Annotated in this window: 37 protein-coding genes and 1 pseudogene; 15 read left to right on the top strand and 23 right to left on the bottom strand. The window is 47.2% G+C overall.

Annotated elements, in window-relative coordinates; translation table 11 throughout:
- Positions 1 to 124: 124 nt before the first annotated feature.
- Positions 125 to 874, bottom strand: a complete 750-nt coding sequence (locus AK963_RS02625; protein ID WP_066013913.1) for a nicotianamine synthase family protein — start codon at positions 872 to 874, stop codon at positions 125 to 127.
- A gap of 321 nt (positions 875 to 1,195) precedes the next feature.
- Between AK963_RS02625 and AK963_RS02620 the strand changes: the two genes are divergently transcribed.
- Positions 1,196 to 2,137 carry a LysR substrate-binding domain-containing protein gene (locus tag AK963_RS02620; protein ID WP_066013911.1) on the top strand — a complete coding sequence of 314 codons (942 nt, stop codon included), beginning with the start codon at positions 1,196 to 1,198 and terminating at the stop codon, positions 2,135 to 2,137.
- A gap of 358 nt (positions 2,138 to 2,495) precedes the next feature.
- Positions 2,496 to 3,722: a metal-dependent hydrolase family protein gene (locus AK963_RS02610; RefSeq protein WP_066013907.1), complete on the top strand. Its 1,227-nt coding sequence runs from the start codon at positions 2,496 to 2,498 to the stop codon at positions 3,720 to 3,722.
- 145 nt (positions 3,723 to 3,867) lie between these two features.
- Here AK963_RS02610 and AK963_RS02605 read toward each other — a convergent pair whose 3' ends face one another.
- Positions 3,868 to 4,290 carry a hypothetical protein gene (locus AK963_RS02605; RefSeq protein WP_066013905.1) on the bottom strand — a complete coding sequence of 141 codons (423 nt, stop codon included), beginning with the start codon at positions 4,288 to 4,290 and terminating at the stop codon, positions 3,868 to 3,870.
- 216 nt (positions 4,291 to 4,506) lie between these two features.
- Between AK963_RS02605 and AK963_RS02595 the strand changes: the two genes are divergently transcribed.
- The 3 genes from AK963_RS02595 (at position 4,507) to AK963_RS02585 (ending at position 10,708) form a co-directional block, all read left to right on the top strand.
- A complete protein-coding gene (locus AK963_RS02595) occupies positions 4,507 to 5,223 on the top strand; it encodes a response regulator (protein WP_066013898.1) in 717 nt (238 codons plus the stop codon).
- Positions 5,220 to 6,794 carry an ATP-binding protein gene (locus AK963_RS02590; RefSeq protein ID WP_066013896.1) on the top strand — a complete coding sequence of 525 codons (1,575 nt, stop codon included), beginning with the start codon at positions 5,220 to 5,222 and terminating at the stop codon, positions 6,792 to 6,794. The genes AK963_RS02595 and AK963_RS02590 overlap by 4 nt, the downstream gene beginning before the upstream one ends.
- 227 nt (positions 6,795 to 7,021) lie before the next feature.
- Complete coding sequence (locus tag AK963_RS02585) at positions 7,022 to 10,708, top strand: hypothetical protein (protein WP_139117209.1); 3,687 nt, start codon at positions 7,022 to 7,024, stop codon at positions 10,706 to 10,708.
- Positions 10,709 to 10,894: 186 nt separating this feature from the next.
- Here the strand turns inward: AK963_RS02585 and AK963_RS02580 are convergent, their stop codons facing one another.
- Together AK963_RS02580 and dbpA are read right to left on the bottom strand one after the other, a co-directional pair.
- Positions 10,895 to 12,016 carry a hypothetical protein gene (locus tag AK963_RS02580; RefSeq protein ID WP_066013892.1) on the bottom strand — a complete coding sequence of 374 codons (1,122 nt, stop codon included), beginning with the start codon at positions 12,014 to 12,016 and terminating at the stop codon, positions 10,895 to 10,897.
- 123 nt (positions 12,017 to 12,139) lie between these two features.
- Complete coding sequence (gene dbpA, locus AK963_RS02575) at positions 12,140 to 13,540, bottom strand: ATP-dependent RNA helicase DbpA (RefSeq protein ID WP_066013891.1); 1,401 nt, start codon at positions 13,538 to 13,540, stop codon at positions 12,140 to 12,142.
- 198 nt (positions 13,541 to 13,738) lie between these two features.
- On the opposite strand from dbpA, the gene AK963_RS02570 reads away from it, so the two are divergent.
- Positions 13,739 to 15,238, top strand: coding sequence for an SLC13 family permease (locus AK963_RS02570; protein ID WP_202969708.1), 1,500 nt, complete (start codon positions 13,739 to 13,741; stop codon positions 15,236 to 15,238).
- Here AK963_RS02570 and AK963_RS02565 read toward each other — a convergent pair.
- A complete protein-coding gene (locus AK963_RS02565) occupies positions 15,235 to 15,654 on the bottom strand; it encodes a YybH family protein (RefSeq protein WP_066013885.1) in 420 nt (139 codons plus the stop codon). The two genes, AK963_RS02570 and AK963_RS02565, sit on opposite strands and share 4 nt — an antisense overlap.
- Before the next feature lie 331 nt (positions 15,655 to 15,985).
- Positions 15,986 to 16,489: a GNAT family N-acetyltransferase gene (locus AK963_RS02560; RefSeq protein ID WP_066013883.1), complete on the bottom strand. Its 504-nt coding sequence runs from the start codon at positions 16,487 to 16,489 to the stop codon at positions 15,986 to 15,988.
- A 630-nt stretch (positions 16,490 to 17,119) separates the two neighbouring features.
- Here AK963_RS02560 and AK963_RS02555 point away from each other — a divergent pair.
- The gene (locus tag AK963_RS02555) at positions 17,120 to 18,061 is read left to right on the top strand and encodes a hypothetical protein (protein WP_139117208.1); all 942 of its coding nucleotides are present in this window, start codon (positions 17,120 to 17,122) and stop codon (positions 18,059 to 18,061) included.
- Between the two features lie 202 nt (positions 18,062 to 18,263).
- On the opposite strand, the gene AK963_RS02550 is transcribed toward AK963_RS02555, so the two are convergent.
- From AK963_RS02550 to AK963_RS31765, 4 genes are all read right to left on the bottom strand, one after another.
- Positions 18,264 to 18,659: a hypothetical protein gene (locus AK963_RS02550; protein ID WP_066013878.1), complete on the bottom strand. Its 396-nt coding sequence runs from the start codon at positions 18,657 to 18,659 to the stop codon at positions 18,264 to 18,266.
- Positions 18,660 to 18,755: 96 nt separating this feature from the next.
- Entirely contained in the window at positions 18,756 to 19,595 is an 840-nt protein-coding gene (locus tag AK963_RS02545) for a putative RNA methyltransferase (RefSeq protein ID WP_066013876.1), read from the bottom strand.
- A gap of 107 nt (positions 19,596 to 19,702) precedes the next feature.
- Complete coding sequence (locus tag AK963_RS02540) at positions 19,703 to 22,486, bottom strand: ImpA family metalloprotease (RefSeq protein ID WP_066013874.1); 2,784 nt, start codon at positions 22,484 to 22,486, stop codon at positions 19,703 to 19,705.
- Positions 22,487 to 22,764: 278 nt separating this feature from the next.
- Positions 22,765 to 23,121, bottom strand: a complete 357-nt coding sequence (locus tag AK963_RS31765) for a hypothetical protein (RefSeq protein WP_139117207.1) — start codon at positions 23,119 to 23,121, stop codon at positions 22,765 to 22,767.
- A gap of 337 nt (positions 23,122 to 23,458) precedes the next feature.
- Between AK963_RS31765 and AK963_RS02530 the strand changes: the two genes are divergently transcribed.
- Complete coding sequence (locus AK963_RS02530) at positions 23,459 to 25,048, top strand: ABC-F family ATPase (protein ID WP_066013867.1); 1,590 nt, start codon at positions 23,459 to 23,461, stop codon at positions 25,046 to 25,048.
- Between the two features lie 52 nt (positions 25,049 to 25,100).
- On the opposite strand, the gene AK963_RS02525 is transcribed toward AK963_RS02530, so the two are convergent.
- On the bottom strand, positions 25,101 to 25,760 hold the full coding sequence (locus AK963_RS02525) for a pseudouridine synthase (RefSeq protein WP_066013865.1): 660 nt from the start codon (positions 25,758 to 25,760) through the stop codon (positions 25,101 to 25,103).
- Between the two features lie 105 nt (positions 25,761 to 25,865).
- Here AK963_RS02525 and AK963_RS02520 point away from each other — a divergent pair, with 105 nt between their 5' ends.
- The 3 genes from AK963_RS02520 to AK963_RS02510 all read left to right on the top strand — a co-directional run bounded on the left by AK963_RS02520 (position 25,866) and on the right by AK963_RS02510 (position 28,217).
- Positions 25,866 to 26,150: a hypothetical protein gene (locus tag AK963_RS02520; protein ID WP_066013863.1), complete on the top strand. Its 285-nt coding sequence runs from the start codon at positions 25,866 to 25,868 to the stop codon at positions 26,148 to 26,150.
- Positions 26,151 to 26,205: 55 nt separating this feature from the next.
- Entirely contained in the window at positions 26,206 to 27,159 is a 954-nt protein-coding gene (locus AK963_RS31760; protein WP_066013862.1) for a DUF1186 domain-containing protein, read from the top strand.
- A 164-nt stretch (positions 27,160 to 27,323) separates the two neighbouring features.
- Complete coding sequence (locus tag AK963_RS02510) at positions 27,324 to 28,217, top strand: LysR family transcriptional regulator (RefSeq protein ID WP_066013861.1); 894 nt, start codon at positions 27,324 to 27,326, stop codon at positions 28,215 to 28,217.
- 58 nt (positions 28,218 to 28,275) lie between these two features.
- On the opposite strand, the gene AK963_RS02505 is transcribed toward AK963_RS02510, so the two are convergent.
- Genes AK963_RS02505 through AK963_RS36535 form a run of 4 tightly spaced genes read right to left on the bottom strand, consistent with a single transcriptional unit; the run spans position 28,276 to position 32,355 of the window.
- Positions 28,276 to 29,283, bottom strand: a complete 1,008-nt coding sequence (locus tag AK963_RS02505) for a HupE/UreJ family protein (protein WP_066013859.1) — start codon at positions 29,281 to 29,283, stop codon at positions 28,276 to 28,278.
- Complete coding sequence (locus AK963_RS02500) at positions 29,280 to 30,263, bottom strand: peptidylprolyl isomerase (RefSeq protein ID WP_083232407.1); 984 nt, start codon at positions 30,261 to 30,263, stop codon at positions 29,280 to 29,282. The genes AK963_RS02505 and AK963_RS02500 overlap by 4 nt, the downstream gene beginning before the upstream one ends.
- 6 nt (positions 30,264 to 30,269) lie before the next feature.
- On the bottom strand, positions 30,270 to 31,463 hold the full coding sequence (locus AK963_RS36540) for a DUF3604 domain-containing protein (RefSeq protein WP_066013856.1): 1,194 nt from the start codon (positions 31,461 to 31,463) through the stop codon (positions 30,270 to 30,272).
- Complete coding sequence (locus tag AK963_RS36535) at positions 31,432 to 32,355, bottom strand: DUF3604 domain-containing protein (protein ID WP_202969707.1); 924 nt, start codon at positions 32,353 to 32,355, stop codon at positions 31,432 to 31,434. Before AK963_RS36535 ends, AK963_RS36540 begins: the two co-directional genes overlap by 32 nt.
- A gap of 315 nt (positions 32,356 to 32,670) precedes the next feature.
- Between AK963_RS36535 and AK963_RS02485 the strand changes: the two genes are divergently transcribed.
- Together AK963_RS02485 and AK963_RS02480 are read left to right on the top strand one after the other, a co-directional pair.
- Positions 32,671 to 34,335: a GMC family oxidoreductase gene (locus AK963_RS02485; protein WP_066013852.1), complete on the top strand. Its 1,665-nt coding sequence runs from the start codon at positions 32,671 to 32,673 to the stop codon at positions 34,333 to 34,335.
- A gap of 23 nt (positions 34,336 to 34,358) precedes the next feature.
- On the top strand, positions 34,359 to 35,171 hold the full coding sequence (locus tag AK963_RS02480; RefSeq protein ID WP_066013850.1) for an enoyl-CoA hydratase-related protein: 813 nt from the start codon (positions 34,359 to 34,361) through the stop codon (positions 35,169 to 35,171).
- Positions 35,172 to 35,235: 64 nt separating this feature from the next.
- Here the strand turns inward: AK963_RS02480 and AK963_RS02475 are convergent, their stop codons facing one another.
- Positions 35,236 to 35,916 (bottom strand): nitroreductase, encoded by a 681-nt coding sequence (locus AK963_RS02475; protein ID WP_066013849.1) that lies wholly within the window; start codon positions 35,914 to 35,916, stop codon positions 35,236 to 35,238.
- Between the two features lie 169 nt (positions 35,917 to 36,085).
- Between AK963_RS02475 and AK963_RS02470 the strand changes: the two genes are divergently transcribed.
- Positions 36,086 to 37,570 (top strand): coniferyl aldehyde dehydrogenase, encoded by a 1,485-nt coding sequence (locus AK963_RS02470; protein WP_066013847.1) that lies wholly within the window; start codon positions 36,086 to 36,088, stop codon positions 37,568 to 37,570.
- A gap of 72 nt (positions 37,571 to 37,642) precedes the next feature.
- Here the strand turns inward: AK963_RS02470 and AK963_RS02465 are convergent, their stop codons facing one another.
- On the bottom strand, positions 37,643 to 38,293 hold the full coding sequence (locus tag AK963_RS02465; protein ID WP_066013845.1) for a Crp/Fnr family transcriptional regulator: 651 nt from the start codon (positions 38,291 to 38,293) through the stop codon (positions 37,643 to 37,645).
- 432 nt (positions 38,294 to 38,725) lie between these two features.
- Here AK963_RS02465 and AK963_RS02460 point away from each other — a divergent pair, with 432 nt between their 5' ends.
- Positions 38,726 to 39,586: a sulfite exporter TauE/SafE family protein gene (locus AK963_RS02460; RefSeq protein WP_066013843.1), complete on the top strand. Its 861-nt coding sequence runs from the start codon at positions 38,726 to 38,728 to the stop codon at positions 39,584 to 39,586.
- A 152-nt stretch (positions 39,587 to 39,738) separates the two neighbouring features.
- Here the strand turns inward: AK963_RS02460 and AK963_RS02455 are convergent, their stop codons facing one another.
- The 6 genes and pseudogenes from AK963_RS02455 to AK963_RS31755 all read right to left on the bottom strand — a co-directional run.
- Positions 39,739 to 41,265, bottom strand: a complete 1,527-nt coding sequence (locus AK963_RS02455; protein ID WP_083232406.1) for a sulfatase-like hydrolase/transferase — start codon at positions 41,263 to 41,265, stop codon at positions 39,739 to 39,741.
- 139 nt (positions 41,266 to 41,404) lie between these two features.
- The gene (locus AK963_RS02450) at positions 41,405 to 42,316 is read right to left on the bottom strand and encodes an ROK family protein (protein WP_238593623.1); all 912 of its coding nucleotides are present in this window, start codon (positions 42,314 to 42,316) and stop codon (positions 41,405 to 41,407) included.
- A gap of 99 nt (positions 42,317 to 42,415) precedes the next feature.
- The gene (locus AK963_RS02445; RefSeq protein ID WP_066013842.1) at positions 42,416 to 44,191 is read right to left on the bottom strand and encodes a sodium:solute symporter family transporter; all 1,776 of its coding nucleotides are present in this window, start codon (positions 44,189 to 44,191) and stop codon (positions 42,416 to 42,418) included.
- Positions 44,192 to 44,563: 372 nt separating this feature from the next.
- Positions 44,564 to 46,324 (bottom strand): sodium:solute symporter family transporter, encoded by a 1,761-nt coding sequence (locus AK963_RS02440; RefSeq protein WP_066013841.1) that lies wholly within the window; start codon positions 46,322 to 46,324, stop codon positions 44,564 to 44,566.
- Between the two features lie 68 nt (positions 46,325 to 46,392).
- Positions 46,393 to 47,565 (bottom strand): glycoside hydrolase family 88 protein, encoded by a 1,173-nt coding sequence (locus tag AK963_RS02435; protein ID WP_066013840.1) that lies wholly within the window; start codon positions 47,563 to 47,565, stop codon positions 46,393 to 46,395.
- Positions 47,566 to 47,852: 287 nt separating this feature from the next.
- Positions 47,853 to 48,028 (bottom strand): annotated as a pseudogene (locus tag AK963_RS31755) (IS256 family transposase); the annotation flags it as partial.

Here is a 48,028-nt window from a genome sequence, read left to right as displayed (position 1 = left end):
CATCCTGAGTTTTAATCTGACTGGCTATTTGATCTACCAGTTTTTCGTTGATTTCAACGCTCATTGTTATTCTCCATTTTGGAGTATTAACGACAAGCGTTTACACAATTTAAATTACATTCCCTCATGAGTGTATCTCAATTTCTTTTCTAAGTTTTGTATCTTCTGGTATACGAATCTCTGGATATAGAAGCTTTCTTAATGAATGGGATGACCTGAATAGAATAATTCCGTTGTAATTGTTCTTGTTGATGTTTTTAATTATTTCAAGTTTTTCTTTCTGATCTCTCCCATTTAGTGCGGCGAAAATAATTGTGTCATGGTTTTTATAATCTTGATATTCTTTTGAGTCCATGCATATGACATCACGGATGTTAATATCTAACTTATCTAAAGTTTTTTTTGCCTGGTTGCAGGCTTCTATCGATTTATCCAAAACTGTACAGTTTATATTGTATCTGGAAGAAAATATTATCGCGCTCAAAGGCAATGGACCTGCCCCGAGGAAGATTGTGCTTTCTGGTTTTTTTCCTTTGGTTGAAACTAACGCTTGATATTCAAGGTTGCATAGTTTTAGGTAATTCTGTTTGTATGGAAATATATCCAGAGTTTCAGAAGGGGTGCTTGACTCTGCAATTTTTTCTGCCCAGTGATTTTCAAGATAATACTCACCCAAAGCGCATATTTTGTGCAGGTTTAAAATTATTGATTGCACATCTTTATCATCAAGAGCATCATTAATTTCATTTTCAGGGTATTGATGAGTAACCAGTGAAACAAGGTCACTAAAAAGCTCATTGACATAGCAGCATGGCTCGTAAGATTCTAGTTTTGATAGTTCATCATATATAGAAAGAATTTTTGATTTAAGCAAAACAGTTAACCCAAAATTGGAATGTTTAAAGCTATTACACAGTTATATTTTTCAACAGTTTATCCCTAAGCCATAAATATAAGCTGATACAGCGAGATATGATTAAGTCGTAAAAGCGATAGTCTTGTTTCAAGACTATCTCGATTGAAAATGGTATTAGAGCCAGAGGCTTAATCATGAACATCTTGTTAATTCTAAAGTGATAATGATTATCATTAATGATGGGTGATGATAGTAGATTTATCTTATATGGCAAGATTAGTATCTGAAATTTTAATGGTAGGCTTTCCGAGTTATTGCTGGGAAGAAACTGGTTAAAAAATGAACCGATACTGCAACATCAATCTGTCAAAAATAGACCTGAATCTGCTTACTGCACTTGAAGCTTTGATGGAAGAGCGTAGTGTCACCAGAGCTGCTGCACGCTTGTTTATCGGTCAGCCTGCCATGAGCCATCATTTGAGTCGACTCAGAGAGCTGTTTGATGATCAATTACTGGTGCGACAGGGCAGTCAGATGAAACTGACCCGGCGGGCAAGGGAGTTAGCGCCTAAAGTAAAAAAAATCCTGGATCAGGTACGGAATGACCTGCTGCTGGTTCAGGAGTTTGACCCAGCCAGTTTTGATGGACACCTGAATATTGGACTGACCGACTATGCCGAGTCCCTGTATGCTGAGGTGATTGTTCAGGCTTTATTACAAAGCGCACCAAACTGTACCGTCAGTTTTATCCTGGTGGATCGGGACAGCGCGTTTACCCTGTTTCGTAATGGCCGACTTGATTTGGCCATTGGCAGCCTTGGCGATGGTCCGAATGAATTGGCTGTTGATATGCTCTATACCGAAAAACACGTTTGCCTGTTTGATAATGAACGACTTCAGCTGGATATACCGCTCTCCTATGATGACTTTCTCTCGGTTGACCATGCACTTATTAATAACACGGGAAATGTGAAAGGCGTGGTGGATGACTTGCTGGCTCAACGAGGTGATCGAAGAAAAGTTCGAGTGACCTGCGGACGGTTTACCTCATTGTTACGTCTTCTGCCGGAGCAGCCGCTGATCAGTGTGGTGCCTAAGGTTCTGGCAGCACTGGGTCGTCCTGACCAAGGGCTGACCATGTCTCCCTGCCCGGTTCCCGTGCCGGATTTTGATATCTACGTTGCCTGGCGTAAGGAAGATAATGATGCGTCGGTGCTTCAGTGGCTCAGGGAGCTGGTGGCTGTTACGGTGAAGCAGCGAAGGCTATCGATATTGCCATAAACCTTCCTGCATATGAGTTTTTAAGCTCTGTCCTATACTTGAAGGCTAGGGTCTGTTGACGTTTCGTTGCATGCTCAGTGGCCCAGAAAAGCGTCATATGCGCGAAAGACTTGCGCAGCGTGTAGTTATTCTACATCAAGCAAGTCTGACAAAGCAGATGGCGCTTTTCTGGGCCACCCTTCGGGCGGATCAGGGCAGCCCTATGACTTCGTTGCGGCATTTTGAAAGGCAACTGGCCTTTATGCCCTTTAGGGTATTCCTGCAATGCCACGCCTTGCCATAGGGACGCCCTGATCCGCTGAGCTCGCAACGAAATGTCAACAGGCCCTAATAATAAGCCCAAAAGAGGAAAGTGCATTTGGCCACCCTGCGAATCATCAATGCCCATGTTCTGGATGTTGTCCAAGGTACTTTACTGCCCAAACAGTCACTTAGCATCAAGGATGGCTACATAGAAGCTATTGGGGATGACCTGCACGATGAGTCTGCTGACAGGGTACTGGATGCGGCGGGTCGGGTAGTCATGCCGGGGCTGTGTGATGCCCATGTGCATATTACTGCGGGTACTCCGGATTTTGTGGCATTGCGCCACTGGCCTCCCTCCTATGTTGCAGCCCATGCAAAACATATTCTGGAAGGGATGCTGATGCGCGGTTTCACCACGGTACGTGATGCCGGTGGGGCCGATTTTGGTTATGCACAGGCCATCGAGGAAGGCCTGCTTACAGGGCCCCGCCTGCTGTTTTGTGGTCATGCACTGTCTCAGACCGGAGGGCATGGTGATATGCGCCTTCCCGGTGATCACCAGACGGATCATTGCTTTTGCTGTGCTGGGCTTGGCAAAGTCTGTGATGGTGTTGCCGAGGTTCGCAAAGCCTGCAGGGACGAAATCCGCAAGGGCGCCCATCAGATCAAGCTAATGGTGTCTGGTGGTGTGGCATCACCCACGGATCGAATTGACAGTACCCAGTTTGCAGAAGATGAAATTCAGGCCGCTGTTGAGGAGACGGAAGCCGCCAATATCTATGTGATGGCTCATGCCTATACCAACCGTGCCATTAAGCGGGCCCTGGAGGCCGGAGTCCGCTCTATTGAACATGGCAATTTGATTGAGTCTGATGGCATCGAACTGCTGAAAAAGAAAGGCGCTTTTCTTGTGCCCACGCTATCAACCTATGATCAGCTTGCGCTCAGAGGGGTTGAAGCGGGAATGCCGGAAGCGTTGCAGAAGAAGGTCTACAGTGTTCTGGATGCAGGCCTGCAGGCGTTGGAGGCGGCCTGGCAGGCGGATGTGAACATTGTCTTCGGTACCGATTTGCTGGGTAGTATGCACGACGCTCAGTTAAAAGAGTTCGCTATACGTGGTGAAATCATTCCACCAGATGAGTTGATCCGGTCGGCGACAGTGAAAGCAGCAGAGCTCTTTAACCTGTCTGGACAGATCGGTGTGCTGGCAAACGGTTATCGGGCGGATCTGCTGATAGTGGATGGAAATCCGCTGGATGATCCTGGTGTTCTGCAACAGCCTGAGAAGCACCTGAAACTCATTATGAAAGACGGCAGGATTTATAAAAATCAGCTGTAGAGGGGCATAGCGATTTGCAGATAAAGACCTCGTCTTTGTACCACAAAGGCACAAAGTCACAGAGAAGTGCTTGTTACTGAGTAGCTTTTCTTTGTGTCTTCGTGCCGCTGTGATGATGACAGGCTCAGGATAAACAGTTGACGGTTTACTTCTTCTCTTTGGCTTCGATCCGTTCCTTGATCATGTTGTAACGTTCCAGTGGCATACCATTTTTGGCCAGTACCATCTCTTTTACCAGTGAGTTGTCTTTGGTCACGATGGTTACGTTATAACCGTCTTTTGTCGAGGTGACTTTGCCCACTTTAACGTTGGGGTTACCCTGCATGATCAGTCGGGCTTCATTAAGGGTTCTGATTTCATTCGCAGAGAACTCGCGGTTCATGTGCTCTTTGAAGTTTTTGCCCATCATGCCACGCTTGCCATGTTCTCCTTTCATGAACTGGCCTGAGCGATTGCCTTCCATGCAGTGTCTGCCATCACCTCTGTCATTGTCACCCCACCAGGCAAAGGCTGAAGAAGCAGTAAATACAGTAACCAGGGCGGTGGCAATCAATGTTGTCTTTTTCATGGCTTTTGTCCTCAATGGGGTTCCACGTTGGTTTGGTGAAACCCTGGTAATCATTTCGGGTTTCGATGGACTCATTAAAAACCATGAATTTCTCAGAAATATCCCGAAGCCATGGGAGTTTGTCTCAATTTGTATCAATTGTTCGCAGCCTATCCAAAGCAGCAGTACTAAAGCTTTATAATATTTTGACCGGCAATCTGAACAGTGTGGAACGCCATGAAAAAACACATTCTTGTGGTTGATGACCACGATGACATTCGCGATCTGTTAGGGCGCTACCTGGATCAGCATGGCTATCTTGTTTCTCTGGCCGATGGCGGGGAGGCCATGCGTGGGGTTCTTGAGCGGGAAGCCATTGATCTTGTGGTTCTGGATATCATGATGCCGGGAGAAGACGGACTGACATTATGTCGATATCTTCAGGAACATGATGGTCCGCCAGTGATCATGCTGACCGCCATGAGTGAGGAAGCCGATACCATTGTCGGGCTGGAGATGGGAGCCGATGACTACGTCACCAAACCGTTCAGCCCAAGAGAGTTACTGGCACGAATCAAGGCCGTTCTGCGTCGTCTGGAGCATGTCTCAGCTAAGGAACCTGCTGCCAGTGATCATTCAGCATTGACGTTTAAGGGCTGGAGCCTGGATGTTCATCAGCACCAGCTGACCCGGGAGGATGGCTTGCTGGTGGATCTGAGCGCTGCTGAGTTTCGTTTGTTAAAGGTTTTTCTGGAACATTCACGGCAGGTACTGAGCCGGGATCAATTGATGGATATGACTAAAGGGCGTGAAGCTCTGCCATTTGACCGGAGCATTGATAACCAGATCAGCCGGTTGAGGAAGAAGGTTGAGAAAGACCCGAAAAATCCAACATTGATTAAAACCGTCTGGGGTGGGGGATACATGTTTACAGAAGAATCAAAAGCGGTATGAAGGACTCATTGGATCTGGACGCTAAACCTAAGGCGATAGGCAGGCAGGGGATATTTAAACGTTTTTGGTCAAGTATGGTGACCCAGATGGTCTTGGCCGTTCTGGTTGCTCTTGTCATTGCCCAGATTTTCAGCTTTGTCATTCTCGGGAATGCCTACCGAACTGTTCTGTCGGATATCAGTCAGAAGTCTCAATTTCAGCAGATAGAATCACTGGTCTGGTTACTGGAAAACAACCCAATCAGTGACTACTCGGCCATTCTGGCTGCAGCGCGAACCAAAAACACCTGGTTTACCGTTGATGATCGCAGTGAGCTGGCCAACAGAGAGATGAACGCCCGTGATAAACGCCTGATGCAGCGTTTGTTGCACTTGATGGGGAATCAATACAAGGGGCGCATACTGGTTAAAGTGGATCACTCTCGTGATGAGGGCTTGATAAAAAGTGTTGTTTCCAAAAGCCCGGCCTTCAAGAGCGATGATTCGGAGCATTGGAAATCTACCAAATACTGCAGTGATGGAGACCGTTGTCAGAAGCCATGGCATCAGCACCGCCCGACGACTGACTCCCGGCATGATGGCGACCGCCGTTATTACCGGGAAGGCTGGAGGCCACCAGTGGTCACCAGCCTCCAGGTCTCAGTGCATATGCTGAACGGCTACTGGCTGAATCTGAAGGCAACGGCACCTGCAGCCCCGCCACTGGCGGCAAAACAGACCGTTATTTTCCTTGTTACAGCAATGGTACTGGTTCTGGCTGCCCTTGCGGTGATGGTCAGGCGTATTACCCGGCCCCTGCGGATGCTTGCAAAAGCTTCTACCCGTTTGGGGGTAGGGGAGCAGGTAGAGCCGTTGCCTGAGAAAGGTCCTGCCGATCTGAAGGAAACCATTCGGGCATTTAATCAGATGAATGATCGCCTGCAGCGATTTGTGTCGGATCGAACCCGCATGCTGGCGGCGCTCTCCCATGATCTCCGAACCCCTATCACCAGCATGCGACTTCGGGTTGAATTGATGCCGGAAAGCAAAGACCGTGATCAGCTTCTGGCCACTCTGGAGGAGATGCAGCAGATGTCAGAGGCCACGCTGGCCTTTATGCGCCAGGCATCGGACAACGAAGTGACTCGACAGGTTGACCTGAATGCCATGACCGGCAGCCTGTGTGACGACCTGGCAGAACTTGGGCAGGAGGTGAGTTTTCAGGAAACCAGCGAGATTATTATTCGCTGCCGCCCAGTGAGCCTGAAGCGGGCGCTGAGGAACCTGATTGAGAATGGCGTTAAATATGGTCAGCGTGTTGATGTAAGCCTTAAGCTGTTTGACAAGGCCGGTCAGCATTTGGTGGCTGTGGTGATTCAGGATCATGGGTCGGGCATACCTGAAGATAAGATGGAACAGGTGTTTGAGCCCTTTTTCCGTCTGGAAGGTTCAAGGAACCGGGATACCGGTGGAATTGGTCTGGGTATGGCCATTGCCCGAAATATCGTCCGTAATCATGGTGGAGAGATCTGCCTAAAAAACAGTCTGCAGGGACTGACGGTTACACTGGAGTTGCCATTGCATATGGGATAAAAAAAGAACCCTGTGAATATGTTCTGCAGCCAGCGGATGTTTCTCTTCGAGGCTGTTCAGGACGTACAATACTGGGCGTTTTATGCGATCGGTGGGGGTTACCGTTTTCTTAAGTTTCGAAAACTGTACTCCCTGCTTAGCAAATCTGATTAACTGGCTATTATTACTGAAAGCAATGACTGCCCAATGCCGATAGTAATTGCAATGCTATTGGCCAGTCATTCATCATGCACAACCCTCTCAGATATCCTCTTTTCAGCATGCCTCCTGGTGGCATTGATCCCGGTTCTGTCAATCATGCTTCGGCTCCAACACTGCCTTCTCAGTCTCAGTCTCCTGTTGCCAAATCTGCGCATCGGCAGGTTGAGGTCTTGCCACATGTGGAAACCAAAGTCAGCCAGCAAGAGGCCAATAGTACTGACCATGCGGGTACTGCTATCGATAGTAAAGCGGTCTGTGATCGGGATGTCCAACATGTTACTGGTCAGACGCTTTCCTCGATTAAACCTAACCAGAAAGAACTAAAGGAAACGCAAGGCCAGCTGCTCAAACAGGCTGATGAGCTGCTTAAGAAAAGCAATGAGAATAAGGCGGTAACTGTCTCGCTGAGTGGGTTGAAACAGTCTGTAGCGGAATTGAAAAAGGCTCAGAACGATAGCCCGGAGGAGGCTCTCAAGGCTCTAAAAAATACTGACTTTCCGCCCGCCCTGAACGTCAAAATTACACTGAGAAATGGAGAAAAGTTCAACCTGATCCCACCTGGAGATGCGTTGGTAAACCAGCCAAACCTGGGGGAGCTAATGGAGAAAGCTGTAGCTATTCTTGAAAAGCACCACGATGAAAACTTTGCATCCTTCGATCAGGACACTAATGACCGGGAACTCACAAGCCTGAAACAACAGGTCTCGGGCATTGATCAACAAATCGGGGAAGAGGCCTCTGGTGCTAATGACTTCGCCAGACTTGAGAATCGACAATGCCTGCTCACCATCAATGTTCGCAGCAGAGTCGAGGATGGTTCCGTCAAAGCCACACATATTGATGGTGGCCCGATAGCTCAACAACAGATCCTGGGAAGTCCTCTGACTGGACCAGGGCATACGGGCACAACAGACCAGTCTTCTAAGGCACACACTGAGGTGGAGCCGGGCAATAACAGGCCTGTAACGCCCGGACCAACAACACTGGATCCTGCAGACAATGTCCCGCCTGATCAGGGGATCTCCATCAACTCGACAGATACTGGTGATGATATAGACCCCTTGGATGGTCTGGATGTGGAAGTGACGTTCGAGAACCCTGATAAAGTGAAGAGCCCTGATGAAAAAACAGACTCTACATTAGTCACGAATCCACAGCCCAAAGGTACCCAGCCAACAGATAATACTGAGCAAACCACTGATAGTGGTGAGGATTACAGTGAGCTTGATGGTGTCGCTGAATTGTTTGCCGGTTCAGAGACCTCTGGCGAAAGCACAGCATTAGACAGTCAGGATACAGATGTCAGTATAAGCAGTACGTCTGGAGTTGAAGCACCCATTGGTAGCGGTTTATCCACTGATGGAGCGGATCAAAGTGATACCGATACTCAGCCTGGTCAGACAGACGTGAAATTGGCGGAGAAAACATCAGTCGAGGATGATTTCAGTGAGCTTGATGGAGTTGCTGAGTTATTTACCGAGCCAGAGGTTCAGAAGGACTCTGTTTTGACATCTGCTTTTGTTACTGAAGATGCAGTACCTTCTCTGGTCAGTATGGATACAGAGGGGGGTAGCCCCTCACTGGTAAGTGTGCTTGACGGGGATAAGCTTGATGCGCCAGACAAGATTTCTAATGAAAACGGCCAGTTATCCAGTGAAAAAAGCGGAGTTTCATTGGATGAGCATTTGGAAGACTCATTAAAAGCTGCTGAGCCTGATGATGCGCCTGAATTAATTGCTAATGATCCGATAGGCTCTGCTCTGGCTGACCAGGATATTTCCATCAACTCCTCAGTTACTGGTGATATAGACTCCTTGGATGAACCTGAGTTGTACGCGACGATCGGAGTTGAAGTACCAGTTGACAGAAGTCTATCCACAGGTGGGGTTGATCAAAGTGATACTGATACTCAGTCTGGCCAGACAGACGTGAAATTGGCGGAGAAAACATCAGTCGAGGGTGATTACAGTGAGTTTGATGGAGTTGCTGAGTTATTTACCGAGCCAGAGGCTCAGAAGGACTCTGTTTTGCCATCTGCTTTTGTTACTGAAGATGCAGTACCTTCTCTGGTCAGTATGGATACAGAGGGGGGTAGCCCCTCACTGGTAAGTGTGACTGACGGGGATAAGCTTGATGTGCCAGACAAGGTTTCTAGTGAAAATGGCCAGTTATCCAGTGATAAAACCGGAGTTTCATTGGATGAACATTTGGAAGACTCATTGAAAGCTGCTGGGCCTGATGGTTCTGAACGGGGTGAAACAGCTTTGCAGCACTCAGGTGATAGGGGGGGCTTTTCTCAGAGCAGTGTTTCAGAAGGAGCTGAAATTACTGCGGATAGTCCAGAACCTCCGGATGGTTCGGTATCAAACGACTCCGATTATTTCTCTGCGGATGAAGATGAGCCGAGTACAACACAGACACTAAGACCTGAGATTGACTCGATCCCAGCAAGTGCAACTCGTACCTCACCAGCCTTGAACCCGAAACCTAAAGTAACCAACCAGCCCGTTGATGTGAGTCATGTGAAGTCCACCATTCCTCCTCAGACCAGAGCTGCCAAAAGCAGTGCTGCGCCAGCCCCGAAGCCCAAAGTAGTCAACAAGCCCGTTGATGTGAGTCATGTGAAGTCAACTATTCCTCCTCAGACCAGAGCTGCCAAGAGCAGTGCTGCGCCAGCCCCGAAACCCAAAGTAGTCAACAAGCCCGTTGATGTGAGTCATGTGAAGTCCACCATTCCTCCTCAGACCAGAGCCACAAAGAACAATGCTGCGCCAGCCCCGAAAACTAAAGTAGCCAACAAGCCCGTTGATGTGAGTCATGTGAAGTCAACCATTCCTCCACAGACCAGAGCTGCCAGGAAGAGTGCTGCGCCAGCCCCGAAAACTAAAGTAGCCAACAATCCCGTTGATGTAAGTCGTGTGAAGCCCACCATTCCTCCTCAGACCAGAGCTGCCAAGAGCACTGCTGCACCAGCCCCGAAACCCAAAGTAGTCAACAAGCCTGTTGATTTAAGTAATGTGAAGTCAACCATTCCCCCTCAGACAGGAACCACCAAGAGAAGTTCTGCGTCAGCCCCAAAAGCGAAAGTAGCCAACAAGCCCGTTGATTTAAGTAATGTGAAGTCAACCATTCCCCCTCAGACAGGAACCACCAAGAGGAGCGCTGGGTCAGCCCCGAAAGCTAAAATAGCCAACAAGCCCGTTGATGTTAGTCATGTGAAGTCCACCATTCCTCCTCAGACAAGAACCACCAAGAGGAGCGCTGGGTCAGCCCCGAAAACGAAAGTAGCCAACAAGCCTGTTGATTTAAGTAATGTGAAGTCAACAATTCCTCCTCAGACAGGAACCACCAAGAGGAGCGCTGGGTCAGCCCCGAAACCGAAAGTAGCCAACAAGCCTGTTGATTTAAGTAATGTGAAGTCAACCATTCCTCCTCAGACAAGAACCACCAAGAGGAGCGCTGGGTCAGCCCCGAAAGCTAAAGTAGCCAACAAGCCCGTTGATTTAAGTAATGTGAAGTCCACCATTCCTCCTCAGACAGGAACCACCAAGAAGAGTTCTGCATCAGCCTCAAAGACAAAACCGGCAATGACCGATAAACCAAAGGAGATGAGTGGAGTAAAGTCTGATGTTTCTTCTCAGGAAAAGAACCTCGTGGGGCCTGAATCTACAGACACAACATCAAAAGATGTGGGGGATACTGATAAGGAATAGTCGGCTGTTTTGAGTACTTTTGAAAAGTTGTCACTGTATCGTATTTCAAGGTGAAGCAAGTTTGTGAGCTGTGGATATTGATCTTTCAGCAGCCTTTGTCATGTTCCATGACAAAGGCTATATCTTTATTAAACTCAATCGGCTTCATTCTATGTCTGAGAGTTTCTCTTGGGAATGGCAGAAAAACTACAGTTTGCTTTTGGGAATCACCGGGCTAGATTCTGGGGTTTTAACATTTTCCTCAACAGAAGCGGGGGAAGTGCTTGATGTTTCTGTTTCCCCATCAGTTGAAGCTGGAGCTTCTGTTTCTTCTGGTTTTGCCGTTGAATCTGGGGCCGAGGTTTCCTCTGGCTTTGAGGGGGCTTCAGGTGCCTTGTGCAGGAATTTGTTTTCATAGAATGCAAACTCCCTTCCATCGGCAACGGCATTGATAGTGATCCCATTGTCTCTAAACTTTTGAAAGTCGTATTCAAGCTGGCTTCCTGATGACTTGAGCTTTCTTTTATCAATCTCTTCCCTGATAGCCCTCAGCGTAGCAAAAACATCATTAAACCTGGCTTCAGCCTGAGCGAGGGCGTTATCATTTCCATTGTTAAACTCAGTGACCTTTTTATCCATTACCCCAAAGGCGTGGACGTAACACTCATATACCTGAGTGGGATTTTTGGTTTTGAGTCCATTACCTGGGGGGATAAGTGAGATAACTTCTTCTCCAGGAAATTGGATGGTAACAGCGAAGTCATCTGGAGTACCTTGGGGAAGCTCGAGTTTTTTTAAAGACTCAATAAGCTTTTCTGAACTCTTAAACCAATCTACACCGGCAATAGGAAAGTGTGCTTTGGCATTATTGGCACACTCAATAAATGGCTCCAGGGCTTTTCGGGCATTGTGCGCAAGGCTATTTTGACCGTATGTTGTATATGCTTTTTTAGCTTCTTCCAGTTGTTTATCGCCCCGTTTCAGCAATTCCTGATCATTCAGGTTTTTAAAATCTTCATCTACTTTCTTGGAGTCTTCAGTCTCAGGAAGTTCAGGGGAGCCTTTGGTTGTCACCGTCGGATTTACACTGCTTACGTTGTCAGTCCAACCGTGTCCTGGAACCTGCCCTGGAGCATGCAAACCATCCAAGTGATTGTGCGATCCACCAGGAGGGACGTTATCCTGCGGTAAGGATACCGGGTGTCCGATAAATGTAGGAGAAGTTGAGCCATTCTCAGGATTTCTCGCTCCAGTGCGTGGAGCTGGCGGTTGGTTTGAGCCAACAGCCTGAGCAGGAATAGCGCCAGGTACTTGTGCAGGATTAGTCATTTCAATTACTTCCTTGTTATGTATTTAGTGGTTAGTGTCATACCTCCGTTCGACAAAAAAAGCCTGATTTAGTTCCGATCAGGCTTTGGCAGGGAGCCGTCAATGATGGCTTGCTTATGAAGGTTATAATCGTCGAACCTTGAATTTTCTCCCCTTGATCTTCCCTTTTTCCAGCCTGTTCAGTGCAGATCGAGCACTTTCACGTTTAACGGCAACATAGGCCACAAAGTCAAAGATATTGATCTTACCAACCTGGTCTCCGGGAATTCCTGCTTCGCCGGTCAGGGCGCCGAGGATATCGCCTGGGCGGACTTTGTGCTTTCGGCCACCATCAATGGCGATTGTTACCATGGGGGCTGGGACTGGCTGTTGGGTACCAGTGAGCGCTTTAGGATCACCAAATACCAGGGGAGCCTTGAGGTAATCGCTGATATTATCCAGTTTGTACTGTTCCCGCTGGGTATGAAGGCTGAGAGCCAGGCCTTTTTTACCAGCCCTTCCAGTGCGGCCAACCCGGTGAACGTGCACCTCAGGATCCCGGCTCAGGTCGTAATTGATCACTGCTGCCAGGTTTTCAATATCCAGTCCCCGGGCTGCAACATCGGTGGCAATCAGCAGGTTTGAGCTTTGATTGGCAAAGCGAACCAGCATCTGGTCACGCTCTTTCTGCTCCATATCCCCATGCAGTACCACGGGCTTGTAGCCAGCTTCATAGAGCTCAGTGCCCACCTCTTTACAGATTTGCTTGGTGTTACAGAAAATGACGCTGGATTCAGGCTGGTAGTGCTTGAGCAGCCTGATCAGCATGGCGGGCTTGTCAGCGTTTTCTGCGTGATAGAAGCGCTGCTCAATGTGCTCATGGCTATGGGTGCTCTCAACAGTCACTTCAACAGGCTGCTGTTGAAAGCGTTCGCTTAAATCCCGGATACCCTTTGGGTAAGTGGCTGAGAAGAGCAGGGTTTGTCGCTGTTCTGGCAAGTGATCAATGATATTTTCAATAGCATCAATAAAACCCATGTCCAACATGCGGTCGGCTTCATCAAGCACCAGCGTATTTACTCGGGCGATTGATAAGGTCTTTTTCCGCAAATGATCCTGGATACGCCCCGGCGTACCGACAACCACATGGGCGCCATGTTCCAGTGAGCCAATTTGTGGGCCGATAGGCTGGCCACCACACAGCGTGACGACCTTTATATTCTGCTGGTATCGAACCAGCCGTCGAATTTCCTGGGCAACCTGAGTTGCCAGTTCCCGGGTTGGGCACATCACCAGTGCCTGACATCCAAAATCCCGCTGTTTCAGCTTCACTATCAGGCCAATGGCAAACGCAGCTGTTTTACCACTGCCGGTTTTGGCTTTGGCAATGACATCTTTGCCTTCAAGAAGCTCAGGCAGACTTTGCTGCTGAATAGGTGTCATTTCCTTATAGCCCAGACTGTCCAGGTTATTGATGAGGGAGTCAGGCAAAGAGAGATCACTAAAGCGGGAAGGCGTTGTTGCGGAGAGAGTAGGTGAAGTCAAATCAAGCTCTTGGCATGTGCCATGGTACAGAAGAGGTCAATGATTATAACAGAGTCTACTCTTAATGACGGTGAATCATTACAGCAGTTCATCAGGAACCCGGTGGTTTGATGGGGTCCCTGGGCTCAATACACGGTGTGATTAACCGATTTACTGTTGAATTGCCTATAAATTTTATTAAATGCAATGGAGCGAATCATGAATTCAGGTTCTCCGGGATTGACGCCAGAGCCTGCTCGACAGGAAAGTCAGCAGGAAAGCCCTCAGGAAGGGAAACCGCTTTTCTGGCTCACAGGACTTATGATTGGAATTGCCTTGCAGTTATTCACGTTACTGGTTGAGCCACCACCAGGGATGAATGAGATGGCCTGGCGCTGTGCCGGTCTTGCCATGATGATGGCCGTATTCTGGTCCGTAGAAATTCTCCCGACTGCCATTACGGCACTGTTACCTCTGATTCTGTCCCCAATGCTTGGCTTGGCCAGTATTGATAAAGCGGCTGCTCCCTATGCACATCCGGTTATATTCCTGTTTATGGGAGGCTTTGTGCTTGGTCTGGCGATGGAGCGTTGGAACCTGCACAGTCGTATAGCTCTCAGAATCATGATGATTATGGGAACCGGAGAAAAGCGACTGGTGCTTGGCTTTATGATTGCCACAGCTCTGATCAGTATGTGGGTTTCCAATACGGCAACCACCATTATGATGCTGCCCATTGGTTTATCCGTCGTCTCGATGATTCGTCATCAGGGAAAGATGAGCCGTGGTTTTCCGGTTGCACTGTTGCTGGCCATTGCTTATGGCGCTTCGATCGGAGGCTTTGGCACCCTTATCGGGACACCACCAAATGCCTTGCTGGTCGCTTTTCTCCAGGAGCAGTACGGTATAAAGATTGGTTTTGCTCACTGGCTGATTATCGGTTTGCCGGCTTCAATTATTATGCTCGCCATTACCGGTGTCTGGCTGGGGTACTTCGGATACCGGCTTAGTGGAGAAGAAAATCATGTGGTTCGGGAATCAATCAAAGAGCAGCAAAAGAAGAACGGTTCAATGAGTGGGGCTGAGAAAGCGGTAACCACGATCTTTCTTCTGACCGCCCTGGCTTGGATAGTGCGACCCTGGCTGGGTGAGATGATTCCATCATTGGACCTCTCGGACACTATGATTGCTCTGGTGGCAACAGTTCTATTGTTTATCTTGCCAGCCAGTTGGAAAAAACTTGAGTTTCTGATGACTTGGAAAGAGATGCATCGTTTACCCTGGGATGTCCTGTTGTTGTTTGGCGGGGGCCTGAGTCTGGCAGCGATGATTCGAAAGACCGGACTCGCAGAGTGGATCGCCGGATCACTGAATATTCTTGGTGACATGCCTGCCTTGATGGCCATTGCCCTGGTAGTAACCATTATTATTTTTCTGACTGAGGTCACCAGTAACACGGCGACAACCGCCGCCTTTCTCCCTCCTTTGGGAGCCCTGGCCATTTCTCTTGGAATGGATCCTGCCGTTCTTGCTATCCCTGCGGCTATTGCCGCCAGCTGTGCCTTTATGTTGCCTGTGGCGACACCACCCAATGCCATAGTTTATGGCTCAGGAATGTTGCCTATCCGTCATATGGTGCGCAGTGGTATGGTGTTGAACCTTGCGGGTATCGTGATTATTACTTTGCTATGCCACTGGTTGGTGGAGTTTATTATTTAAGTGCTAACTGACGGAACGGGTGAAGCATGGAGGTGGCAGATCAGCCAATGATTGCTGTTCTGTCGTTTGAAAATATGGGTTGTTCTCAGAGACAGTTCTTCTAAAGGTGAATCGTCATCAGGCCTTTTCAGTGTTATTTTCCACTGGCTTGCTGTGGCGAGAACATCCTCACAGCGGTAAACCTGATTAATCTGAAAACTGATCGATACAACATCATTTTGAGAGAAGAGTTCTTCATACCAGAGGGCTAACTCCTGACGATTTGTTATTGGCCTGCCTATATCATTCCAGAACAGAAGGTCAATATCCTCTGTATAGTGACTGATGAGTTCCTTGATATTTTTGTTTTTGTAAGACGCCGCTATTTGAGAAAAGTGCAGGTTTACCATACTCCTGGCAACATCAGGCTCAGACATAATGCTGTTCCAACTCTTGGAATATTAAACTAAAAATAGTTCCTGCCTATACAAATGTCAGTGCGACATTAATTGAGGATTTTCTAAATATCTACAGTTCTCTTGATTTGAACAGAAAGTATCTATTCAGCTGCTTTAGCTGAACAGAATCTAAAGGCTTTGGCGGGTAAGTTAACCTGTATACCCCCTTAAGTACCTGATCATATGAAATCGAATATTTCTGGCTGACCACTGAATCAGAAAATAGGATTTTATATAGTTGGGTACTTAAGTATCTTCTGGGTCTTTTCGTCTGGTCAGAAGCATTCTGGCTTGAGTTGAGATAGGAAGCTCATGCCACTTGGTCAGCTTCTTCTTTATAAACTTTTAGACCTCTGGCCTGATAGTTTTTCAGGGCATAGGGATGATCCAATGTACAAGTATGCACCCAGACACGTTTGGCTTCCCAGCTCCAGGCTTCTTGAATAGCCGCACTTAACAGGGCACCACCCAGACCTTTGCCAATAAAAGGCTGTGCCAGGCCAAAGTAGGCAATCTCGATATCTCCTTCTGCTTTTTTCAATTCGAAATAGCCCGCTGGACTTCCTTTGTAGTAGCCGACCCAGAGACGAAGATTGTCATTCTCTGCATAGTCACGCCATTGATCATCAGACCAGCCGAGCTTGTCAGTCCATTGCCATTGCTGGCCAATATAGCTGTAGAGAAAACGGTTGAATTGAAACTGCTTTACCTGGCATTCCTGAATTATAAAATCCGGGTCGGTCACTGGCTTATGAATAAGTTCTTCTGGAGATACCATTTCCAGTGACCAGGTTGTAACGACTTCTGTTCCCATGTTGTTTCTTTTTCCCAGGCTACATTATTTTCTTACGCCAAGTCAGCTGGAGAATTAATGAGACTGTTCCAACCGCCTGGCATAGACGACAGTATTATAACCGACAGTTACCACAATATTGCCAGCAACAAAGAATAGAAGAATCAACGTAGCACAAAGTATTCTGAAACAGACACAGACATTGTGTTTGATAGAAAGCGCGCAAACCCTTGTAGATTATTGCGCTGTCAAAAATCTGGCAGGCCGTTAGATTTTGCCTGCAATTCGTCACCTTAGCATCGGAATAACGATTCAATAAGGGAGCTTAGGAGGAGAGTAAATCGGACTTTTAGCTTCACATGGCATACCTGGAGTCTCATGTGCAGGTGATAGTTGGCACTGATGATTTTCTGGAAGCTCAGTTATCTCAGAGGCTGACTATCATTAATGGATACAACAATATCTATTGGAAGCGTTATTCCCAGGGAGGGAGCCATGACAAATCCACTTGATCCAGGGCATCGGACAGGATCACCCATGCATGCTCCTTCAGAGCAGCTTAAACCCCAGCAGATATCAGAAGGGCAGACCAGAAAGGGTTATCGGGTTCGGGAAGTTGAGAGTACCAGTACCCAAGGGCTTAAGCCCAGGATGTTATCTTCTGTTCCGATGCAGGCTAAGTTTGGGACCAGATTCGCTATTTCACTTGTCAGGCCTTTTGCAAGTCTTTCCACGAAATTATTCGGAGGAAAGCAATTACCCAGTAACGTCCAGAACGATTTAAAAACAGCGATTGATCAAAGTGATACCCAGCGACTTCGTCATACTGTTGAAAAAATGACCTCAACAGACCAAGACAGCTTTTCCACTGAATCTGTTTCCGAAGCCTCATATGAATCACCTAACTTGACCGCTCGTGGACGTGATAAACAGATGCACCAGCAGTGGATGGATTCCCGGCTGGAAGGTGAACCTATATTGTTTTATCTGGCAAAGCGTGGGAATAAGGCAATGACTGAACACATTTGCCGAAATCCGGATATTGGCCTGTCGAGCCTTGAGTTGAAGTCAGTAGCTGGAAACCGGTCTAAAGTTATTCCCGGAGATCTGAATAAAGAAGGACTGGCTGGGTATAGTGGCTCACCCTTTGCCTTTGCTCTTGATCATGGCAATTTTGATACGGCACTGGCCATGGCGGCCAACGGAGGCACCCTTCAACATGGTGGTGCAAAAGCGGTGTTTAGTGAGTTGAAGTTAACTCCTAATGAACGTGCTGAGTTTCGAGATGCGTTTTCTGCAAGAGAGAGCGATATTGAGACAGAGCTGTTCATCATGAAAGATTCAAAGGGTGAAATAGAGAATAATTTGCAGGAAATGAGAGAACAGTATGGTCAGTTGATCTCCTGGGAAAATCCTAATTATGCCAATTTTGATAATTACCCAGAGCCTGAGCTAAGTGATGCTGATTGGAAGAAAATTAAAGATCAGTTTTCAGCGCTCAAAAAAGTGTCTGTAAGTCTTGCTAACCCTATTAAGATCCTTGAGGAGCAGCTTAAGAATGCAAGAGCTGACTTGGATCTGGTGAGGTCTTGATCTGTTTTAACTGCGTTACCGCTCCCCTGGAGTATAAATCAAGGGACAGTCACTGGTTTATGGATACATTCTTCCAAGAGGTGCCATTTCCAGTGACCAGGCTGTAACGGCTTCTGTTTCCATGTTGTTTCTTTTTCCCAGGCTGCATTATTTTCTTACGCCAGGTCAGCTGGGGATTAATGAGACTGCTCCAGCCGCCTGGCTAGACGACAGCATTATAACCGACAGTTGCTACAATATTACCAGCCACGAAGAACAGAATAACCAATGCAGCATCAAAGATGCTAAAGCTTGCCAAAAGTTGAGTTAAGCGACCAAAGCCCTCTATAAAAAACAGGTAAATACCAAATACGTAAGGAATATAGCTGGGAAGGCCTGCTAAAGCTCTGCGTGCTCCTTTATTAAGACCTGTAAGAACAATGATGGAGAATAATGATCCGATCAGTAACAGCATCCAGCTGGTTTCCATGCCTTTTAAGGTAAGCTGTAAAATGGCAATGGTCAGCGTTACTGCAAGGATAATATCGGCTTTGAGGGCCAGAACAGTAAAGAGGTCTTTGTCGCTTTTGCCGGTGAAAATCTGAGCTAACTGAAACATGGTGAACCCCCCGATTAGGCTATGGCCATGTCTCAGTTATACCATCAGTCAAGCTTGGTAAAATTGATGTAAGGCAGTATTTTTACTTATGTTGATTCATTGTGTTTCTGTATAGCGCTTTTGTACAACAGACAGACGCATTTCCAGTTCACACTCCAGCTGATCCAGTCGCTCAAGTTGCTCTTTTTGTCTGGCGTTGATATGCCAGTAATGCGGTGTCATGGCCAATAGGTCCATAATGGCCTGAGAGTTTTCCAGCATCATCATATGATCAATGGTCTGGCTTTCCAGCAGATAAAGGTGTTCCGGCAGGTCCTGCAGGCGTTTATCTTCCGGATAAGGACGGACTTCATCATAAATTGCAAGGCGAAGTGCCATTAGATGGTTTTGACCGGGTGTCAGAATAACAATATGTCCACCGGGTTTCAGAACTCTGGAAAATTCTGGCCAGTCACTGCGGGAGAATATGCTGATGATTACATCAAACTGTTCGTCCATTAATGGAAGATCACTAACACTGGCAACCAGCCACTCTATGGCTTTGTTCCGTTTGCTGGCGGCCAGGATGGCGGGTTTTGCGATATCAAATCCACAGACCTCACTATCTTCAAGCTTCTCTTGTATTGCCGATGTGTAATAGCCTTCACCGCAACCGGCATCAAGAATGCTTTGAGGTGCTTCAGGGCTGAACGATTGAATTTTATCAATCAATGCATCAATAACAGGTTGATAGTAACCGTGATTTAAAAAGCGTGTCCGTGCTTCCACCATCATCTGATCATCGCCGGGGTTTTTACTGCGTTTCTTATTGCTGGGGAGCAGGTTCAGGTAGCCCTGGCGTGCCCGGTCAAACTGATGGTTGTTTTTACATACAGCACTTTTTTGTTCTGGTGAGAGCGCTTCAAAACAGACTGGGCAACGAAGTAAGATGGGCATCGGGATGGGCAGTATGGCTAAAAGCCAGAGAGTTTAATGGTCTCTGGCGGATATTCAACTGCTGCTGGTTTGTGCAGTACCAGCTGGTACTGCATGGAATAGCCAGATTAAGGTGCTACCGGGGTATCCCAAACCATTCCTTTCTCAATGGGAATCTCAGGATTGTCAAACTGCTCACAGAACTGACTTCCATCGGTTTTGTAATAGATGGCTTCCATGGGGGGAAGATTCAGAGCCGTTATCTGGCTTTGGGCCTTGGCACTGCTGGTTAGTCCCCACTTATAAAGATAATTGAGCATATTGCGGCCAGTGACCATCGACAGCGCAATGGATGGCCAGTCATTGTGCAATTCAGGCGTTGGGCTCCAAATGCTTTTGGCTTCTTCCCACGTATATTCACTGAACCCCAGGGAGATACGCTTGGCATTCCAGGTATCGCTGTTGCTGAGTGCCCGCGAAAACTCCCGTTCGAGGATATGCAGTCTTGGCAATATCATCCAGCCATCGGTTAACGCTCCCTGACTCTGTGCTGCCATCATCATCTGCAGATAGATGGCGGCTCCACTGCTCCAGTTCTTGAAGTCTTTATTCTGTATGGACGCTAGTGGGTCTTCTGAGTTCTGGGACTCCTGCAACCAGTCAAACAGTGTTTTGAAGGGCAGGTTTTGACAGGAGGGTGCCTTACCCATCTCCTGGTAAGCACGGGACTTGGAGAAATAGGAGTAGAAGTTGGTGGCGGTATGACCGGGAGTCCAGCTTTCAAATAAAAAACGTTTTCTCTCCAAACCATGGCCGAGTTCATGAAGGTCGCCATGCCCCAGTGGATCAAATGCCCAGTAGGCGTCGTAAGGGTTGCCAGAACAACCGTAACCACAGGTGGCCTGATCCGCATTCATGTGTTTCACGTGATCAATGAGATCAATGCTATACCCCTGCTGTTCGGCGAATTGGATAATTTCGGGGTCTTGATCAATACGATCACCACGAAAGCCTGCCAGCATATGAGGCAGGTTAGACATATAACGATCCGTCACTGTCGCCAGATCGGCTGCCGAATTATTCCAGTTGCTCATGGACTGGCGCATCAGATCCAGCCGCGAGTGGACTTCAAAACCGTCAGTGACCAGTTCAGCCCAGTCAAAATCGCCTTTCGCCAGAGCCTCTGCAAACGCCTCATTGTCTTCAGGTTTTGTCCAGTAGGGATGCAGACCGATATTGCTGACATTCAGGCTGACCTGCTGGTCATTGCGGTCAAATCGCAGTTGAAGAGGGCCGCCATTTGGAGAGGTAAAGGTAAGGGTTTCACCCGGTGCGATGATCATTTCCTGCCCCCACAGATAACGGGGACGTTTATAGCCATCATTATCCAGCCAGTGGGTGGCCCCATCACGGATGGAGTTTACAAAAACACTGACGACAGCGTCTGTATTATCGGTACGGTGAACAGTGACTGGCTTGCCGGGCATGACAAAGACACCCGCTGAACGGAAAGGCACTTTACTGGTGATGTTTATGGTCTTGCTGCTCGGTGTTACATGGCTGAAATCAGTTCGCCCGAAATTACCCAAATCAGCAGGTACAGCGTTAGTTGAACGGTATTGATAAACACCAAAATCTGAAAAGGCCGCTTTTACAAAATCTTCCGTGCTTTTCAACTTATCCAGGGGGTATTCAGTTTCTGCCCGATAATAATCAGCCAGAAGTACCAGCCAGCGCCACAGCGCTTTATCATCATTGGTGGATGTAAAGATGGCATGCTTGTTTCTGTCCAGTTGCCGGAGCTGGCGCTGCATGGTTTGCAGTCCATCCAGAAAGTCGACGTTGAATCCTTCTGCCTCGGAACAGTCGTTGCCATTACACTGGGCAAAGTTAATATTGTTTCCCTGATTTTTCAGCGTGGTGAGCAGACGGTTTACTGCTGCAACTTCTGTGGACAGAGGATTGCCCCACTCAACAATGTTGAACCCTCTGAGAATCAGATAGCTCCAGTAATTGTTGGCAACGAAGTTAGCGTTGATGGCCGGAAGCAGGTATTGGCTGATGGTATTATCATCACGATAGTAGTGAAGGTACAGAATACCAATGCCCTGATTTCGTGCTTTGCTGATGCCGTCTTTCAACCCTTCTGTCAGCTCTCCGAAAGAAGAGACGATCAGCACATCAGCACCCTCAAGACAGTCAGAAAGGGCTGCGCCATTACAGGCTGCCCGATCGTTGTAACTGACCCGTCCCGGCATAAAGGTATCCAGCCAGAGTCGTGTGCTGGATTGATCAGGAAAATAATGTGACTCATCCATCTGGGCAATGACCACCTTCATGGGCTCGGCACTGTTCAGAGGTTGTCCTGCCAGCCAGTCAATGCTGTTAACCATCAACTGGTTGGCTTGATCATTGACGGCGCTGGGAAACCGCTTCCAGACCCGCATTGGGTTGGATGATAAAGCGATGAAACGACTGCTCCCTTCTTCTCCTAGAACACCAAGCCCACCAGGTTTTAAAGGGTCAAACTCACTTCGGTCGGAAGCATTTGCCTGAAGAAAGGTCGCTGACTTGCCAAATTCCGGAGCAATGATGGCTGAGTCGTGGGTGACATCCCAGTCAATATTGGTCAGGCTGTTGGCATTGGCTGAACCATCACTGTTAAGCTGAAACAGACGATAGATGACCGGATTGAACTGACCATGCCCCGTTTCGATCAGGTTATCGATTTTTTGTGTGAGTGCTTCAGCAGAGGGAATTCCTGAGGCATCGCCTGTTTGAAACGCGACTTGCAGGGCTTGTTCGACAGGATCGGGAGCAGGAGTGGAGTCTGAATTTGATGAGTCGCCACTTTTACAGGCGGTCAAGGTGGTCATCAGCAATACAGTGAAAAGCGTTTTTCTGAAGTCCATAAAAAAGGCTTTTTCCTCAAATACGTTTTATAGGCAAATTTGTGGAATTTTAAGAGAACCTCTAATCGGGCTCCAGAGATTTGAGCTTTATTAACAGGGCATGCGAGAAGGGTCACATATTGATGGTTTATGGCAATATTTACTTTGCTCTGATTTATTGAAGGTGCTGTGTATTTATCAGAAAAATATTCAGTGGCCGTTTGGACATTTATCAAATATTGGGGTGGGTAGTCAGCGTATGGCCGCTGACAAAATTTTGAAAGTAATTCACCAAGGTATTAAAAGCCCAAAGCCTTTAGCGTTCTTTCTATCGTTTCTTCATCGTCACATGCGTATGGAAATGAGTCACATATTTGTTGAAAGCTCAAAGGCTGTAAGTCCTCTATTGAGTTGGCCTGAAGCCCTTCAGTTCCAAGAGCCCCCTCTTCAAAAGTAACTCTCTTTTGAAGAGGAGAGTCATCCTTTATTAATGAGCACGACTTTGGTAATTCATTTGTAGTACCTTCTTGTATTTCTATACTTCTCCCATCGTTTATAGCTGGTTGGCCAGTAGCATTTATCGGCTTTCTTATTTCTCCCGAAGGAGCGCTTGCACCACGTGTACAAGAGCAGAAGGTGGTAAAAAAACTAAACATATGTATAGCCTCCAAAATGATATGTTGTGCAAAATAGCTAGCTGTATATAGATGCTATGAAAATCTCTGACAAATAAAAGAACAGCCTTGTTCCCACCCAGTTAATGAATAGAGTCAGACTAATTTGCAGGCAGGAAAATGTTGATATTTAGCCAGAGCTGGCCGATATTTCCTGTGATATGTAAACCAGTAACCTTACCGGTATTAATTACTGTCAGGGGAAAGTACTAAAATCCGGATCAGCAGAATTTGTAAACTACCTATTGGCTCAAGGGAATAGTCACTGTAGTCTGCGCGGCACTTTCTGATTCATTAAATATAGAGCAGGACAATAAATTTGATTTCTACAGCCAATATCACCATGCAGTTCGGTGACAAGCCCCTGTTTGAGGACATTTCCGTCAAGTTTGGCGAAGGTAACCGTTACGGACTCATTGGTGCCAACGGTTGTGGTAAGTCAACTTTTATGAAAATCCTTGGCGGTGAGCTTGAAGCTACCTCAGGAACTGTCAGCAAAGACCCTCATGAACGTATGGCTAAACTGAGTCAGGATCAGTTTGCCTATGAAAACTATACGGTCATCGATACTGTTATTATGGGGCATAAAGAGCTCTGGAAAGTAAAAGCAGAGCGTGATGCGATATATGCCAAAGCTGAAATGACGGAAGAAGAAGGTATGCGGGTAGCAGACCTTGAAGTTCAGTTTGGTGAGATGGATGGTTACTCCGCAGAAGCCCGTGCTGGCGAATTGCTGCTGGGTCTGGATATCCCTATTGAGCAGCACTACGGGCTGATGAGTGCTGTAGCTCCAGGTTGGAAACTGCGCGTGCTGCTGGCTCAGGTACTGTTTGCAGACCCGGAAATCATGCTGCTGGACGAGCCGACCAACAACCTGGATATCAACGCTATCCGCTGGCTGGAAGATATCCTGAAGCAGCGTGACTGCACCATGATCATTATCTCTCACGACCGTCACTTCCTGAACAGTGTCTGCACTCATATGGCGGACCTGGATTACGGTAAGCTGCAGGTGATGCCGGGTAATTATGATGAATACATGACGGCAGCGACTCAGGCCCGTGAGCGTCTTCAGGCAGATAATGCCCGTAAAAAAGCCCAGATCGCCGAGCTTCAGTCGTTTGTCAGCCGCTTCTCTGCTAATGCTTCCAAAGCCAGACAGGCGACTTCCAGGGCGAAGCAGATTGATAAGATTCAGCTGGCAGAGATTAAACCTTCCAGTCGTCAGAACCCATTCATCCGCTTTGAGCAGGAAAAGAAACTGTTCCGTAATGCACTGGTTGTGGAAAAGCTGAGCCAGGGCTATGAAGATGACCTGTTCAGCAAAGTGAATATGATGGTTGAGGTCGGTGAACGTATTGCCATTATCGGTCAGAACGGTATTGGTAAAACCACTCTGCTGCATACGCTGGCTGGTAAGATGGCTCCGCGTACCGGAACCCTTCAATGGTCAGAAAATGCCAATATTGGTTATTACGCCCAGAATCACAGCTCTGACTTTGATATGGATATGAACCTGTTCGACTGGATGAGCCAGTGGATGAATCCGGGTGATGATGAGCAGGTTATTCGCGGCGTATTAGGACGGATGCTGTTCTCTCAGAGTGATCTGAAAAAATCCGTTCGGGTTATTTCCGGTGGTGAGCAGGGTCGTATGCTGTTTGGTAAGTTGATTCAGCAGCGCCCCAATATCCTGTTGATGGATGAGCCAACGAACCATATGGATATGGAATCCATTGAGTCTTTGAACCTGGCGCTGGAAAACTACAAAGGCACCCTGATTTTTGTATCCCATGACCGTCAGTTTGTATCATCTCTGGCCACCCGGATCATCGAAATCAAGGATACCGGTATTGTGGACTTCCACGGTACTTATGACGATTACCTGCGCAGTCAGGGTATTGAGTAAATAGCAAACCTTATTGATACCAGCAGTGAAACTGTTGGTATCAATTGATAAATCAGAAAGGCGTTTCTGACTGAAAAGTCATCAGCTCTCCAGCTATCGGATGAGTAAAGCTCAGTCTTGTTGCATGCAGGTTCAGGCGTTGGCTGGCCTGTTGTGCATCAGGGTGGGCATAGAACTCACAGCCTAGAATTGGGTGCCCCAGTTCAGCCAGGTGAACTCTTAACTGATGAGAGCGACCGGTAACTGGCTTGAGCAGTACCCGATCAAATGCCGACCTCTGATTGTCAATCACTTGAAAGAGCGTCAGTGATGGTTTACCAAGCTCATGGTCAACCATCTGTTTCGGGCGGTTTGGCCAGTCACAGCGCAGTGGCAGTTCTACTTTTCCTTCTGTCTCCGCAAGCTTTCCCCATACTTCGGCAATATACTCCTTGGCAACCGTACGATCCTGAAATTGTCGGCTTAATGCACGATGGCTGTCTGCATCAAGCCCAAAGACCATCAGTCCGGAGGTGGACATGTCCAGCCGATGAACAACGCGAGTTTCCGGGTTGATTTTCTGCAGCCGTGACAACGCGCTATCTTCATGATTGGGTGGTTTTCCGGGAACACTGAGCAGGCCTGCCGGTTTATTCACAACGACGATGCACTCATCGCGATAGAGTTCGGTTAATGGCTCGTTACAGCAGGGGACAATAAAAGTATCATTCATTCGCAGATTATCGGGATAAAACCAGGGTAAGTCATCTGGGAATAATGCGGATCGAAATTTGCCTGTTCTGATGCCATTCTCACCTTTTCATTTGAAGAAGCAGTCATGAAACCTTCAACACCGGATGCGATGGCTTCTCTGATCAATGATATTCGAGGGGCAATTCCCTTTGGCCTTTCTGAGGCTGAGTTGTGCTCAGGTACCTGTAAAGGGTGCTCCAAAAAACTGCTGGAGTTTCTGGATCAGGAACTGTCAGACTGGAGCATGCGCCTGAATGCGGGTGATAAACCAAACCTTGGAGATATCCACAGGCTGGCTAAAACGGCCCGAAAGATATACACAGCCCTTGAAAAGAATAATCTGATACAAGCCTCAAGAGCTGTATCTTAACGTCGTGAAGGTCTATCCTAGCGCCCAATTTGTTTATATGTTGGATTAACTGGTTATGCCCCTTTCTACCGAGGATATCTCCAGGCTGAAAAAAAGCCTTTCCCTGGTATCCAGTGAACTGCCTCTGTCGGCATTAAGAGAAGCTGCCCAGCATCAGGACGAGATCACACCGGTGCTCTTGGAGGCTCTTGCAGCGGTGAAAATCCGTGGCAAGCGCAGCAGTTCATCATCAAAAAGCCGTCTGGCACTTCATGCGCTTTATCTGTTGACGCAGTTTCGTGAACCAGCAGCCTGGCCTATTGTCATTGACCTGTTCAGCACCATGAGCTCTGAAGACAATATTGCCATTGGCGATGATTTTGATGAGGTGGTCTGTGACCGGCTAAGCCAGATCTTTGCGACACTCTGTCCGGGTGATATTCGCCCCCTGCAATCCATCATTGAAAACACCAGTATTGATGAATATGTCCGGGATGCGGCTCTGGGATCTCTGGTTGTCCGTTATCAACAGGGAGACCTTGAGCTTCAGGAGTTGACGACTTATCTGCATCAGCTCTATGAGTATGGTCTTGAACAGGAAAAGAATCAGGTCTGGAATGCCTGGGTTCAGGCTTGTTATAACACTCAGCCTGAGAGTTTTATGGAAGCCCTGAAAGACCTCTATGAAAAAGAGTGGGCGGATACCTATTACATCACGTTGGACGAGCTTAAACTGCGCTGTGGTGTGGCTCCGGAAGTGATTAACAAGTCAGTAATGAAGCAGGAAGGTGAGTTCTACTGCTACCTGAATGATGCGGTGGCTGCATTGAGACAGCTGACCTGTTATTCCGGAGAGGGCAACGAGCTGTTAACCAATCTGGAGAACATGGTGATCAACCAGACGGCTCCAAAGCAGGGTGAGCATTCTCAACCAACACCTGCGTTTACTTCCTCACCAGCCGGTGTCGGCAGAAATGATCCCTGTCCCTGTGGCAGTGGTAAAAAATTCAAGAAGTGTTGCCTGCATTAATAGCCATAGAAGCAGCCTCGTTTCCATAGCGAGCATGGGAGCGAGAGTATTATTAATACTCTCGCTAATTCCAGATATTTGTCATCACCCTGTCAATTAATTGGAGGCATAAATAAACTGCGATAAGATGTCGTGGCCATCATCCATAGATAACACCATAAAAAATGCAACTGGCCAAAATCGACCTGAATCTGTTTATCGTTTTTGAAGTTATTTATCGAGAAGGGAATCTGACTCGAGCGGCCAGAATTCTCAATATCACCCAGCCTGCTGTCAGCAATGCGCTTTCCCGGCTTCGAAATTCTCTGGATGATCCACTGTTTGAACGTCATGGCGACCGGATGAAACCCACGGCATTTGCCGAAAACCTGATTGGACCAGTTCGTGAGTCGCTGTGGCTGTTAAATAATGGGTTGATGAGTAAGAGTCACTTTGACCCCAGGGAAACCAGGAAAGTGATTCGCATCAGTATGAGTGATCTGTCGTCGGCACTGCTGCTGCCAGCATTATTACCGGTGCTTCGTGAACAGGCTCCGGGTATTGTGCTGGAAACCCGGCACATTCCTCAGGATGAGGTGGCGGAAAATCTGACCTCTTTTTACCTGGATTTCAGTATCCAGTCGCCCCAGGTTATGGATCAGCGCCTGCAAAACCAGCTGCTGCTCAGCAATGATTACGTTTGTATGGTGCGGAAAGACCATCCAGTGCTCCACCAAAAAATGACACTGGATATGTATTTAACATTGAACCACATTCATACCTCTTCAAGACCAAAAGGCCCTGGCCATATTGATCTGGCTCTGAACCGAATTGGTAAGAAGCGAAAAATTGCTGCCCGCCTGCAGAACTATCTGGCGGCACCTGAGCTGGTCAAAGTCACCGATCTTGCCCTGACCGTTCCACGGAAGCTGGCGGTCAATTTCGATCTGGCAACCTTGGAGTTGCCTTTCAACGTGCCAGAAAAAGCACTGCATCTATATTGGTCTACTGCGAAAGAAGAAGATCCGGCTAACCAATGGCTGCGGCAGCTGATTATCGATACAGCTGCTACGGTTTAATGTGTTCTTTATGGGAGCATCATTCTCATTCCCGCAAAGGGCAGGAATGAGTTCGTGGTTAACCGGCAAGTAGCGGTTCAATTCTGGTTCGTTGCCAGAACCATAAAGCAGCCACTGCACCAATGGTATAGGCTGGAAGCAGTTTGGCCAGTTTCTGCGACCATTGGGACCAGTCAGATTTAACCATCAGCAAACCTTTCCACAACACCATGAAGGCGGCAATCACCAGCAACTGCCCAACCTCGATGCCAATATTGAAAGCGGCCAGAGCCAGGGGGATATCATTTTGTGGCAGACCAAACTCACTCAATACACCGGCAAATCCCATGCCGTGTAGCAGGCCAAACCCTCCGGACATTAACCAAGGGTGCCGTCTGAAGAGGCTGCTTTTATCATTGCGAATCACTTCGGCAGCTGCCACCACAATGCTCAGGGCAATAATGGATTCAACCAGCATCACAGGGAAGTTGACATAACCCAGGGCGGTTAACGAAAGGGTGACGGAGTGCCCCAGGGTAAACAGGGTAATGGTCCAGAACAATTGTCTTCCCCAGCCCACCAACAGTGTCAGCATGATGACAAAGAAAACATGGTCCAACCCGGAGAGCAGGTGATCAAAGCCGGAAACCACGTAGGTCCACATAACCTCCAGGGCACCGGGTGCAGGCTCAATGGTGACCGATGGGCTATCACTGCTGAGCATTCGGTGATATCTATTGCCATCCAGTGTTTTCATGCGGAACAGAACGCCAGATGGGCTACCATCGAGACCTTCCACCCGATACTCACTGCCTATACGCTCAATGGAGGAGCAGTCAGTCGTCCATTGAACGACATTTCCGGTTCCCTCTTTGCGGCCACTCAGCTGGCCATCGCTGATGCAGCCTTCGGGGAGAATGGGCGCAGGGCTGATACCGGGCATGGGCTTTAACGAGGTTTTCCAGATCACCAGGTAGTGTCCGGGGCTTTGCTCATTCATGACCCAGAGTCCAGGCGCCATCGGGTGTGCACTGGCCTTTCCCACAAGCATCAGTAGCAGTGATATAAGTAGTACTCCATGCTTCATAGGGTTTGGCTCCTGCTGAAATCCGGGAAGGTGATGGTTGAGGCATCAAGGCTGACATCAGCGATCTCAATAATGTAGTTTCTCTTCATCGCTTCTATTTCCTGATCCAACATCGACAGTCGTCTATCCCGGAGAATGAGGGAGCGAATATTCTCAGCTACTTCAGCCAAAGGGCGGTACAGTCCCTGTTGTTTCTCTTCGATCATGACCAGGTGATAGCCATAGCTGGAGGCAACAGGGCCATGCCACTGACCTGACTCAAGCGTCATCACCTGGCGAGCGAACTCCTGGCCCAGCTTTTTCGCTAATTGCTGTTCATTGAGCAACGGCAACTGATGACCATGGAAGAATGGGTCACCAGACTGAATGGCTTCATTTGTGCTGGCTGGCATACTGGATAGCAGACCATTTGCCCTGTTCAGGCCTTGCTGTCCGAAGCCGCCGAAAAAGACATGGCTGACTTTCACTGTGGCAGGCTGCCGGTATTGCTCTTTATGGTTCTGGTAATAAGCTTCAAGCGCTATTTGATCCGGCTCTTCAACCGGGCTTTCAGCCGCTATCACTTCCTGCATGGCGGAGATCAGGTATCGACGAATCAACGGATCGGTTTGATCGAGCCCCAGTTTCAATGCCTCCCTTTCACGGTCACTGGCATCGCCATCGGTCAGTTTCAGAAATCCACCCAGTTGCTGCAGCCGGGTTTTGACGACAGGCAACTGATCGAACCGTCGGTTCATGGCCTCCTGAAACAGGATCTCATGTTCAATACTGACCGCAATCAGTCGTTCTGTTTGCTGGCTGTCGGGGACCCTGCCGGTCTGTAACTGCCACTGAACCTGAAGATCTTTTATCTGCTGCTCACTGATCGCAATCATCGGGGCTGGCTCAGGCTCGGCAGTGACCCAGAGAAGGGTCAGGCCAAGCCAGAGGCAGTGCATTAATGGTGACAACAGCAGACGCCTGCCGATACGTCTTATCATGGTGAATTACCTTTCAGTAGAAGCTGTTTTGATGGGTTCCTTACCTTCCGGGGTGTACCAGACTGGTGACGTCCAGGCACGTTCCTGAATCGTGGGTGAGTAAAACGGCTCTGTCTCCGGGTCGATACAGCAACGACCGAAAATATCCCCCATGCCATCCATGTTTTCAGTCTGTTCAGCCGCCTGGGCTTCACACTGCGGTGAGAAAGGGTCAACACCATAGGACTTGCACTGGAGGGTGCTCCAACGGCAACTGGGGTTTTCTACAACGCGGGCGTAATAAAAGGCGGGTTGTTCAGGATCAAATTCCGGATCCTGCCATACGCCACACAGGCTGGTATATCCCTGGCCTTCGGGCGCACAGGTGTTCTTATTGACCGTGGCTCCATTATTCGGGTCGCCGGCAATATCGATTACTTTCTCGTGAGTTTTGCCGTTTTCATCTACCCAGCCTTTGATGACCTGAAGTCGTTGCAGGTCAGTACCGGGATGACCATAAATACCCGGATCCTTCAATGCAGTAATCAGTATGGTGGGTGCTTCACTGCCAGGCCTTGGCTTCATATCGCTGCCCATGGGAACACCGCGGTTATACCCCTGTTGCACAAGGTCAAAGGAACCGCACATTTCCGGAGTGAAATCCCAGCCGGCAAAAAAACGGACAATAGGGCGAGTGCCACTGGTGGCATAAGTTTCACGGTTTCTCAGGGCATTAAAGATACTATCTCGGGAGTTTTCTTCAGCCCAGACCACCGCATGACCACCAGGGTTATCAAAAAAGTGGTCCTGTACATTTCGATAACCGGCATCCCGTTTGCCCAGGTGACCTGTATAGTTGTCCTCTTCCGCTCCCCCTGGTGTGGCACTGTGGGTATCGGTGGAAGCGATGAAGCCCATCTTGAATGGGTTTACCCCCGTTTCCTGGCCAAGCTTCAAGCCATCTTTCAGGGCATTTCTTACCATGTTGCGTGGCGCATACTCTTCCACCGGAACGGGTTTGGCCGTCTCTGTCATTACTTTGCCGTACACCGTTCCGAGCATACTCAGGTTGTCAGCCACGGCCTGTTCAAAATCACAGAGTTCGTCCTGGGTCTGGACACCCCGGCCTGCCAGTCGATCATAACGACACTCAGAGGCCGCTTTGTGCTGAACCAGCTCAACCAGAGGCTCAAAAATAGATTCGATTATCCCGCTCTTCATCGTTGAGTGGGTCACGGAACATCAGGCCACCGGAAAGGTTAGGGTTATGGGGGATGGAGATAACATCACAGCCATTGCCTTTATCTGTGCACTCTTTTCGGAGCTCTTTCCAGAGTTCGGGGTAGTTATAACTGCCGGTTTCGTAGGTTGAGATGGTTTTTTCGGCCACTTTGTCATTTCGAAAGATGACGTTCCGGTGCATATTTTTGTATTGAGGAGCATCGGTGTATTCATAACCGACCATAGTCGTAAAATTGCAGGCTTCGGTGCGGTCATAATGATCTTCAGCAGCCTGCTGGATATTGCTCCAGTATTTAGCCTGTCCTTCATCACAGTCAGACAGTGTGCAGGCAAAGGACTTGTCCCTGTTCTCCCGGGTGCTGCTGACCCCAAGATCCTGCCAGTAACTTGCTGCCAGCAGCTGTATGGGAAAGGTGTTGCTTCGGGTCATCATGCAATAGGGAAACCAGTAGCCCGGTTCAGTGGGGTCATCGGTACAGACATTGATCTGTCCCAGGAACTCGGCATGGTCCGTGACTGCTGTGAAGTCCAGGGGGCGCTGGATCTGGGCAATGACTTTCTGGTCGCCGCTTTCATCCGGCAGGGTGATTGCTTCCCCTTTGGCATAACGATAGGCGTCCCAGGGTGTATTTCTCTGGCTGGAAACAAATGAGTCAAAACTGTAACTGGTATGCACATGAAGATCGCCAAATAATGGCTGTTTCATTGGCTCATAACTTGCGCACCGGATCCGTTCTTCAGTAACGGTAAAAGGCAGTTCTTCAGGAATGTTATTATTGACGGAAGTCTGAGAGGACTCTGTCGCTTCTGCCAGAACAGATCCGCTGAGCAGTAATGCACTGGCGATTGTCGTCGAAAGAAAAGTCTTCACTGCACGCATTCCATCCCATGATTATTTTTTATTGTTTTACCGACAGCGTCATAGAGTATGGCTGCCGCTTCTGATTTAAAAATTTATTGTCTTAATAGGCTGTCATTCACACTTCTTATGCAATTGCTTTTTAGTCCATACGGATGATGTTGGTGTTTTTCCAAGAGCAACATACTCAAATAAGAAAATACCCCTGACTAAAAAATAATTCCGCTTTGAATCATGGAATTACCATTTCTTTTGTAAGTTTCAAATTAATGGCACGACTTATTGGTGGGTTAATAACGAAATGCCACCATCGGGAGTTATTCGTAAATGAATAAAAACGACGAAGGTAATGTATACGACTATATTATTATTGGTGGTGGCTCTGCGGGTTGTGTTCTTGCAAATCGACTCAGTACGGATTCGGATAACCGGGTTTTACTCCTGGAAGCAGGAACCAAAAAAGAAGACTTGATGACTGATATGCCGGCAGGTTGGGGGAAAATTACCGATAATCCCCGTTACAGCTGGCTGTACAACTCTGAGCCGGATAAGGAGACCAACAACCGCTCCCACCTGTTACCCCGTGGTCGTATGCTGGGGGGCTCTTCCAATATTAATGGCATGCTGTATTTAAGAGGCCAGAGCCATGACTATGATCTCTGGGAGAAGCAGGGTGCAACCGGCTGGTCCTGGAGTCAGGTGTTGCCGTACTTTCTTCGCTCCCAGGATCAGCTGCACAAAGGCGTTTCGCCGATCCATAGCCGTGGTGGTGAGCTGACCGTTACTGATCTGCCAGATTCACACCCACTGAGTGAAGACGTTATCAGAGCCTTTGCCCAGACAGGTTATTCACGAACCAGTGATTTTAATGATGGGATGCAGGAAGGTTGTGGATACTTTCAGGTTACCATGCGTGAAGGGTCCCGTTTATCCACAAACAAGGCCTTTCTTGAGCCGGTAAAAGAACGGAAGAACCTTGATATTATTTCCGGAGCAATTGTTGATCGGGTCGATATCCAGGAAGGTAAGGCGCATTCGGTCACATATTTCATTAATAAAAAACAGCATCAAGTATTTATTCGCAGAGAAGCCGTTCTTTGTGCGGGTGCCATGGACTCTCCCCGTATTTTGTTGCGTTCGGGTATTGGTCCACGTCAGCACCTTGAAGAAATGAATATCCCGGTGATCAGCGATAGCCCAATGGTCGGGGCTAATCTTCAGGATCATTTTATCGTTCCCATGATGTGGATACTCAACAAGGGCGTTGCCAGCTTAAATGAGCGCCTGCATCCACCACGCATCGTAAAAGAAGTATTGCATTACCTGTTCAGTAAAAAAGGCGCAATGACATTACCTGGCTCTGAAGTAGGGGCATTTCTAAAGTCTTCACCCGATGTCGAACGGCCCGATATTCAGTTTCACTGCTTGCCCGTGACCGGCCACCCGGGTGGTAAAACGGCCCATAAACAGGCAGGGCTGACTCTGGCTCCGTATTTTATGCATCCCGAGTCGAGGGGAAGGGTTTACCTGCAGGATAAAGATCCACATTCAGCGCCACAGTTTGATCTGAACTATCTGTCTACTGATCGAGATGTAGAGGTAACCCTGGCCGGTATGCATATTGCCAGAGCGGTTGTGTCGCAGCCAGCTCTATCCTCACTGGTGGCCAGTGAGCGCCTGCCGGGCAGTGATCAGGCTACAGAAACCCAGATGCTGGATTATGCCCGGTGGGCTGGAACCACTGCTCATCATCCGGTTGGTACCTGTCGTATGGGGAGTGGCTCAGACTCAGTGGTTGATCCAGAACTGCACGTGCGTGGAGTGACAGGTCTGAGGGTTGCAGATGCTTCTGTGATGCCAAGCCTGACATCCGGTAATACCAATGCTCCCACCATTATGATTGCGGAAAAAGCCGCAGATATGATTCTTAAGTCCAGGAAGTCTTCGGAGAGTGACACTATTTCCGTACAGGCTCCTGGGCAATTCGCCTGATTAACAGGGATGATATAAAAGATATGTCAGAGTCCAATAAGAACAATAAAAAAGTCCTTACCCATGTCAATGGACGAGTGTTGTATATCACGATCAACCGTCCCGAACGGATGAATGCCATTGATACTGAAACGAACCGGCTGATGGCGGAAGCCATGGATCGCTATGCGGCGGATGACTCGCTCTGGCTTGCGGTGATCCGGGGTAGTGGCAACAGAGCATTTTCTGCCGGTGGTGATATTCAGGCCATGAATAACGCGGCAGACGGGGGGGAACCCTATAAAGTACCTGAAACCGGGTACGGTGGATTGACTAGCCGTTTTGATCTGGATAAACCGGTGCTGGCGGTAGTGAATGGTCTCGCCATGGGTGGTGGTTTTGAAATTGCCCTGGCTGCAGACCTGGTCATTGCAGTAGAACATGCGACTTTCGGTCTGCCAGAGCCCATGGTGGGCATTGTTGCCTATGCTGGTGGCATGCATCGTCTGCCTCGCCAGATTGGAATGAAGCGAGCCATGCAGTTACTGCTGGCCTGTGAAACCATTGATGCAAGTACCGCGTTGGACTGGGGGCTGGTTAATGAAGTGGTGCCGGCAGAGGGGCTGGATGATGCGGTAGAGCGCTGGATTCATCGTTTGCTGAAGCCCGCACCACTGGCAATGCAGGCCACGAAACAATGTGTTCGTGAAGGGCTGGATATGGATATGGCTGAGGCTATTAAAGGCCAGGATCAAAATCGGTACCCTGCATTAGAGAGCATGCGAACCAGTCGCGATATTCTTGAAGGCATTAAGGCTTTTGCCCAGAAACGTCAGCCTGAATGGGTTGGTGAGTAAATTGACTCTTCCTGAGCGTTAAACTGGTTTGGATCCCCGCAAGCGGGGATTTTTTAATGGACGTTCAGAATCCGTGAAATGAAGCAAACTCGTTGAGGGTGGCACGGGGTTGGCTGATATTATTCACCGCCTCGTCATTATTTTTATAACCCAGGCACATTCCAGCCATTACTTTCCTATCATCACCTAATCCTAAATACTCCTTTACTGGCTGCGGGAATATACTCCAGCTGACTTGAGGGCAGGTATCCAGACCTCGCTCACTGGCCAGAAGCATAATACTCTGCATAAAGATTCCAATGTCCATCGCCTGTGGCATGCCCATCTGCTGGTGGGCAGTGATGATGATGCCTACTGGAGCTCCGAAGAACTCAAAGTTTCTCAAGGTCTGCATCATGCGCTGCATTTTGTCTTCCCGGGGAATGTTCAACGCTTCGTACATGACTTCACCGCAGTCTTTACGCCGGTTGTTATATGGATCCACCATGTTTTCAGGATAGGTTGGGAATTCCGGCTCCGTTTTTCCTCTGCTACTCTGTACCGCGATTTGAACTTTCTGGGTAAGCTCTCTGAGTGCATTTCCCGTCAACACATCCACTTTCCATGGTTGTACATTACCACCAGAAGGGGACAGCGCTGCCAATTCGAGAATTTCCTGAACAACTGACAGTTCAACTGGCTGCCTGTTGAATGCCCGGATTGATTTTCTTGTCTGTAATGCTTCGGTAACCGTTGGACTGTTCATTATTCTTTTTCTTTCGTCTAAATAGAGGCGTTTGATTCTCCAATTTACCAGATAAACGACAAAGAATGACTTCTCATTCAATGTGTGAATGGCTCCTTATTCATAAAATAAATTTCGATAATAGTTAGCAAGAGGGTAATCTTTGGCAAAAAATAAAAAGGTAAATAAGATGTTAGCCTCTGCTGAAGTTGTGCCCATAGAGTCAAAATCGCCCCAGTCGGTTTACCCTGTGCCGACTGAAAAGCTGACGGCGTTATTAAATAAGCAGCGTCTTGCTCACTCAGCGATACCTTATCCCGATTATGAAACACGAATTAAACGGCTGGATCGCTGCATTGACCTGCTGGTTACCCACCAGGATGAGATTTGTGAGGCAGTAAATAGAGACTTTGGCTGCCGCTCTGCTCATGTCACCCGCATGTCCGATCTGTTCGTTTCACTGCAGTCTCTGAAATTTACCAAAAAGAGACTCAAGCAGTGGATGAAGGTTGAACGGCGTTCAGCGCCCTTTCCCATGAATTTGATCGGTGCCCGCAGTGAGATTCACTACCAGCCAAAAGGCGTCATTGGCATCATGACGCCGTGGAATGTACCGGTGAATCCCATTTTTTCCCAGCTGGCCGATGTTCTGGCGGCTGGTAACCGGGCAATGATAAAGCCTTCAGAATTCACTCCGCACACCTCTGAATTGCTGGAAAAGCTGATCTCAGAATTTTTTTTTGATGAAGAAGTGGTTGTTATTAATGGTGATGCTGAAACCGGAGCCGCTTTCAGTCAGCTCCCATTCGACCATTTGATTTTTACCGGCAGCACGGCAGTGGGTGCAAAAGTCATGGCATCAGCAGCGGCCAATCTGACACCAGTAACGCTGGAGCTGGGTGGCAAGTCTCCGGTGATCATTGCTGATGACTATGACTTGGATGATGCTGCGGACAAGTTAATGGCAGCCAAGGCGATGAATGCGGGGCAAATCTGCATCAGCCCGGATTTCTGTTTTGTTCCTGAAGAATCCCTGGATGTGTTTGTGGATAAGTGCCGCCAGGTGATCAGCAAACTCTACCCGACAGTTCAGGATAATCCAGACTTTGTCTCTGTCATTAATGAGCGGCATTTTGACCGCATCAACAGGTATCTTGATGATGCGAAGGACAAAGGTGCGAAGGTTATCTCTCTGGATCCAACTCAGTCAGAGTGGGCACACACGTCGGGACAGAAAATTCCTCTGCATCTGGTGATCAATCCTTCAGAAGACATGCTGGTTATGCAGGAGGAGCTGTTTGGCCCCATTCTCTGTCTTCGGAGCTACCAGGCATTTGATGACTGTATCGCTGATATTAATAACCGCCCAAACCCTCTTGCGCTCTATCTGTTCAGTAATAGCAAGGCAGTACAGCGTAAACTGATAAACAACACCATGGCGGGCGCCATGACGATCAATGACATTGCCGTACATTACGCCTGTGATGATCTTCCTTTTGGCGGCGTTGGCAAGAGTGGCATGGGGCAGATTCATGGCTGGGAAGGATTCAAGACATTCAGTCATGCCAAATCCGTATTCAAACAGGGCTTTCTTAACCTTCCCAAAGTGAGTGGTATGCTACCCCCCTATAATGACAAGTTTGATAAGTTGTCGAGAGGGCTAGTGAAAAAATAGAAATAGTGTGTTTATCTACTGGTTAGCTTTCTATGGTTGAGCCTATCGTAAGATAGGCAAAGCAATGTTTTGTTAGTTGCTTTCTTTGGATTCCAGCAGCTTTTTCTCATCAATAATTTTCCAGTGCCGGCTTTCCTTCTTCAATGCGCCTGATTTTTTCAATTGATTACAGATTCTGATCACTGTCTCAGTTTCTCCCCCGCAAAATTCACCAACCTCCCTGTAGGTCCACGAATAGTGACCATGAAAATTGTTCAGGTATATAAGAGAGTCAATAACCCGGTCTTTCATTTTTACAGAAGAGGATCGGAATATTCGGAGCTCAGCATCCTTTAGCTCTGCACACAGGAATGATGCGAAAAAGCGAAAAACATCCGGTACTTTTTCCTGAATGGCTTCGATGCTGTTAAACGGAAAAAATAAAACGCGACAGGGCTTAAGTACAATAGCTGAGCCATAGTAATGGTCCTGTCCAAGAAGAGAGCGGTAACCAAAGAAACTTTGTTCGGAGTACACTCGTAACAGGCGCTGCTTTCCGTTCCATGATAGCTTGTTAAGCCCAACCAGACCGGATTTTATGTAGTAAAATCCTGATGGCTTCTCTCCCTCTCTGTAAATAAACTGCCCTTGGCTATATTCTTTTTCATGCCCATATTTCTGAATAAGTTGCAGCAGTGTATGTATCTCTTTTTTTTCCGTGATTATGTTGCATGCACTATTCATAAACTAAACAACCAATATCGTACAGTAAATGATCAAATATTTCCCAGCCTTTCATGGCTTAAAGAATATTGGTTCACTATTTTTCATGCCAAAGATAATTCAATGCTGTTGTTAATGACTATCCGAAGATAACGCACTACTCAGTACAACTAATAACCAAACCAGGGATATGTAGAGTACAGCCTGATATTTTTGCTGAGACTTTCTTTATTCAGGAATTGACATTGTTTAGCCGCAGGGAAATGACCATTACAGCAATAAATAATTGATCCTGTACTTTAAGCACTGGTTTCCTGCTTTGATCATAATTTCATCAATAGTTTCTTGAGATTATCTTTATGATTATGGTCATAAAGATTTTTATACATCCAATGTAGTTTATTCCTGCCATGGCCAAATAATTTTCTAAATATATCATCTCTGGAATAAACAATGGACGGCCTCCTTAACTGGATTCCTCTGGAAAATATTTTAACACTCAGTGTGACTGAGCTGAGCTTTACGCTATTGATTGGCTGCCTGATTGGTCTTGCATTGGGAATGACCGGTGTTGGTGGTGGAGTATTAATGATTCCCCTATTACGGGGTGTGTTTGGTATGAATCCGGTGCTGGCCGTTGGTACAGCCAGTCTTTGTGCCTTTCTAATGAAAATCAATGCTGCTGCCATACATATTCGTATGGGAAATATCAGCTGGAAGGAAAGTGGGCTAATGCTAGCTGGTGCAACACCCGCAACATTCTTAACTACAGATTGGATTGTTGGTTTATCACAGAACCCGGAAACTTCGATTTTCATTAATGGGGCTGTGGATTTTATGGTCTTTGCAGCCATTATCCTCTCACTCGTCAGTATGGTGTATAAGGATTTCAAGTCCAGAAAAAATAACAACAGTAAAGAGTGCGAAGAGGCATCTGTTCAATTACGAAATAACGCCATCTGGCGACCCCTGCTTGCTGGTATGGGGTCTGGTGTTGTCATAGGTGCTACAGGAGTTGGCGGTGGTGTGCTGCTATTGCCTATTCTGACGGTTTTACTACAGGTAAATATAAAGCAGGCGGTTGGCTCCTCTATTGTAATCGCTCTGTTGCTTTCGGGTCTGTCTGCACTGAACTACAGTGAAGGAGGGCAGGCGGATATGACGACGGCCGTGCTTCTTATTGCTGGCTCCATGATCGGTGTTCCCATCGCAGGGCGACTTGTTAAGGTGCTGTCTGATTCCATGTTGCATCGCATTACCCTGGGCTTGATTACTGTCAGTGCATTGATGATGTTGTCCAGCTCGTTATCCTGATCATGAGAATAGCCTGTCTGGTTTTTCCCCAGACGGGCTGCTTTCTCTTAAATATCCAGAAACTGTTCTTCATTCAGGTAGAAACCGATTCGGATACTTGCTACTGGAGAAATCCTTTTTGAAGAAAATCATAAGTGAATGAGTGCTTTTGTTTAAGTGGTGTGATTTCTAAAGCCTTCCTGATGTTTTCTATAGGACTCTTGAAAGGAAAATTTCTCATTGAAGTAATGATCGTCTGTTGTTTCCAGATAATGATGAAACTCTTTCCTTATCCACTTGAGCGTTTCAGCATATTCTGGTTTTCTGGCCAGATTCGTTAGTTCGCCTGGGTCATTCGCCATATCATAAAGTTCTTCGCCGCCATCATTCAGGTAGTGGGTATATTTATAATCTTCAGTTCTGAACATCCTTGATGGTACAAAATTATTATTTAACTGGGTGTACCACTGAGACACCATATACTCATGGATCGGTTTATTGCTGGACAGTAGTGGCAGCATGCTTTTGCCAAAGATGACCTCTCTTTCCGTTCTGGGTTTTGGAATTTCAATGTCAGCATAGTGACAGAGCGTTGGCAGTAGATCACAAAGTCCCGTCAGGCTATTGATACGCTTGCCTGCAGGAATGCCTTTTCCCATCAGCACGAATGGAACCCTTGCTGCTTCATCATAAAAGTTACTCGATTTGGCAACGAGCTTATGACTGCCCATGCCATCGCCGTGGTCAGACATAAACACAACCAGAGTATTATCCCTCGCATCAGAGTGCTCAATTGCCAACAGAACCTGACCGACCAGGTCATCAGCCATGTTCGTGTAATGATAATAGGCATTCAGGTATTGCCGGTAGTTTCTATCGTCCCATTCTGATACCTGCTCCTGGCGAACTTGCAGACAACAGGCATATCGTATGGCTTCCGGACGGTTCTGAATATCATCGTTTTTATAGTTGGCGCGCAGTGGCGGCAGAGGGCCTGCCATCCCTTCAATATCACCGTGTTTACCCTGAAACTCACCAATCCAGTTATTAATGTTGTGTGGGTTATTAAACTCTACGGCAAGCAGGAACGGCTTATCGTGTTCTTTCGTCAGAAACTCTCTGGCCTTTTGAATGGTGACCCGATCCTCCTCTGACTGGAAATGCTCCGGGTAAGCAGGAGATGGATTTGACGCTATGCGCAGGTTATCTCTCTCAACAGTAAATCCTCTTAAAGAACCCGCATCATGGGTCTTACCAACATGATAAGTGTCATAGCCCACTTCACTGAAGATTGAACCGATGGTGATGGTGCGGTTATGCATCATGGTGCTCAGGTTTGAGGTTATTTTGGTCTGGTGCGGTAGCTGACCGGTCCAAAAACTGGCTCTTGCCGGTGTACACAATGGATAAGGTGTGTAGGTCTTATCAAAAGAAGTGCCGTTTGCAAATATATGATCAATACCCGGTGTATTCACATATTCATTGCCGTTTGCGCCAATTGCGTCACAGGCTAGCTGGTCGCAGGTTATGATCACGATGTTGGGTTTATCAAACGCCTTCTTATTGTCCTTCATTTCCGATGTTTTCAAACGGTTTTCAGTATTCAATACTGAGGCACTGCTACAGCCAACAGTCATTGCTGCTCCAGCAAGAGCGGTCGCATGCAAGAATGTTCTTCGGGTTATTTGACCTTCTTTCATTTTATGTCCTGTTCACCTGAGCAAGTATCAGGCTGATGATATGGTGCAGCTGTTAACAACATAAATCCTGAATTGAACCTTTCGTCATGCTGGATTCACTGAGTTGGAAGGCTGTTTTATGAACGTGCAGAAGAGGCGTTTAATAATGCGGCGCCTCTGACTCCTCCTGAATCACCAAACGCAGCTTTTCGAATAGAGGGGGGGGGCTGCCATTTAATGCGTGCTTATCAAGCAATGCTGGCAAGCGGTCGTAAATCGCATTGAAATTAGAGAGCCCACCGCCAAAAATAATCACTTCAGGATCGAGTATGGAAACGAAACCAGAGATACAGGTTGCCAGCAGCTCAAGATATCTATTGGTATGTAATATTGCTTCCGGTTCTCCCTGATAATATCGGGTGGTAATTTCCTCTGCGCTGATATAGTGATTTTGGCAAGTGTTATGGTTTTGATTGTACAAGTCTGCGTAACCACGGCCCGAAAGGTAATGATCCAGACATCCAACCCTTCCACACCGGCAGGAAACTAATGGAAAGTCATTACCAAGCAATTCTTGAGCATCCCAAGGAAGCCTTGTATGTCCGACCTCAAGGCCTGCTCCATTATGGCCCGCATAAAGTCGTCCATTGATAACTAAGCCGGCACCAAAGCCTGTACCAAGGATCAGGGCCAGAACTGAACTTGCCCCTATAAGGTTTTTTTCACAGGCCTCAGACAGGGCAAAGCAATTGGCATCATTGGCAATTTTAATGGGGCGGCCAAGTAGCTTTTCGAGATCAGCCTGAAGATAGCTGCCATCAATACAGGGAATATTATTGCATCGGGTCATGCCATCAGGAGTCTGCTGTCCCGGTAACCCTATGCCCACAGTACCTGTGATATTGCTTTTTACATCATAAGTATGAATAAATTCCGTTAGCACCTGTATAAACTGGGTGTAATCATCTCGTGGGGTTGGAGCCCTTTGGGTATAAAGAGCCTCCAGTTTGTCATTGAAAACGGCAAACTCAATTTTGGTTCCACCAATGTCGAAACCATACATATTTCCCATACTCATTCCTGATTAAGCAGAGGAGTCTTTACTTTGCAGGCCCACTAACGTTGTTAACAGGCCTGTTATGGTAACCCTACCAATGTAGGTTTCTGGTTATTAATTTCTGGCTACTGAAAAATCAGGCTGGACTGATTTTTTCATTCTGGCCATCATCAAGTAACCCACCGCAAGAACTACCAGTCCTCCCGAAAGGTAAGTCAGCCTGCCCCAGGCTTCATTAGGAATGATGCTCATCAATGCAATCAGGCCACCTGACAGAATCATCAGTTTTCCGATGATATTTTTCTGTTTTTTATCAAGATCCCCCTGTTGTTCTGAGTTATTAACAACAGGTGTTGCCAGGTTATGGAAAAACTCCCCAACTTCTTTCTGACGTTCACTGGAAAGAGGCTTATAGAAGAGGGTGGTTGATACAAAGAATCCGCCAGTAATGACGAGATGTCCCAGAACACCCGCAATTACTTTAATGTCTGCCCATTCACGAGCAGTTAATGTACCCAGACTGAACCACTGCTCAATATCAGCAGGTGTTAATACGAAACCAACAATGTAAGAAACAACGGCTCCAACGGCTAACGTTGCCCATGCTGACCAGTCCGGAGTGTTCTTGATAAACATACCCAGTAATGGAGCAATAGCGGTTGGGAATGCAATCAGGGAAGCAACGGTCATGGTGATATTAAAGAGATCCATATGCTTCAATGAGTGCATGAACAAAGCTACGGCAATAATAATCAGGCCGCAGACCGTAGAGGCTATTTTTGAAACCGTCAGCAGTTCCTTTTCGGTGGCATCTGGTCGCAGGATTGGCAGGTAAAAGCTTCTGACAAAAATACCCGCACTTTTGTTCAACCCGGTATCCATGGATGACATGGTGGAAGCAAAAATTGCAGCAACCATTAATCCAAGCATACCTGCAGGCATATACTCTTTAACAAAATAGATATAAGCGTAATCTATTGCCTTATTTCCATACTCGGGATAAACGCCATACAGATCAACCCCCTGACCGGCAATAAACCAGCTGGGTGTGAACCAGATGAAAATGCCCGCAAACATAAGTCCAAAGGCCAGTAATGCTGCATTTTTTGCACTGATTGAATCTTTTGCAGAAAGATAGCGATGGGCATTGGTCATGTTATTCAACATGATGGACTGGTTGAAAAAGATACATACAACCCAGATGCTGAAAATGCCCAGGTAATTCAGATTGTTGCCAGAAATAAACGATCCGTTGTCATCTACCGGGAAGTTAGCAACAATTTCGCTCACCCCGCCACCTTGCACGACCGCTACGGCTGAGCAGATTACGCACACCACCATAATGATCACCATCTGCAGGTAATCAGAAGCAATAACTGCCCAGGAACCACCCGTTACCGACATGACCAGTACGACTAGGCCTGTCAGAATAATTGTGGTCTCCATATCAATATCAAAAACAACGGCAATAACTATTGCCAGACCGTTCAGCCAGATTCCCCCGGAAAGCAACTGGTTCGGTAATCCTCCCCAGGTAAATACCTGTTCACTCGCTCTGCCAAATCGCATCCGAACGCCTTCCATTACGGTTACAATCCTGAGCTGTCTGAATTTAGCGGCAAAGTACATGTAAGCTAAAAGGTAACCAACAGCATTTCCGGTAAACATCAATGCAATCGGAAAACCATCAAGATAGGCTTTACCTGCAGCTCCGGTGAACGTCCATGCACTGAACTGCGTCATGAATGCAGTTGCGCCTACCATCCACCACAGGGCACCTCCTCCAGCCCTGAAATAGTCACTGGTATTGGTATTGAATGTTCTGAATATCCATCCTATTGCTATTAACAGGATGAAATAGGCAAGAATAATTGCGGTATTAATGTCCATTCACTTTTCCTTATTAAACATCAATGATCATATGCACAGTTAATAAAATTTCATCGCTATATTTTTTGGGTGGGCCATATGTTTTGATGGCATATTTAAATTCACAGGGTTGGTTTCAGATTCAACTCAATATTGCCAGTCGGTAATTAAGTCAGCAGAATGCAGTACCTGCTAATAAGGTAATGAATCTGATTTTTGCCTGTTTTTTTGGGTAAAATTTAACGGTAAGTGGCCGGTAACGTTGCTAAAAAATAATCAGAAATGATATTTTCAGTCGGTTGTAATGGTTTTCTGATGTTCATTCAGGGTTATTGGAATAAATCCAATAACCCTGAATAGATTTAATTTATTATCCTGTTTTATGAGCGGCTTTTAGGCTGTTTCCAATATCGGTGTTGAAACAGTGGTAGGAAGCCTGCTGGATTTGAACAGCAGGTAGCCAACGAGAAGCATAAAGCCACCTGTAATCAGGAAGGCCGTCATGGTGACACCTGGTAGAAGCCCCATAGCCAAGACTCCGCCGCCAAAAATCATTGACATGATACCCAGGTATTTACGTTGCATATTATCTTCTGGGGAAGAGCCTTCTGGTGCAACCACAGGGGTGGAAACGTTGGTGAAGAATGTTTCAAGCTCCTGCTTTCTTACTCCTACAGGTTCTTTATAAAAGAGGCCTGTAGCAAAGAAGAATCCAACGGTCAGAATCCCGTGGGCCAGCTGTGGAATAACCACTCCAAGGTCTGCCATTTCCCGGCTGCTGTAGGTGATGCCCAGCACATCCGAGAACCACTGGGCATTGATAAAGCTACTGCTGACAATACTGACCACAACACCAAAGATCAGGGTTGCCCAGGCTGCCCAGTCGGGTGTCTTTCTGACAAAAATACCAAACAATTGTGGAACAAACATTGGCATGTGTACCAGGGCCATAGAAGTGACCATTAATTGGAACAGACTGATGCCTTTGAGTTGATTGAAGAAGAGAGCCAATAAAATAATGCCGATACCAAAGACAATCGTCACAATTCGGCTGACTGCCAGCTGCTCTGTTTCATTGGAATCCGGACGCATGATTGGGACATAGAAATTCTTGACGATCGTGGCGCTGCAGCCATTGATCTGTGAGTCCAGTGACGACATTGTTGCAGCAAACATGGCAGCAAGTACCAGGCCAACCATACCAGCGGGCAGCAGATTTTGAACGACCGCAAGGTAAGAGGCGTCATTGGCATCAGATAGAGTGGGGTAAAGTTCAGGCAGGTTGGTGAATGTGGTGGCGGCAAAAATCGGAGGGAAGAACCACACAACAGCCCCAAACAGGAATAAGACTGCAGCTAGCATGGCCGCTTTTCTGGCATGAATGGAGTCTTTTGCAGAGAGAAAGCGAATAGACTGACTCAGGCTGTTTACCCCAATCACACGCTGCAGAAAGATGGCACCAACCCAGAGCAGGAAAATTTCTGTGTAGGTTATTCCATCGCCCATAATGAAGCTTTCGGCCGGGAAGTTACGGGCTACTTCGAGAAAACCACCAGATTCGTTGTAGGCGTAAATAAAGGTCACAATACTGACAGCGATGATCAACAGAGCCTGCAGAAAGTCACTGGCAATAACTGCCCAGGATCCACCAAGAAACGTCATGAAAATAATGACGGCCCCGGTACCGATGATGGTCATATTCTGATCAACACCGATCACTGCAGACATGAAAACCGATACAGCAATCAGTGCCAGAGCACCGGTATTTAACGCGGAAACAATTTTGAACCAGGTGAATACCTGTTCAGAGGTTTTACCAAAGCGCTGACGGATCGCCTGTACAGGAGTAATCACTCTCAACTGACGGAATCGATGAGCAACCACCAATGCACAGATCAAATAGGCTGCCGCATTGAACAGCATGATAAATACAACGGTTAATCCATCGACATAGGCTTTACCTGCCGCGCCAGAAAAAGTCCAGGCGCTGAAGGTGCTCATAAAGGCACTGGAGCCACACATCCACCAGAGCATTTTACCGCCTCCACGGAAATACTCACTGGTGTCTGTTATTTGCTTGCGAAATGCAAATGTCACTCCAATCATCAAAATGAAATAGAATGCAATTGCGCCTATGTCGTATGAAGTAATCATAATTGCTTCCCGCGTTGAGGCGTTCTTATCCGGTCTTTATTTTTTAAGGATTTGAGTAGTTAACTGGCTTACCAGAAGAAATGGTGATAGCCGCAGGCACGCATCAGCGCTTCCATATAGTAATAGTCACCGTAGGGCAGCATATTTCTCGAGCGTCCTTTATGGACAAATGCTGCTCCTTCATCGAGCAGTCCCCAGGCGTTCGGGTTTTCGCTGAGATCGCATTGTTCGATCAGTCCACCCAGCAGGTATCGTCCCCATTTTCTGAAGCGTTCCGCTTCATCCGCACAATCACAATGTTCGGCAATAAGAAAAAGACCCGAAGCCGTGCAGGAACCTGCGGAGCTGTCCCGGTAGGGTGTTTCATGCTCAGGTAGTAAGTAATCCCAGACTGGAACGGGGTCTTTCTCCAGTTGACTGGCTACGACACTTGCCAGATTTTTGGCAATTGCTAAATGGCGAGCTTCTTTAGAGTACTCATAAATCTGGGCATAACCGTGAAGAGCCCAGGCCATTCCCCTTGACCAGCAGGACTCATCGGCATAGCCCTGAAAGTTTTCACCACCAACAGGTTCCTGAGTAAACGGGTCGAAGTTGAATGTGTGATAAACGGTATAATCTTCTCTAACGACTGTTTTCGATAAAGTATCTGCGTGAGCAATTGCACATTCTTTATAGACAGGGTTACCGGTTTGTTCGGATGCCCAGAAAAGAAGGGCCATATTTTGCAGAGAATCAATAATTACCCTGCCAGTCACATTGCCCGGAGTAACAATCATATCTTCATTCCAGGCAACAAAGTATTTACCTATCCGTCTGTAACGGCCAAGCAGGCTGTCGGCTGCAGTAAGAGCCATTGTTCGAGCTTCACTGCTTCCGGTTAATTTGTAATCAGCAACACAACTCAGGGAAAAAACAAAACCAAGGTCATGGTTGTGCTCCATTCTTAATGCCAGAGTGTTTTTCATGTAATTATTTTGAAGGCGAGCAGCATTTTTGAAGACCTGCTCGGAAGACACTTTATGAGCAAGCCATAATTGACCTGCCCAAAACCCTGATACCCAGTTCCATTCCTTGCAATACTGCCATTTCAAATCCTGAGTTCCAATCATAGGCTGCCGATCGCCAATGCGAGGAATATTACGCTTTAATGCTGAAATGACTTTTGGAAGATGTGATTCAAAAATACTCTGATCATATTCCTTGGGGCAAGGAGGCAGAGGATTTACATTGGGGGTCATGTCATATGCCTGTGAAAACGGTCAGGAGAGTTTAATTATTATATTGGTGTTGGTTGCCTTCCTTGATCTGAATCATCATTCGATCGTAATTAAACTTTTTTGATCAATGCAATGGTTTAATTGTGATCAATTCAGATCTTTTATATTAAATTTGATCACACTTGATGTGCGAAATTTATTCATAAAAGATAATTTGAATAATAATCAGTCAATTTGGTTTGTTTTTCTCGAATTAAAGAAACTTCCAGGAGCCTGTAAATAATTCTGTGTAAACGCCACCAAAACTATTACTCCTTGAACCGGTCAGGAAACATAATTTCAAACCGGTTCATGGCTGCTTTCCAGTTCCTGATCGGCATGGTCCATTTCTCGGAAGCTTTTTCCATGGCCAGATAGATTACCTTCATGACTGACTCATCAGTCCGAAAAATCTTCCGGTTCTTGATCGCCTTACGAATGACGC

The organism is Endozoicomonas atrinae, from assembly GCF_001647025.1.
Lineage (GTDB): Bacteria > Pseudomonadota > Gammaproteobacteria > Pseudomonadales > Endozoicomonadaceae > Endozoicomonas > Endozoicomonas atrinae.
This window is presented reverse-complemented; position numbering and strand designations above follow the sequence as displayed.

Bases quoted from the DNA above. Each gene is read 5' to 3' on its own strand.
- AK963_RS02620 (WP_066013911.1), top strand. From the start codon at position 1,196: ATGAACCGATACTGCAACATCAATCTGTCAAAAATAGACCTGAATCTG.
- AK963_RS02605 (WP_066013905.1), bottom strand. From the start codon at position 4,290: ATGAAAAAGACAACATTGATTGCCACCGCCCTGGTTACTGTATTTACT.
- AK963_RS02595 (WP_066013898.1), top strand. From the start codon at position 4,507: ATGAAAAAACACATTCTTGTGGTTGATGACCACGATGACATTCGCGAT.
- AK963_RS02590 (WP_066013896.1), top strand. From the start codon at position 5,220: ATGAAGGACTCATTGGATCTGGACGCTAAACCTAAGGCGATAGGCAGG.
- AK963_RS02585 (WP_139117209.1), top strand. From the start codon at position 7,022: ATGCACAACCCTCTCAGATATCCTCTTTTCAGCATGCCTCCTGGTGGC.
- AK963_RS02580 (WP_066013892.1), bottom strand. From the start codon at position 12,016: ATGACTAATCCTGCACAAGTACCTGGCGCTATTCCTGCTCAGGCTGTT.
- AK963_RS02570 (WP_202969708.1), top strand. From the start codon at position 13,739: ATGAATTCAGGTTCTCCGGGATTGACGCCAGAGCCTGCTCGACAGGAA.
- AK963_RS02565 (WP_066013885.1), bottom strand. From the start codon at position 15,654: ATGTCTGAGCCTGATGTTGCCAGGAGTATGGTAAACCTGCACTTTTCT.
- AK963_RS02560 (WP_066013883.1), bottom strand. From the start codon at position 16,489: ATGGGAACAGAAGTCGTTACAACCTGGTCACTGGAAATGGTATCTCCA.
- AK963_RS02555 (WP_139117208.1), top strand. From the start codon at position 17,120: ATGTTATCTTCTGTTCCGATGCAGGCTAAGTTTGGGACCAGATTCGCT.
- AK963_RS02550 (WP_066013878.1), bottom strand. From the start codon at position 18,659: ATGTTTCAGTTAGCTCAGATTTTCACCGGCAAAAGCGACAAAGACCTC.
- AK963_RS02545 (WP_066013876.1), bottom strand. From the start codon at position 19,595: ATGCCCATCTTACTTCGTTGCCCAGTCTGTTTTGAAGCGCTCTCACCA.
- AK963_RS02540 (WP_066013874.1), bottom strand. From the start codon at position 22,486: ATGGACTTCAGAAAAACGCTTTTCACTGTATTGCTGATGACCACCTTG.
- AK963_RS31765 (WP_139117207.1), bottom strand. From the start codon at position 23,121: ATGTTTAGTTTTTTTACCACCTTCTGCTCTTGTACACGTGGTGCAAGC.
- AK963_RS02525 (WP_066013865.1), bottom strand. From the start codon at position 25,760: ATGAATGATACTTTTATTGTCCCCTGCTGTAACGAGCCATTAACCGAA.
- AK963_RS02520 (WP_066013863.1), top strand. From the start codon at position 25,866: ATGAAACCTTCAACACCGGATGCGATGGCTTCTCTGATCAATGATATT.
- AK963_RS31760 (WP_066013862.1), top strand. From the start codon at position 26,206: ATGCCCCTTTCTACCGAGGATATCTCCAGGCTGAAAAAAAGCCTTTCC.
- AK963_RS02510 (WP_066013861.1), top strand. From the start codon at position 27,324: ATGCAACTGGCCAAAATCGACCTGAATCTGTTTATCGTTTTTGAAGTT.
- AK963_RS02505 (WP_066013859.1), bottom strand. From the start codon at position 29,283: ATGAAGCATGGAGTACTACTTATATCACTGCTACTGATGCTTGTGGGA.
- AK963_RS02500 (WP_083232407.1), bottom strand. From the start codon at position 30,263: ATGATAAGACGTATCGGCAGGCGTCTGCTGTTGTCACCATTAATGCAC.
- AK963_RS36540 (WP_066013856.1), bottom strand. From the start codon at position 31,463: ATGAAGAGCGGGATAATCGAATCTATTTTTGAGCCTCTGGTTGAGCTG.
- AK963_RS02485 (WP_066013852.1), top strand. From the start codon at position 32,671: ATGAATAAAAACGACGAAGGTAATGTATACGACTATATTATTATTGGT.
- AK963_RS02480 (WP_066013850.1), top strand. From the start codon at position 34,359: ATGTCAGAGTCCAATAAGAACAATAAAAAAGTCCTTACCCATGTCAAT.
- AK963_RS02475 (WP_066013849.1), bottom strand. From the start codon at position 35,916: ATGAACAGTCCAACGGTTACCGAAGCATTACAGACAAGAAAATCAATC.
- AK963_RS02470 (WP_066013847.1), top strand. From the start codon at position 36,086: ATGTTAGCCTCTGCTGAAGTTGTGCCCATAGAGTCAAAATCGCCCCAG.
- AK963_RS02465 (WP_066013845.1), bottom strand. From the start codon at position 38,293: ATGAATAGTGCATGCAACATAATCACGGAAAAAAAAGAGATACATACA.
- AK963_RS02460 (WP_066013843.1), top strand. From the start codon at position 38,726: ATGGACGGCCTCCTTAACTGGATTCCTCTGGAAAATATTTTAACACTC.
- AK963_RS02455 (WP_083232406.1), bottom strand. From the start codon at position 41,265: ATGAAAGAAGGTCAAATAACCCGAAGAACATTCTTGCATGCGACCGCT.
- AK963_RS02450 (WP_238593623.1), bottom strand. From the start codon at position 42,316: ATGGGAAATATGTATGGTTTCGACATTGGTGGAACCAAAATTGAGTTT.
- AK963_RS02445 (WP_066013842.1), bottom strand. From the start codon at position 44,191: ATGGACATTAATACCGCAATTATTCTTGCCTATTTCATCCTGTTAATA.
- AK963_RS02440 (WP_066013841.1), bottom strand. From the start codon at position 46,324: ATGATTACTTCATACGACATAGGCGCAATTGCATTCTATTTCATTTTG.
- AK963_RS02435 (WP_066013840.1), bottom strand. From the start codon at position 47,565: ATGACCCCCAATGTAAATCCTCTGCCTCCTTGCCCCAAGGAATATGAT.